At 63.0% G+C, this 57671-nt stretch carries 49 protein-coding genes, 1 tRNA gene and 1 riboswitch (2 of these 51 cut by a window edge); of the genes, 31 read left to right on the top strand and 19 right to left on the bottom strand.

The annotated features are described in order from the left end of the window. The 6 genes from tig to A8950_RS11960 all read left to right on the top strand — a co-directional run. Window positions 1-725, top strand: the 3' portion of a protein-coding gene (gene tig, locus A8950_RS11935) for a trigger factor (RefSeq protein ID WP_133613908.1). 622 nt of this gene lie to the left of the window's left edge; only the last 725 of its 1347 coding nucleotides appear in the window; the start codon falls outside the window, past its left edge; its stop codon occupies window positions 723-725. Between the two features lie 139 nt (window positions 726-864). Beyond that, window positions 865-1509 (top strand): ATP-dependent Clp endopeptidase proteolytic subunit ClpP, encoded by a 645-nt coding sequence (gene clpP, locus A8950_RS11940; RefSeq protein WP_133613909.1) that lies wholly within the window; start codon window positions 865-867, stop codon window positions 1507-1509. Between the two features lie 293 nt (window positions 1510-1802). Continuing rightward, window positions 1803-3071: an ATP-dependent Clp protease ATP-binding subunit ClpX gene (gene clpX / locus A8950_RS11945; RefSeq protein ID WP_133613910.1), complete on the top strand. Its 1269-nt coding sequence runs from the start codon at window positions 1803-1805 to the stop codon at window positions 3069-3071. A 373-nt stretch (window positions 3072-3444) separates the two neighbouring features. After that, the gene (gene lon, locus A8950_RS11950; RefSeq protein ID WP_133613911.1) at window positions 3445-5850 is read left to right on the top strand and encodes an endopeptidase La; all 2406 of its coding nucleotides are present in this window, start codon (window positions 3445-3447) and stop codon (window positions 5848-5850) included. A 193-nt stretch (window positions 5851-6043) separates the two neighbouring features. Further along, window positions 6044-6316, top strand: a complete 273-nt coding sequence (locus tag A8950_RS11955) for an HU family DNA-binding protein (protein ID WP_133613912.1) — start codon at window positions 6044-6046, stop codon at window positions 6314-6316. Window positions 6317-6353: 37 nt separating this feature from the next. Further along, window positions 6354-6429, top strand: a tRNA-Val gene (locus A8950_RS11960). A gap of 914 nt (window positions 6430-7343) precedes the next feature. Here the strand turns inward: A8950_RS11960 and A8950_RS11965 are convergent. Further along, entirely contained in the window at window positions 7344-8525 is a 1182-nt protein-coding gene (locus A8950_RS11965) for an iron-containing alcohol dehydrogenase (protein WP_133613913.1), read from the bottom strand. 90 nt (window positions 8526-8615) lie between these two features. Continuing rightward, the gene (locus A8950_RS11970) at window positions 8616-9653 is read right to left on the bottom strand and encodes a GlxA family transcriptional regulator (RefSeq protein WP_133613914.1); all 1038 of its coding nucleotides are present in this window, start codon (window positions 9651-9653) and stop codon (window positions 8616-8618) included. Window positions 9654-9763: 110 nt separating this feature from the next. Here A8950_RS11970 and A8950_RS11975 point away from each other — a divergent pair, with 110 nt between their 5' ends. Further along, window positions 9764-10855 (top strand): class I SAM-dependent methyltransferase, encoded by a 1092-nt coding sequence (locus A8950_RS11975; RefSeq protein ID WP_133613915.1) that lies wholly within the window; start codon window positions 9764-9766, stop codon window positions 10853-10855. On the opposite strand, the gene A8950_RS11980 is transcribed toward A8950_RS11975, so the two are convergent. Next, window positions 10848-11768 (bottom strand): DMT family transporter, encoded by a 921-nt coding sequence (locus tag A8950_RS11980; protein ID WP_133613916.1) that lies wholly within the window; start codon window positions 11766-11768, stop codon window positions 10848-10850. The genes A8950_RS11975 and A8950_RS11980 overlap by 8 nt on opposite strands. 89 nt (window positions 11769-11857) lie before the next feature. On the opposite strand from A8950_RS11980, the gene A8950_RS11985 reads away from it, so the two are divergent. After that, window positions 11858-12238 carry a GFA family protein gene (locus tag A8950_RS11985; protein ID WP_133613917.1) on the top strand — a complete coding sequence of 127 codons (381 nt, stop codon included), beginning with the start codon at window positions 11858-11860 and terminating at the stop codon, window positions 12236-12238. A gap of 18 nt (window positions 12239-12256) precedes the next feature. On the opposite strand, the gene A8950_RS11990 is transcribed toward A8950_RS11985, so the two are convergent. Beyond that, the gene (locus A8950_RS11990) at window positions 12257-12739 is read right to left on the bottom strand and encodes an Lrp/AsnC family transcriptional regulator (RefSeq protein WP_133613918.1); all 483 of its coding nucleotides are present in this window, start codon (window positions 12737-12739) and stop codon (window positions 12257-12259) included. Between the two features lie 124 nt (window positions 12740-12863). Between A8950_RS11990 and A8950_RS11995 the strand changes: the two genes are divergently transcribed. Continuing rightward, window positions 12864-13091 (top strand): DUF6356 family protein, encoded by a 228-nt coding sequence (locus A8950_RS11995; RefSeq protein WP_133613919.1) that lies wholly within the window; start codon window positions 12864-12866, stop codon window positions 13089-13091. Window positions 13092-13098: 7 nt separating this feature from the next. Here A8950_RS11995 and A8950_RS12000 read toward each other — a convergent pair whose 3' ends face one another. From A8950_RS12000 to A8950_RS12020, 5 genes are all read right to left on the bottom strand, one after another. Further along, entirely contained in the window at window positions 13099-14757 is a 1659-nt protein-coding gene (locus A8950_RS12000; RefSeq protein WP_407644235.1) for an acyl-CoA dehydrogenase family protein, read from the bottom strand. A gap of 21 nt (window positions 14758-14778) precedes the next feature. Beyond that, window positions 14779-16101: a crotonyl-CoA carboxylase/reductase gene (gene ccrA / locus A8950_RS12005; protein ID WP_133613921.1), complete on the bottom strand. Its 1323-nt coding sequence runs from the start codon at window positions 16099-16101 to the stop codon at window positions 14779-14781. Window positions 16102-16378: 277 nt separating this feature from the next. Further along, window positions 16379-16765, bottom strand: coding sequence for a hypothetical protein (locus tag A8950_RS12010; RefSeq protein WP_133613922.1), 387 nt, complete (start codon window positions 16763-16765; stop codon window positions 16379-16381). Window positions 16766-16775: 10 nt separating this feature from the next. Next, on the bottom strand, window positions 16776-17843 hold the full coding sequence (locus A8950_RS12015) for a M48 family metallopeptidase (RefSeq protein ID WP_166645139.1): 1068 nt from the start codon (window positions 17841-17843) through the stop codon (window positions 16776-16778). 120 nt (window positions 17844-17963) lie between these two features. Further along, entirely contained in the window at window positions 17964-19184 is a 1221-nt protein-coding gene (locus tag A8950_RS12020; RefSeq protein ID WP_166645140.1) for a YjgN family protein, read from the bottom strand. 137 nt (window positions 19185-19321) lie between these two features. Next, window positions 19322-19396: riboswitch (SAM riboswitch) on the top strand. 71 nt (window positions 19397-19467) lie between these two features. Here A8950_RS12020 and metZ point away from each other — a divergent pair. The 4 genes from metZ to bluB all read left to right on the top strand — a co-directional run bounded on the left by metZ (window position 19468) and on the right by bluB (window position 23828). After that, window positions 19468-20664 carry an O-succinylhomoserine sulfhydrylase gene (metZ, locus tag A8950_RS12025; RefSeq protein WP_133613925.1) on the top strand — a complete coding sequence of 399 codons (1197 nt, stop codon included), beginning with the start codon at window positions 19468-19470 and terminating at the stop codon, window positions 20662-20664. A gap of 10 nt (window positions 20665-20674) precedes the next feature. Continuing rightward, window positions 20675-21082 carry a GFA family protein gene (locus tag A8950_RS12030; RefSeq protein ID WP_133613926.1) on the top strand — a complete coding sequence of 136 codons (408 nt, stop codon included), beginning with the start codon at window positions 20675-20677 and terminating at the stop codon, window positions 21080-21082. A gap of 107 nt (window positions 21083-21189) precedes the next feature. After that, complete coding sequence (locus A8950_RS12035; protein ID WP_133613927.1) at window positions 21190-23193, top strand: protein meaA; 2004 nt, start codon at window positions 21190-21192, stop codon at window positions 23191-23193. Then, entirely contained in the window at window positions 23190-23828 is a 639-nt protein-coding gene (gene bluB / locus A8950_RS12040; RefSeq protein WP_133613928.1) for a 5,6-dimethylbenzimidazole synthase, read from the top strand. Before A8950_RS12035 ends, bluB begins: the two co-directional genes overlap by 4 nt. On the opposite strand, the gene A8950_RS12045 is transcribed toward bluB, so the two are convergent. Further along, on the bottom strand, window positions 23829-24524 hold the full coding sequence (locus tag A8950_RS12045) for a retropepsin-like aspartic protease family protein (protein ID WP_133613929.1): 696 nt from the start codon (window positions 24522-24524) through the stop codon (window positions 23829-23831). A 265-nt stretch (window positions 24525-24789) separates the two neighbouring features. Between A8950_RS12045 and A8950_RS12050 the strand changes: the two genes are divergently transcribed. Continuing rightward, window positions 24790-25659, top strand: coding sequence for a hypothetical protein (locus A8950_RS12050; RefSeq protein WP_133613930.1), 870 nt, complete (start codon window positions 24790-24792; stop codon window positions 25657-25659). A gap of 41 nt (window positions 25660-25700) precedes the next feature. Here A8950_RS12050 and A8950_RS12055 read toward each other — a convergent pair whose 3' ends face one another. The 6 genes from A8950_RS12055 to A8950_RS12080 form a co-directional block, all read right to left on the bottom strand. Then, entirely contained in the window at window positions 25701-27092 is a 1392-nt protein-coding gene (locus tag A8950_RS12055; protein ID WP_133613931.1) for an aldehyde dehydrogenase family protein, read from the bottom strand. A gap of 21 nt (window positions 27093-27113) precedes the next feature. Next, entirely contained in the window at window positions 27114-28487 is a 1374-nt protein-coding gene (locus A8950_RS12060; RefSeq protein ID WP_133613932.1) for a glutamine synthetase family protein, read from the bottom strand. Between the two features lie 172 nt (window positions 28488-28659). Next, window positions 28660-29757 (bottom strand): TRAP transporter substrate-binding protein DctP, encoded by a 1098-nt coding sequence (gene dctP / locus A8950_RS12065; RefSeq protein ID WP_133613933.1) that lies wholly within the window; start codon window positions 29755-29757, stop codon window positions 28660-28662. A 53-nt stretch (window positions 29758-29810) separates the two neighbouring features. Next, entirely contained in the window at window positions 29811-31148 is a 1338-nt protein-coding gene (locus A8950_RS12070) for a TRAP transporter large permease (RefSeq protein WP_133613934.1), read from the bottom strand. Then, on the bottom strand, window positions 31145-31657 hold the full coding sequence (locus tag A8950_RS12075) for a TRAP transporter small permease subunit (protein WP_133613935.1): 513 nt from the start codon (window positions 31655-31657) through the stop codon (window positions 31145-31147). The genes A8950_RS12070 and A8950_RS12075 overlap by 4 nt, the downstream gene beginning before the upstream one ends. A 300-nt stretch (window positions 31658-31957) precedes the next feature. Next, the gene (locus tag A8950_RS12080; RefSeq protein WP_133613936.1) at window positions 31958-32857 is read right to left on the bottom strand and encodes a LysR family transcriptional regulator; all 900 of its coding nucleotides are present in this window, start codon (window positions 32855-32857) and stop codon (window positions 31958-31960) included. Window positions 32858-32960: 103 nt separating this feature from the next. On the opposite strand from A8950_RS12080, the gene A8950_RS12085 reads away from it, so the two are divergent. The 7 genes from A8950_RS12085 to A8950_RS12115 all read left to right on the top strand — a co-directional run bounded on the left by A8950_RS12085 (window position 32961) and on the right by A8950_RS12115 (window position 41241). Further along, window positions 32961-34427 carry a 4-hydroxyphenylacetate 3-hydroxylase family protein gene (locus tag A8950_RS12085; protein WP_133613937.1) on the top strand — a complete coding sequence of 489 codons (1467 nt, stop codon included), beginning with the start codon at window positions 32961-32963 and terminating at the stop codon, window positions 34425-34427. 4 nt (window positions 34428-34431) lie between these two features. Next, a complete protein-coding gene (locus tag A8950_RS12090; RefSeq protein WP_133613938.1) occupies window positions 34432-34962 on the top strand; it encodes a RidA family protein in 531 nt (176 codons plus the stop codon). Between the two features lie 8 nt (window positions 34963-34970). Then, window positions 34971-35657 (top strand): DUF1028 domain-containing protein, encoded by a 687-nt coding sequence (locus tag A8950_RS12095; protein ID WP_133613939.1) that lies wholly within the window; start codon window positions 34971-34973, stop codon window positions 35655-35657. Window positions 35658-35891: 234 nt separating this feature from the next. Then, on the top strand, window positions 35892-37973 hold the full coding sequence (locus A8950_RS12100; protein ID WP_133613940.1) for a molybdopterin oxidoreductase family protein: 2082 nt from the start codon (window positions 35892-35894) through the stop codon (window positions 37971-37973). 1 nt (window position 37974) lies between these two features. Continuing rightward, a complete protein-coding gene (locus tag A8950_RS12105; RefSeq protein WP_133613941.1) occupies window positions 37975-38823 on the top strand; it encodes a division plane positioning ATPase MipZ in 849 nt (282 codons plus the stop codon). 172 nt (window positions 38824-38995) lie between these two features. Beyond that, window positions 38996-39880: a UTP--glucose-1-phosphate uridylyltransferase GalU gene (galU, locus tag A8950_RS12110; RefSeq protein WP_133613942.1), complete on the top strand. Its 885-nt coding sequence runs from the start codon at window positions 38996-38998 to the stop codon at window positions 39878-39880. Window positions 39881-39927: 47 nt separating this feature from the next. Beyond that, on the top strand, window positions 39928-41241 hold the full coding sequence (locus tag A8950_RS12115; protein ID WP_133613943.1) for a UDP-glucose dehydrogenase family protein: 1314 nt from the start codon (window positions 39928-39930) through the stop codon (window positions 41239-41241). A gap of 43 nt (window positions 41242-41284) precedes the next feature. On the opposite strand, the gene A8950_RS12120 is transcribed toward A8950_RS12115, so the two are convergent. Next, window positions 41285-42607: a sugar-transfer associated ATP-grasp domain-containing protein gene (locus A8950_RS12120; protein ID WP_133613944.1), complete on the bottom strand. Its 1323-nt coding sequence runs from the start codon at window positions 42605-42607 to the stop codon at window positions 41285-41287. 239 nt (window positions 42608-42846) lie between these two features. Between A8950_RS12120 and A8950_RS12125 the strand changes: the two genes are divergently transcribed. The 4 genes from A8950_RS12125 (at window position 42847) to A8950_RS12140 (ending at window position 46161) form a co-directional block, all read left to right on the top strand. Further along, a complete protein-coding gene (locus tag A8950_RS12125) occupies window positions 42847-43626 on the top strand; it encodes an HpcH/HpaI aldolase family protein (RefSeq protein WP_133613945.1) in 780 nt (259 codons plus the stop codon). Beyond that, entirely contained in the window at window positions 43619-44260 is a 642-nt protein-coding gene (locus A8950_RS12130) for a hypothetical protein (RefSeq protein ID WP_133613946.1), read from the top strand. The genes A8950_RS12125 and A8950_RS12130 overlap by 8 nt, the downstream gene beginning before the upstream one ends. A gap of 44 nt (window positions 44261-44304) precedes the next feature. Next, window positions 44305-45027 (top strand): hypothetical protein, encoded by a 723-nt coding sequence (locus A8950_RS12135; protein ID WP_133613947.1) that lies wholly within the window; start codon window positions 44305-44307, stop codon window positions 45025-45027. A 114-nt stretch (window positions 45028-45141) separates the two neighbouring features. Further along, on the top strand, window positions 45142-46161 hold the full coding sequence (locus A8950_RS12140; protein WP_133613948.1) for an ArsR/SmtB family transcription factor: 1020 nt from the start codon (window positions 45142-45144) through the stop codon (window positions 46159-46161). Here the strand turns inward: A8950_RS12140 and A8950_RS12145 are convergent. After that, window positions 46146-48545, bottom strand: a complete 2400-nt coding sequence (locus tag A8950_RS12145; RefSeq protein ID WP_133613949.1) for a patatin-like protein — start codon at window positions 48543-48545, stop codon at window positions 46146-46148. The two genes, A8950_RS12140 and A8950_RS12145, sit on opposite strands and share 16 nt — an antisense overlap. A 174-nt stretch (window positions 48546-48719) precedes the next feature. On the opposite strand from A8950_RS12145, the gene A8950_RS12150 reads away from it, so the two are divergent. Together A8950_RS12150 and A8950_RS12155 are read left to right on the top strand one after the other, a co-directional pair. Further along, complete coding sequence (locus tag A8950_RS12150) at window positions 48720-50336, top strand: FGGY-family carbohydrate kinase (RefSeq protein WP_133613950.1); 1617 nt, start codon at window positions 48720-48722, stop codon at window positions 50334-50336. Window positions 50337-50505: 169 nt separating this feature from the next. Continuing rightward, window positions 50506-51942, top strand: coding sequence for an aldehyde dehydrogenase family protein (locus A8950_RS12155; RefSeq protein WP_133613951.1), 1437 nt, complete (start codon window positions 50506-50508; stop codon window positions 51940-51942). 84 nt (window positions 51943-52026) lie between these two features. On the opposite strand, the gene A8950_RS12160 is transcribed toward A8950_RS12155, so the two are convergent. Continuing rightward, window positions 52027-53463, bottom strand: a complete 1437-nt coding sequence (locus A8950_RS12160; RefSeq protein ID WP_133613952.1) for a D-alanyl-D-alanine carboxypeptidase family protein — start codon at window positions 53461-53463, stop codon at window positions 52027-52029. A 220-nt stretch (window positions 53464-53683) separates the two neighbouring features. Between A8950_RS12160 and A8950_RS12165 the strand changes: the two genes are divergently transcribed. From A8950_RS12165 to A8950_RS12180, 4 genes are all read left to right on the top strand, one after another. Then, window positions 53684-54385, top strand: coding sequence for a hypothetical protein (locus tag A8950_RS12165; protein ID WP_133613953.1), 702 nt, complete (start codon window positions 53684-53686; stop codon window positions 54383-54385). A 264-nt stretch (window positions 54386-54649) separates the two neighbouring features. Beyond that, a complete protein-coding gene (gene clpS / locus A8950_RS12170; protein ID WP_407644236.1) occupies window positions 54650-55027 on the top strand; it encodes an ATP-dependent Clp protease adapter ClpS in 378 nt (125 codons plus the stop codon). A gap of 134 nt (window positions 55028-55161) precedes the next feature. After that, entirely contained in the window at window positions 55162-57468 is a 2307-nt protein-coding gene (clpA, locus tag A8950_RS12175; RefSeq protein ID WP_133613955.1) for an ATP-dependent Clp protease ATP-binding subunit ClpA, read from the top strand. Window positions 57469-57554: 86 nt separating this feature from the next. Next, window positions 57555-57671: the beginning of a pyridoxamine 5'-phosphate oxidase family protein gene (locus A8950_RS12180; RefSeq protein ID WP_133613956.1), read on the top strand. 507 nt of this gene lie beyond the right edge of the window; only the first 117 of its 624 coding nucleotides appear in the window; its start codon is at window positions 57555-57557; its stop codon lies off the right edge, out of view.

A 57671-nucleotide genomic window follows, 5' to 3' on the forward strand; every position in this document is an offset into this window, starting at 1 on the left:
TGAAGAAGGGCGACAAGAAAACCGTGAAGGTGACCTTTCCGGCCGAATACGGCAATTCCGACCTTGCCGGCAAGGAAGCTGAGTTCGCCATCACCGTGAACGAGGTTCGCGTACTGAAGGATGTGCCGGTCGACGACGAACTGGCGAAGTCGCTGGGCCTTGCCGACCTCGCCGAGCTGAAGAAGCAGGCGCGCGAGCGCATCGAGCGCGAATACGGCGTGGTTTCCCGCGCCCGCGTAAAGCGCAAGCTGCTTGACGTTCTGGCCGACAAGCACGATTTCACGCTGCCGGAAGTGCTGGTCGAGGCCGAGTTCGGCGCCATCTGGCAACAGATCGAGGCCGACATGAAGGCCGACCGGCTGGATGAGGAGGACAAGGGCAAGTCCGAAGACGATCTCAAGAAGGAATACCGCGAGATCGCCGCGCGCCGCGTGAAGCTTGGATTGCTGTTGTCGGAGGTCGGTCGGCACAACAATATCCAGGTACCGAACGAGGAACTGAGCCGCGCCCTGATCCAGGAGGCGCAGCGCTATCCGGGCCAGCAGCAGCAGGTGATCGAGTACTATCAGCGCTCGCCCGAAGCGCTCAACCAGCTCCGCGCGCCGCTCTACGAGGAGAAGGTGGTCGATTTCATCCTCGAGCGGGCCAAGGTCAATGAGCGCAAGGTTTCGCCCGAGAAGTTCGCCGAGGAGGGCGAGGCGGAACTGAAGGGCCGGCGCGACTGATCAGTCCAGCCGGGTGGCGACCGTTCCGGGCTCATCGCCGGAACGGTTTGCCAGAACCTCTCCGCTCGCTAAGATCGGCCAAACGTGAGTCGCCGGGCGCGTCATGCCTGGCCGCGGACAATGTCTTTGAGAGTGGAAAATGAGAGACCGCGATCCCGTCGAGATTTACAACAATTACCTCGTGCCGATGGTGGTCGAGCAGACCAACCGCGGCGAACGCTCCTATGACATCTATTCGCGCCTGCTCAAGGAACGAATCATCTTCCTGGTGGGGCCGGTCAATGACGGCATGGCCAGCGTTGTCTGTGCGCAGCTCCTGTTTCTCGAATCCGAGAATCCGAGCAAGGAGATCTCGATCTACATCAACTCGCCTGGCGGCGTGGTTTCCTCCGGCCTCGCGATGTACGACACCATGCAGTACATCAAGCCGGAAGTGTCGACCGTCTGCATCGGCCTGGCGGCGTCCGCCGGCTCGCTGCTTCTGACCGCCGGCGCCAAGGGCAAGCGCTTCAGCCTGCCGCACTCCAACATCATGATCCATCAGCCCTCGGGCGGGTATCAGGGCCAGGCGACGGATATCGAGATCCACGCCAAGGAAATCCTGCGCACCCGCGATCGGCTCAACAAGATCTATGTGAAACATACCGGCCAGGACCTCGCCACCATCGAGAACGCGATGGAACGCGACCGCTACATGACCCCGGAGGAGGCCAAGGAATTCGGCCTGATCGACGAGGTCGTGATCCAGCGCGAGGCCGCCGACGCGGCGAAGGACAAGGCGTAGCTGAGGCTCGCAAGCCCCCGGTCTGGCTAAGAGTATGGCCCGGCTCGCCTTTTTTGGCAGGTCGGGCCTTAACCATTTGTGGACGAAGCCGGCCTAAAATGACGACTGGTTGAAGTCCGGCCAGGGGTGGTGCGTGGTGCAGAATGGCCCTCCGCCCCGGCCGTGGGCCCGCCAATGGCGCCGCCGGCCGCAGAAAGCCGTTGTGCTGATGGAAAGGCGGGGGCTAAATTGGCTCTTGACGGGGCGATTCATCGAATTGAATCAAGCTTGCCCCAAGCTCGAATGGATCGGAAATGAACAAATCCGCCAGCGGTGATTCCAAGAATACCCTCTATTGCTCCTTCTGCGGCAAGTCCCAGCACGAGGTGCGCAAGCTCATCGCCGGCCCGACGGTGTTCATCTGCGACGAATGCGTCGAGCTTTGCATGGACATCATCCGCGAGGAGCACAAGACCACCCTGGTCAAGTCCCGCGATGGCGTGCCCAGCCCCAAGGATATCTGCAAGGTGCTGGACGATTACGTGATCGGCCAGGCGCATGCCAAGCGCATCCTTAGCGTGGCGGTCCACAACCACTACAAGCGCCTGGCGCATCTCGGCAAGAACAACGACGTCGAACTGGCGAAGTCGAACATCCTGCTGGTCGGCCCGACGGGTTGCGGCAAGACGCTGCTGGCACAGACCCTGGCGCGCATCATCGACGTGCCCTTCACCATGGCCGATGCCACGACGCTGACCGAAGCCGGCTATGTCGGCGAGGATGTGGAGAACATCATCCTCAAGCTGCTGCAGGCCGCCGACTACAATGTCGAGCGCGCGCAGCGGGGCATCGTCTATATCGACGAAGTCGACAAGATCAGCCGCAAGTCGGACAACCCCTCGATCACCCGCGATGTGTCGGGCGAGGGTGTGCAGCAGGCGCTGCTGAAGATCATGGAGGGGACCGTTGCCTCCGTGCCGCCCCAGGGCGGACGCAAGCATCCGCAGCAGGAATTCCTGCAGGTCGACACCACCAACATCCTGTTCATCTGCGGCGGCGCCTTTGCCGGCCTCGACCGGATCATCGGCCAGCGCGGCCGTTCGGGCTCTGCCATCGGCTTTGGTGCTGACGTACGCGGTCCCGACGAGCGCGGCACGGGCGAGATCCTGAAGGAGGTCGAACCGGAGGACCTGCTGAAATTCGGTCTCATTCCAGAATTCGTCGGCCGCTTGCCCGTCGTGGCGACGCTGGAGGATCTCGACGAACCGGCGCTGGTGAAGATCCTGACGGAGCCCAAGAACGCGCTGGTGAAGCAGTACCAGCGCCTGTTCGAGATGGAGGATGTGCGCCTCGAATTTGCCGAGGATGCACTGGGCGCCATCGCGCGCAAGGCGATCGCCCGCAAGACCGGCGCGCGCGGCTTGCGCTCCATCATGGAATCCATCCTGCTGGAGCCGATGTTCGACCTGCCGGGCTTGGATGGCGTCGAAGCTATCGTCATCAGCCGGGAAGTCGTCGAGGGCAAAGCCAAGCCGCTTTACATCTATACCGACCGTCGCGGCGACGTTTCGACCGGCGCCTGAACCAGGACATTATTGCTCGGCAGAGGGGCTGCGTCGGCTGGCGCGGCCCCTCTCCAATTGCGACTAGCACTGCGGATTCTGCGCCGCCGGCAACCGGAATCGCCGGAGTCGCGGTCACGCCGGTCCAATTGGTCGCCCGGACGACAAAAAATATCCTGCAAAATCAGCGGCATGTTTCTTGCGCCGCAGCGCCCTTGAATGGCAACGCAGTTACTCCAAATTATTAACGGAAACGTGGTACTACCCGAGACTTCCTGTCACCGAGAAAGCATCCCCAGGGTGTGGCGGGAAGGAGCGAGGCTAACGGCGCAAGGTTGCGGCCAGTGGGTCCCAGGGATAGTCTGCCGCCAGCAAGAAAGGCGCATGAATCGATATGTCTGATACACCGGAAAAGACCCAGAATTATCCCGTCCTGCCGCTGCGCGACATTGTCGTCTTCCCGCACATGATCGTGCCGCTTTTCGTCGGCCGCGAGAAATCGGTCCGTGCCCTCGAAGACGTGATGAAGGACGACAAGCAGATCCTGCTGGCGACGCAAAAGAACGCCGCCCAGGATGATCCGGGCCCCGGCGATATCTATGAAGTGGGCACGGTCGGCACCGTGCTGCAGCTCCTCAAGCTGCCCGACGGCACCGTGAAGGTGCTGGTCGAGGGCGGCGAGCGCGCGCGCATCACCAAGCTGGTCGACAACGACCAGTTCTTCGTGGCCGAGGCGACGGTCCTCAAGGACGCGCCGCATGACGCCAAGGAGATCGAGGCCCTGGCCCGTTCGGTCGTCTCGCAGTTCGAGCAGTACATCAAGCTCAACAAGAAGATCCCGCCCGAGGTGCTGGTCTCGATCAACCAGATCGAGGACCCGGCCAAGCTGGCCGATACGGTCGCCTCGCACCTCGCCCTCAAGATCCCCGAGAAGCAGGAGATCCTGGAATGCGGCTCGGTCGCCGAGCGGCTGGAGAAGGTTTATGCCTTCATGGAAGGCGAGATCGGCGTGCTGCAGGTCGAGAAGCGCATCCGCAGTCGGGTCAAGCGCCAGATGGAGAAGACCCAGCGCGAGTACTATCTGAACGAGCAGATGAAGGCCATTCAGAAGGAACTCGGCGAGGGCGAGGAAGGCCGCGACGAGGTGGCCGAGATCGAAGAGCGGATCAAGAAGACCAAGCTCTCGAAGGAAGCCGCCGAGAAGGCCCAGGCCGAGGTCAAGAAGCTGCGCAGCATGAGCCCGATGTCGGCGGAAGCGACGGTCGTGCGCAACTATCTCGACTGGATTCTGTCGATTCCCTGGAACAAGCCGACCAAGGTCAAGCGCGACATCAAGCTGGCCGAGAAGGTGCTGAACGAGGACCATTACGGCCTCGAGAAGGTCAAGGAGCGCATCCTCGAATACTTGGCCGTGCAGCAGCGCCAGAAGAAGATCAAGGGGCCGATCCTGTGCCTCGTCGGCCCGCCCGGCGTCGGCAAGACCTCGCTCGGCAAGTCGATCGCCCGTGCCACCGGGCGCAACTTCTCGCGCATCAGCCTGGGCGGCGTGCGTGACGAGGCCGAGATCCGCGGCCACCGGCGCACCTATATCGGCTCGATGCCCGGCAAGATCATCCAGGCGATGAAGAAGGCGAAGTCGTCGAACCCGCTGTTCCTGCTGGACGAGATCGACAAGCTGGGTGCCGATTGGCGCGGCGACCCGTCATCGGCCCTGCTCGAGGTCCTTGATCCGGAACAGAACATCAACTTCAACGACCATTACCTCGAGGTCGATTACGACCTGTCGGATGTCATGTTCATCACCACGGCCAACAGCCTCCGCATGCCGCAGCCGCTGCTGGACCGCATGGAGATCATCCGCATCCCTGGCTATACCGAGGACGAGAAGGTCGAGATCGCGCAGCGGCACCTGGTGCCGAAGCAGATCAAGGACCACGGCCTGAAGAAAGGCGAGTGGGTACTGTCCGAGGACGCCATCCGCGACCTCGTGCGCTACTACACGCGCGAGGCCGGCGTCCGCAACTTGGAACGCGAGATCGCCAACCTGGCGCGCAAATCGATCAAAGAGATTCTGATGAAGAATCTCAAGAAGGTGACGATCAACCGCCGCAACCTCGGCAAATATGCCGGCGTGCGCAAGTTCCGCTACGGCGAGGCCGAGCTCACCGACATGGTGGGCGTGACCACGGGCCTCGCCTGGACGGAAGTGGGCGGCGACATCCTCACCATCGAGGCCGTGACCGTGCCCGGCAAGGGCCGCGTCATCGCCACCGGCAAGCTGGGTGACGTGATGAAGGAATCGGTCCAGGCGGCCGAATCCTTCGTGAAGTCGCGGTCGATCGAGTTCGGCATCAAGCCGACCCTCTTCAACCGCAAGGACATCCACGTCCACGTGCCGGAAGGCGCGACGCCGAAGGACGGTCCATCGGCCGGCATCGCCATGGTGACCACGATCGTCTCGGTCCTTACCGGTGTACCGGTGCGCCGTGACGTTGCCATGACCGGCGAGGTCACCCTGCGCGGGCGCGTCCTGCCGATCGGCGGCCTTAAGGAAAAGCTGCTGGCGGCACTGCGCGCCGGCATCAAGACGGTCCTCATCCCCTCCGAGAACGAGAAGGATTTGGCCGAGATCCCGGACAATGTGAAGAAGGGTCTGGAGATCATCCCGGTGAGCGCCGTCGATGAGGTGCTGAAGAACGCACTGGTCTCGCCGCTCACTCCGATCGAGTGGGTGGAACCGCCCGAGGTCGATCATCCGGTGGGCAAGGACGATGACGACCGGGGCATTGTGACCCACTGATCCGGCTTGTCTCTGACACGGCTGTTCTCGCCGCGTTGATTTAACTCGATAAAATCGCGGTGCCTGCACAAAAAAGCGTGGGCGCCGCGATTGCTTTTTGGGGGCGCGCGGTTCTAATATCCGCCCGCCGACGCTTAGGGGATGGGCGCACTGGCCTCCGCAAAATTCAAGAAGAGACAGAAGGGGTTTCTCCGTGAACAAGAACGATCTTATCGCCGAAGTCGCCCAGGACACCGGCCTCGCCAAAGCGGATGCCGCCAAGGCTGTCGACGCGGTCTTCGATGCCATCACCAAGTCGCTGAAGGCCGAGCAGGAAGTGCGCATCGTCGGATTCGGCAGTTTCCATGTCGCCAAGCGCGAGGCCTCGGTCGGCCGCAATCCGCGCACCGGCGAAGAGATCCAGATTCCCGCGTCCAAGCAGCCGAAGTTCAAGGCCGGCAAGGGCCTCAAGGACGCGATCAACTAGGGTTTATTGGCGCCGCCTCGCGGCGCGGGCACTGGAAGGGCGATTAGCTCAGTTGGTAGAGCGTCTCGTTTACACCGAGAATGTCGGCGGTTCGAGTCCGTCATCGCCCACCAGTTGCAGAAACGAAAACGGCCAGGCGCTTGCCTGGCCGTTTTGTTTTCCGAGGCGTCCATGTGATGCCACCTATCCTGACACTCGTATTGGTGCGAGTATATCTTTGAGATGATGCATGAATAGTTGACTGGGACGAGCCGCCTTTGCATACGGTAAACTTCATACGTTGCGGAACGATTGCCGTCACTCTCGCGCTTTATGGCTGTCAAGCGACCCCGCAGGGCGATCTGACCAAGGGCGAGAAGGCAGGTGAATTGACGTCAGGGGCACTGAGTGCCCATTTCCCACCTGCCATCGGCCACCTGCTTCGCAATGGCGTTGAGCAAAGGGACGGGCGTTATTTTGCGTGGTACACGCAGCCGGGGAAACCACAAGTAGCGGCGGAAATTGCTGTTTACTCTGCCGCTACAATTTCTGGCGGGCCTTTTACGATATAGAGTTGTCGCTCGATCTTTGCTGATGTCGAGAAGGAACTCGTTGCAGAATATCGAAACGTTTGGGTTCGAGAATCCGGGACCGTCAATTCTTGGCCGCTTGCATTCCGCCTTCTTCTGGAAGTGGAACAGGACGCCGGGGAAACGGGATCCAGTCCTGCCACACCAACCGTTCCGTTCAGCATAGAATTGCAACTGACCTGCAACGCGCCTGGTGCTACAGAGGCCATCTATCCGCCAGACCTGTACCTGAAAGAATGGAGTCCTTCGGACGTTCAGGTTGCGGAGTATCGACTCATCTATGAACGCGCAACGGATGTTTCGGCGCTGCGCGATGAATTGTTTCCCGCGACCCCGTGGTAGCGATATGATGACGAATGTTCCTTGAAGGCGAACGGCCGGGCAGTTGCCCGGCCGTTTTGCTTTCACCCGTCCGCCATCATACCCCGGAGCAAGCCCGGGTATGACGCGCAAGAATTTCAGGCCGCCAGCTTGCCGTTCAACCCGTTGACGAAGATAAGGCCGAGTTCCTTGGCGCCGACCTTGATCGGGTTGCCGCCGGCCGACGGGTCGGCTTCCGCCATCTTGGCCACTTCGTCGACGCGCTTGTCGTCGACGCCGATCTCCTTCAGCGTGTGCGGGATGCCGATCTCCCTGCGGAGATCGAGGACCCATTTCTGCACGGCATCGAATCCGGGATTGGCCAGGCCCAGGAAGCGGGCGAGGCGGGTCATCCGCTCCTCGATGGCCTTGCGGTTGAAATCCAGCACATAGGGCATGACGACCGCATTGGTGAGGCCGTGATGGGTATTGTAGAGCGCACCCAGCGGATGGCTGATCGCATGCATGCCGCCGAGGCCCTTCTGGAAGGCGGTGGCGCCCATGCTGGCCGCCGCCATCATGTTGGCGCGGGCCACCAGGTTCTTGCCGTCCTTGACCGCCAGCGGCAGGTTCTCCTGGACCAGGCGCATGCCCTCTAGGGCGATACCGTCGGCGAGCGGATGATAGCCCGGCGCGCAATAGGCTTCGAGGCAGTGGGAGAGCGCGTCCATGCCGGTCGCCGCCGTCACATGGGGCGGCAGGCCGACGGTGAGCTCGGGGTCGTCGATGACGATCGAGGGCAGCATCTTCGGGTGGAAGATGATCTTCTTGGTATGGGTGGTCTCGTCGGTGATGACGCTGGCGCGGCCGACCTCGGAACCGGTTCCGGAAGTCGTCGGCACGGCGATGATCGGGGCAATGCCGGCGGGGTCGGCGCGGGTCCACCAATCGCCGATATCCTCGAAATCCCACATCGGCCGGGTCTGGCCGGTCATGAAGGCGATGGTCTTGGCGGCGTCGAGGGCCGAACCGCCGCCGAAGGCGATGACCCCGTCATGCTTGCCGTCGCGATAGACCTTGAGGCCGTCCTCGACATTCTTGCCGATCGGGTTGCCCTGGATGTCGGAGAAGAGGCCGGTCGGGATGCCGGCCGCCTCGTTGCGGGCGATGGCATCCTTGATCATGGGGAGGCCGGCAAGACCCGGATCGGTCACCAGGAGCGGACGCTTGAGGCCCAGCGCCCGGCAATGGTCCGGCAGCTCCTTGATCCGGCCGCAGCCGAATTTGACCGAGGTGGGGTAGTTCCAATTGCCTTTCAGGGCGGCGGCATCCTGGCTCATGATCTGGTCCTTGCGTGGGTTCTGGGCGGTCTCTGGCCCGATTTCCGGTGGGCATTCTAGCGGCGATTCTTCCGGCGGGAAGGGCGGATTTCAAGCCGTACCCGGCTGTCTGGTCAGGCCCTGGAAGCGCTGCCGGTAGCGGGAAGGCGTCGTCCCGGTGCGGCGTTTGAACAGGCGGCGGAAGTGCGCCGGATCGTCATAGCCGACCGCCATGCCGACCAGGTCGGTCGCCGTGTCGCTGGTTTCCAGAAGCTGCTTGGCCTCCTCGATCCGCAGCGCCTGGACATAGTCGACCGGGGCATATCCGGTCGCCGCCTTGAAGCGGCGGGCGAAGGTGCGTTCCGGCAGGCCAGCGCGCGCCACCATGGCGGCCACCGGGAAGGCCTGATCGTAGTTGTCGGCCAGCCAGGTCTGGGCATCGGCAATAACGGCATCCTCATGGCTTTTTGGCCGGCCAAGGGTGGCGAAGGGCAACTGCCCTTCGCTGCGGTCGCCAAGGACAAAGAGCTTGGCAGCGCGCACCGCTTCCTCCGGGCTACTGAACCGGGTGATGAGGTATAGGGCCAACTCCTCCCAGGATGCAGCACCACCACTGGTTACCACGCGATGCTCGGTGCCGGCCGGCACCAGAATTCGCTCCGGACGCAGGATGACATCCGGGAAGCATCGGGCAAACTGCTCGGCCGCACTCCAATGCGTGGTTGCCTCCAGGCCATCCAGCAGGCCGGCACCCGCCAGAAGCAGGGAACCGGTGCAGACCGAGCAGATCGTGGCGCCACCCGCGTATTGGCGCCGCAGCCATTCGGCCGCTTCCGGCCATCTTCCCCGGGGTTCATGCGCCGGGTCGACGGCAAGGTCGGTCACGATTGCGATGTCGGCCTGATCCGGTTCGTGGAATGCCAGCTGGGGCGTGACCGTGACCCCCAGGGCGCAGGTCAGTGGGTCACGCGCCTGGGCGATGATGGCCACGTCAAAAAGGCGCCCCGCCGGCGGCTCCCCGGTCATTTCCGGCCAGATGGTGCCCACGGCCGAAAGCACCTCCAACAGGCTGTAGAGCGAGGAGGGTGTCGTCTCCGGCAGCGCCACGAGGCGGATCCGGAGCGGCCGGGGGGCGGATTGCTCTATCATGCGCCAAGCATGGCCGAAAACTCTCCTTTCTGTCCAATCCGGCCATTTTCGCCGAACCTGCCTGCGACTAGCTTCCGCGCCAGTCCGATTTCCACCAGGGAGCACCGCACATGCCGAACACCGCCGCCAAGCCCATCTACTTCGATTCTGCCTGCGCCGAAGCGTTTGCCACCCGGATCATGGATATGGTCGACCAGGGGGCCGCCGCCGTCATGATTTCGGTCGGGCATCGCCTTGGCCTATTTACCACCCTGGCCGAACAGGCGCCCGCCACGAGTGCAGAAATTGCGGCGCGGGCCGGCCTTGCCGAGCGCTATGTGCGCGAATGGCTGGCTGCCATGGTGAGTGCGGAAATTGTTCGCTATGAGCCGGGCAACCGGACCTATTGGCTGCCGGCCGAGCACGCCGCCGCACTGACACCCGGCGGGGCGATGGGCAATCTCGCCGTCTACGGCCAGCATGTGGCTCTCCTCGGCGAGGTGCAGGAGCGCCTGCTGTCGCTGTTCCGCGAGGGCGGCGGTACCAGCTATGCCGACTATCCCTGCTTCCACCAGATCATGGCCGAAGACAGCGGGCAATCGGTGATATCCCAGCTCTTCGAACACGTGTTGCCATTGGTCCCGGGCATCGACCGGCGCCTTGCCGCGGGGATCGATGTGCTGGATGCGGGATGCGGCCGCGGTGCCGCCCTGATCGCCATGGCCGAGCGCTATCCAGCCAGTCGCTTCACCGGCTATGATCTCGGCGCCGATGCGATCGAATTCGCGCAGGGCATTGCCGCCGAGCGCGGCCTCGGCAATATTCGCTTCGAGTTACGCGACCTTACCGGTTTTGCCGACCGCGCCTGTTTCGACTTCATCACGACCTTCGACGCGGTCCATGACCAAAAGGACCCGGCCGATTTCATCCGCAGTCTGCATGGCGCGTTGCGCCCGGGTGGCGTCTATCTGATGCAGGATATCGGTGGGTCGGCGCATCTGGAAAAGAATAGCGATTTTCCGATGGCGACGATGCTTTATGCCGTGTCCTGTGCGCATTGCACGCCGATCTCGATCGGCCAGGGCGGGGCGGGTCTTGGCACGATGTGGGGTTGGGAGACGGCCGAGCGGATGCTGCAGGATGCGGGTTTCCGCGATATCGCCATGCATCGGCTGCCCCATGATCCGATGAATGTCTGGTTCGTGTCGGAAAAAACTAGCTGACCGGGCGCCGTTTCCGTTCGCCCAGCAGCACGATGATACTGGCCAGGAGGATGAGGACGGCGCCGATGGCGCCGGTGATCGTCGGCAAATCCTGCCAGATGACGTAGCCGAGGATCACCGCCCAGACCAGGGCGGTGTATTCGGTGGGCGCGATGACCGAGGCCGGGGCGCGGCGGAAACTTTCATAGAGCATGAACTGGCCGATGCCGCTGCCGACCCCCAGAGCGACCATCAGGAAGAGGTCGAACGGATCGCTGGGGGCCCAGGTCCAAAAGAGGGTGGCGCCGCAGACCAGGACGAAGAGGCCGTTGCTGAACAGCATCTGCACCAGCGAGCTTTCGTTGCGCATGGATTTGCGCATCAGGATGACGGCGAGGCCCCACATGATGGCGGCCACCAGCACCAGCAGGGCCGGCCAAAGCTCCGCCCGGCCGGTGGGGTTGGCGGCGACGATGACGCCCGCGAATCCGACCATGACCGACAGCCAGCGCATGGCGTTGACGCTCTCCTTGAGGAACAGGATCGACATGATGGTGACGAAGATGGGGGCCGCGTAATAGAGCGTCACCAGATCGGGCAAAGCGAGATCCCGCGCTGCCGTGTAGTAGCAGAGCCAGGCGACCAGGATCAGGCCGGCGCGGAGCGTGAGGCTGGCCTTGTTTGGGCTGCGCAGGACGCCGGCGATGGCGATCCGCGGGCGGAATGCCAGGATGAACAGGCAGACGGTCAGGCTGCGCACGAACAGGATCTGCCAGATGGAATGATCGGCCACCAGCCATTTGACGATGGCGTCCTGGCCGGAGAAAACGCCATAGCCGGCGATCGCCAGCAGGACACCCAGCTGGATGTTTTCCGCCGGCGCGGTGACGCCGCTCTGCGCAGTCCCGTTCGACAAGGAATCCTGCGCAGACATGCAAATGCGTCTTTCCCAAAATCGGCTGTCCTCGATAAGATGCCCCGGCCGGGCGCGGCTTGTCGATCCCCGGGAAACGAGAGGCAGGTATGTCGGTCGAAGGTGGATGCGAATGTGGCGCCCTGCGCTATCGCGTGACGGGCGAGCCCCATGACACCGGCTATTGCCATTGCCGCATCTGCCAGCGCACCAGCGGGGCACCCTTGCAGGCTTTCGCCCGGGTGCGGGCCGATCAGCTCGCCTATGTCAGGGGCGCGCCCGCCGTCTATCATTCCAGCGAATGGGGCCAGCGCGAATTCTGTCCGCATTGCGGCAGCCAGCTGCTTTATCGCAGTCGCGAGGCGCCGCACGACATTGCCTTCAACACGCCGACGCTGGATGACCCGGGGCTGTTTCCGCCGCGCCAGCATGTCTGGTATGGCAGCCACCTCGCTTGGTTCGAGGTAAGGGACGATCTGCCCCGATCGTGATGGCGGTGTGGTGCCGGTCTACTGTTCGAGGACGGGCAGGGCGGTGGTCGATTTCATGCGCTCCATGGCGAAGCTGGAACTGACGTCGGTCAGCTTCACCAGCTTGATTAGGCGCTTGTAGACCCGGTCGTAATGGGCGATGTCGGCGACCACGATCTTCATCAGATAGTCGATGTCGCCGCTCATGCGATAGAGTTCGACCACCTCCGGTATCTTTTCGACCGCGGCGGCGAATTGCTTCAGCCAGGCATCGTTATGCTCGTTGGTGCGGACCGAGACGAAGACGGTGACGCCGAGGCCGATCCGGTCAGGGTCCAAGAGGGCAACGCGGGCCCGGATGATGCCGGCCTCCTCGAGCCGCTTGACCCGCCGCCAGCAGGCATTGGCCGAGAGCCCCACCGAATCGGCGAGATCGGCAATCGCTTGACCGGCATCCTTCTGCAATGCGGCCAAGATGCGGGCATCGATGCGGTCAAGTGCAGGTTTGGGCGAATTTTCCACAGATCAGCCGTTTTATGGGATAAAATTGCGTTAACCAAGCAAAGTATGGCAGAAAATGGGATAAATTTCCAGACAGTCCGAGATAGGGTCGTCGACACCCCAAATCGCGCGAGGAGCCGTTGCCGTGATCGACAAGCTGTTCCTGGAGCATCCGAGATCAGTCGGCGAGAGCTATTGGCAGCATCTCGCCATGGCCAGCTGCTTCAGCGGAAGGATGCTGCTGGGAGCGGTCGCCTGTTTCCTGCATGCGCTGGTGCCGGGCCTCTGCATCAGGACCGGCAGCCGCACGATCACGGAATTGCATGACCGCATGGTGCTGAACCGGGCGCGCCTGCGGGCGCCGGCGGAATGACGGACGCCTAGTTCCGGCCGCTCAGCAGGCCGCGCGCGACCACTTGGGCCTGGATTTCCGCCGCTCCCTCGAAGATGTTGAGGATGCGCGCGTCACACAGGACGCGGCTGATCTTGTATTCCTGGGCATAGCCGTTGCCGCCATGGATCTGGAGCGCGTTGTCGGCATTCGACCAGGCGACACGGGCACCCAGCAGCTTGGCCATGCCGGCGGGGATGTCGCAGCGCCGGTCGCTGTCCTTCTCGCGCGCCGCGAAATAGGTCAGCTGTCGCGCGATCATAATCTCCGCCGCCATCCAGGCGAGCTTTCCGTGGATGCGCGGGAAGGCATAGATCGGCTGGCCGAATTGAACGCGCTCGCGGGCATATTTGAGGCCGAGTTCCATGGCGCATTGCGCGACGCCGACGGCGCGGGCCGCCGTCTGGATGCGGGCACTCTCGAAGGTCGCCATCAACTGCTTGAAGCCCTGGCCTTCGGCGCCGCCCAGCAGGTTCGCCGCCTTCACCTCGAAACCGTCAAAGCCGAGCTCGTATTCCTTCATGCCGCGATAGCCGAGGACATGGATCTCGCCGCCGGTCATGCCCTTGGCGGGGAAGGGATCGCCGGTCGTGCCGCGCGGCTTTTCCGCGAGGAACATGGAAAGGCCGCGATAGTCGGTCGAATTGGGGTCGGTGCGCGCCAGCAGCGTCATCACGTCGGTGCGGCTGGCATGGGTGATCCAGGTCTTGTTGCCGGTGATGCGATAGGTATCGCCTTCCTTCACCGCGCGCGTCCGCAGGGCGCCTAGGTCGGAACCGGTATTGGGCTCGGTGAAGACGGCGGTCGGCAGGATCTCGCCGCTGGCGATCCTGGGCAGCCAGTGCTGCTTCTGCGCCTCCGTGCCGCCCAGGCGGATCAGCTCCGCCGCAATCTCGGAACGGGTGCCGAGCGAGCCCAGGCCGATATAGCCGCGCGACAATTCCTCGGTCACCACGCACATGGCGAGCTTGCCCATGCCGGCGCCGCCGAACTCCTCCGGCACGGTCAGGCCGAAGACGCCCATTTCAGCCAATTGGCCGATGACCTCGACCGGGATCAACTCGTCCTTCAGATGCCACTGATGCGCCGCCTCGACGTGGTCCTCGGCAAAGCTGTGGAACTGGTCGCGGATGATGGCGAGGGCCTCGTCGTCAAGTCCGGGATCGCCGAAATCACCATCTGCGATCAGGTCGGCCAGGCGCGCCCGCGCCGCCGGTGAATTGCCGATCCGCATCAGGTCGTCGCAGAATTTGAAGGCGCCGGCATCAAGCCCGAAATCCGTCAGCCGAACGATTTCGCCCTGGCTCATCGGGAAGCCGCCCTTGATCTGCGGCAGGTATTCGCCGAAGGCGATCTGCAGGATGAGTTGCTCGCGCTCGCCGAATTTCCCGGCATTGTCCAGGCGTGCCGCCCAGGCCAACATCTGCTCGAGGCCGGTCACATAGGTGGCCAGCCAGGAATAGCCATGGGCGATGAACTGGTGCTGGTCTAGGGCACGGGCATCGACGCGGCCGGCGGAGGTGACGCGGCCGATCAGGCGGCCGCGCACCTCTTCCAGCACCTTCTGCGCGGCGGAGAGTCCTGCCTGACAGCGGGCGAGCAGATCAGGCAGGAGCGGCGAGGCCGCCCCTGCTTCATTGAGGGCCACGGACATACCTTCCCCCCGCGCTTATTCGTCGGTGCAGTCTTCGAGGGTGCGGCGGCCGGGGCGCTTAGCCTGGACCAGCACCGCCATGTTGCCGGGCTTGTGCTGGTTCTTCCACATTTTGGTATGCGCCGCGGGGATGTCCTCCCACGAGAAGACTTCCGACATGCAGGGGTCGATGCGCCGCTCGACGACCAGGTTGTTGGCCTGGCTGGCCTGCAGCAGATTGGCGAAGTGGCTGCCCTGGATACGCTTCTGCCGCATCCAGACGAAACGCGCGTCGAAGGTGAGGTTGTAGCCGGTGGTGCCGGCGCAGAACACCACCATGCCGCCGCGCTTCACGACGAAGCACGACACGGGGAATGTCTGTTCGCCCGGATGCTCGAACACGAAATCGACGTCATTGCCCTTGCCGGTGATGTCCCAGATCGCCTTGCCGAAGGCGCGGCACTTCTTCATGTATTCGGCATAGCCGGCGGCATCATCGACATCCGGCAACTGGCCCCAGCAATCGAAATCGTTGCGGTTGATGACGCCCTTGGCGCCCAGCGACATGACGAAGTCGCGCTTCGATTCGTCCGAGATGATGCCGATGGCATTGGCACCGGCCGTCGCGCAGAGCTGTACCGCCATCGAGCCGAGGCCGCCCGAGGCGCCCCAGATGAGGACGTTGTGACCGGGGCGCAGGATGTGCGGGCGATGGCCGAACAGCATGCGATAGGCGGTGGCAAGGGTCAGCGTATAGCAGGCGCTTTCCTCCCAGGTGAGGTGCTTCGGCCGCGCCATCAACTGGCGCGCCTGCACCTTGCAGAACTGGGCGAAGGAGCCGTCCGGCGTCTCATAGCCCCAGATGCGCTGGCTTGGCGAGAACATCGGGTCGCCGCCATTGCACTCCTCGTCGTCGCCGTCGTCCTGGTTGCAATGGACCACGACCTCGTCGCCGACCTTCCAGCGCTTGACCTTCGAGCCCACCGCCCAGACGATGCCGGAGGCATCGGAACCGGCGATGTGGTACGCCGCCTTGTGACCGTCAAAGGGTGAGATCGGCTTGCCGAGGCTGGCCCAGACGCCGTTGTAATTGACGCCGGCCGCCATCACCATGACGATGACTTCGTCCTGGTCCGGTTGTGGCGTCTCGACCGCTTCCACCTGCATCGCCGATTCCGGCGGACCGTGGCGCTCGCGGCGGATCGCCCAGGCATACATTTGCGGGGGCAGGTAACCGAGCGGCGGAATCTCGCCGATTTCATAGAGCTTCTTGCCCGTCACCGGCGCCGCCTTCGGGCTCGCCGCCTGGCCATCGCCCGATTTGGTCTCAATCGCCACAATCTTCGCCGTCTCGCTCATGGTCGTATCCCATCCTTGGCAGTGCCGTTTCTGGCTGAATCTGCCGGCCGATTCACCTCTTGCCGGGTGTTAGCCTGTGCAGCATGGCAATCATCCTGCCTTCGCGCCTGCAGCAACGTCAAGGGTCTGGCGATACAAAAATACGTTGGGTGGAGAAATATTGAAGGCTTATGGCAGGTTAATCCCGAAGATAGCTAATAATATTACTAATTTCACGTGGCGTCGCAGCATCACCAGAGATCTGCAAACCAGGAGAGGACGCTGTAACAGCCCCAAATCACGAGGGCGAGGGAGCCAAGGATGATGGCTGCCTGGGCCTGGTCCCGGACGCAGACCTGATCAGTCCAATTTTAGCCCATCGTGCCGCCCGCCGGGCGCTCAGCAGGTCCGGCGATCGTTCCGTGATGGCAGCTACCCAGGCCAGATTGGCGATCTGGAGTTCGTGGATGTCGTCGTGGGGCAGTCGCAAGGCGACTGGTTCGTCAATGGCATCATTGGGGACGATGCGAATAGCCGCATACAGCCAAATGGCGATAGGTGCGCCGGCACTGGACGTCAGTTCGACCCCAAACTCGTTCAGGCTGATGAAAACCTCGCGCCCGGATCCTCTGATTCGGTTGAAGAGGATGGCGCTCATGGGCTCATGGGCGGCGGCAGATGCCATGCGGCCTCGGCTAGGTTTTCCGGCAGATCCGGCGTAGGGCCTGCCATTCGGCGTCGGACATGGCAGGCTTGCCGGCGCCGTCCGTTGCGGCATACTTGGCGCGGTCGGGCAGGCCCGGATGGGTCGAGAGCCAGTCCGGCAACATGCCGCCGCCCTTTTCCTCTTCCCCCTCCGCCAGCACCTTGAAGAATTCGGCGAGGCCATCCGATTTCAACCCGGCCTCGCGCAGCAATTCGATGCCGCGGTAATCCGCCTCAGTCTCCATTTCCCGCGAGTAGGAAAGGATGGCGGCGAGATAGGCGAGATCGCCGGCGCCGGAACCGCCCAGGATGATGCTGACCGTGGCCGCGACGCCAAGATTGCTGATGATGCCCTGGGTCGGGTGGCGTAGTTCCAGATGCGCGATCTCATGCGCCAGTACGCCCGAGACCATGTCCGGCGAGGTCGCCATCTCGATGAGGCCGCTGGTGACCACTACGTGGTCGCCCGGTATGGCGAGGGCATTGGGAAACTTGACGTCGATAACGTCCAGGCTGATTTCGAGCCCGTCGGGCAGCAGCTTGTCGGTGAGCGTCCGCAGGGCCGTGGTGCCGTCCTCGCCCTTGCACAAAGTGAAGCCTTCGATAACTGCCTTGTGGACTTTTTCGCCGACGCGCTTTTCCCAGCTCTTCGGGACGAATTGCGTCAGTGCTGCCGCGCCATGGCGCCAGCCGAAGAACGCGATGGCGCCAATGGCCAGCCCGACAATGGTCCAGGTGGCGCCCACAACAAACCCGCGTTTGGCCTCGCGCGCCTTCCAGGTGGCCAGTTGCGGCTGGGCTGCCAGCAATGCCTGGCGGGCAGGCGAATCATGCAGGAGGAGACGCGGGGCCGGGTCGCTCAATCGGCCGAAATTCATGCCGCCGGTCACCTTGTTTTGGTCGATGACGCGGATATCGGCGAAGGGCCAGCGGTCGAGTTCCGCCACTTCCGCCGAAGCGATCACCAACTCCTCGCCCTCAATGCGAATGAGCGGCCGATGTGCCGTCGCGGTCTTGCCGTCGTAATAGCGATCTTCCGCCACGGTTTGCCTCGTCACTGGTTGAACTAGTCATCCCCCGGGAAGGCGGGGGATCGACAAGTTACTGTGCTGTTGCTGACGCACTCGTGGATGGCCCGCCTTCGCGGGCCATGACAGTGTGGTAAATGATGGACACCCTCACAAAATCCCCGGATCGAAGGCCTCCAGCAGGCCTTCACCCACCTTCGGCCGCTCCAGATTGGCATGGGTGATCTCTGATCCTTCGATTTCGCCGATGACCTCGATGTTGTTGGCCAGGAACAACATGGTGCGATGGATGGCGATCGGCAAGCCCAGGCCCAGTGTGAATACGACGATCAGGATGTTACCCACATACCGGCTCATGACACGTCCGGGCGTGACGGGGGTGGCGAAGCGCAACCCGCCCAATTGCAGCTTGGCCGCCACTTCGCGGGCGATCGCCACCTGGTAGAAGCTGAAGGCCAGGACGTAGATCAGGGCGATGGCGACGTACATCAGGGCGAAAGCGATCATCACTGAAACGTTTGCAGCCAGATTCATCTCCAGGCTGCCAGAACTGGCCGACACTTTGCTCAGCGCCATCGCAGTGGCGGCGACAATCATCCCGCCCAGGAAGATAACCAGGAATGTCCCGGCAACAGCGCAGACGGCACCGACGATGTAGGTGACGAAGACCGGGCCGGACTTCAGTTCTGCCTGCGCCTTGGCGTCGCCGAAATAGGAATGGTTGAGCCGATCGCTGAGCAGCCGCATCTGTGTCCAGGGCAGTGCCAGAGTAAAAGTGATTCCTGTCAACAAGGCAAAGAAGGTTGCCTTGAAACCCCAGGCCCAGGCGGAACCCGTCATGCCACCGCGAATGCCGCGCCAGAGCGTGCGCGTCAGGCGATAACGCTGCGCGGCGTATTGGGCGACGAAGGTCAGATAGAAGATCAGGAAGGCGCCCACGATCTGGACGCCGACCAGAACCGCATCCGATATGTCGAGGCCGTAATAGGCGGCCTGGAAGCCGAAGATGAAGAGCAGATAGACCGGCATCACGATGAGAAAGCCCAGAAACATCTCGCCGCCGGTGCCGGTATATTCGAAGCGGTCGCCGTTGAGGCTGGTGCGCGACCACAGATAGCGCCGCATGCGGGTTTTGGCCCAGAAGCGGAAGATGGTGAGGGTCAGGATCGTCCACAGCAGGTTGGGCAGGAAGATGCCGTATAGCTCGCCGAGCTTGCCGTCATAGACAAACCCAGTCCGCGGCCCGGCAGGCTGGGCGATGTTACTGCCGCCCTGGACGGGAGGCTGGACTGGTGGCGGCGGAGAGGCGTTGTCGGCGGCGGGGGTGCGGGCAGGACTGGGCTGAAGACGCAGCGATTGATCCGGTGTCACGCGACCCTCTCTCTGGATTGTGCCCGACAGGGCTCTACAGCGAAAGATAGCAGGCGCAACAATGCCTCTCAAGCGCATGTGCCGCTTGACAATCCGGGTGCCGCCATGGCTTAAAGACCGCCGACGCGCCGGCCGGGCCGGTGCTCCGTGGTGATTTGTGCCGGATTGCGGCCACGTTAAACCAAGCGCTAAAAGGTCCAGGAACGCGCTCTTTGACGCAACCTCGGCCTTTATCGGTCGAGGTTTTTTTGTGCCCGGATGGAACGGGCCGGATGAGGCGATCATGACGGTGAAGCGCGATATCAAGGCAAGCTGGAAAGCGGCGACCAGGCTGGTCCATGGCGGCCAGACCCGCAGCCAGTTCAAGGAGACCGCCGAGACGATCTACATGACGTCCGGCTATGTCTATGAAAGCGCCGAGGAGGCCGAGGCCGCCTTCGACAATTCCAGGCCGCGCTTCGTCTATTCCCGCTTCGGCAACCCGACCGTCGCCATGTTCGAGAACCGCATGGCCGCCATCGAGGGTGCCGAGGCAGCGCGCGCAACCTCATCCGGCATGGCCGCTGTCTTCGCCGCGCTCGCCAGCCAGGTGAAGGCCGGCGATAGGGTGGTGGCTTCCGATGCGCTGTTCGGTTCCTGCCAGTTCATCCTGGCCGAGATCCTGCCGAAATGGGGCGTCGAGACGGTGTTGGTCGACGGGCGCGACCTTGCGCAATGGAAGCAGGCCCTCGCCAAGCCGACCAAGGCCGTGTTCCTTGAAACGCCGAGCAATCCGGGCCTGCGCCTTGTCGACCTGAAGGCGGTCTGCGATCTCGCCCATGCCGCGGGTGCCAATGTCGTCGTGGACAATGTCTTTGCGACGCCGCTGCTGCAGCAGCCGCTGCAGTTCGGGGCCGATGTCGTGGTCTATTCGGCAACCAAGCATATCGACGGGCAGGGGCGTTGTCTGGGCGGCGTCATCCTGGGCAGCGAGAAGTTCATCAACGAGACCCTGCAGCCCTTCATCCGCCATACCGGACCCAGCCTCAGCCCGATCAATGCCTGGACCCTGCTGAAGGGGCTCGAGACACTCGATCTTCGCGTTGCCAAGCAATGCGACAGCGCCCTTAAGATTGCGCAGGCATTGCAGGGCCACAACAAGCTTGCCGGCGTGCTCTATCCCGGCCTCAGGGATTTTCCGCAATACGACCTGGCACAGAAGCAGATGAGCGCCGGCGGCACCATGCTGTCGCTCACCCTGGCCGGCGGCAAGGCCGAGGCGTTCAGATTCCTGAATGCGCTGGAGTTGGTGCTGATCTCCAACAACCTTGGTGATTCGAAATCGCTCGCGACGCATCCCGCGACCACCACGCATCAGCGCCTGACGCCGGAGTTGAAGGAGAGCCAGGGGATCACCCAGGGCCTCATCCGCCTGTCGGTGGGACTGGAACATGTGGACGATCTGATCGACGATCTCTCCAATGCGCTGAAGGCGGTGTGAGGAGGGACTTGTGAGCGAAGGGTTTTTGACCGGCCGCTGCGCCTGCGGCGCCTTTCGCTATTGCTTCGATCCGACCGGCGCCGTCACCGATTACTGTCATTGCGAAACCTGCCGGCGCTGGAGCGGGGCGCCGGTTACCGCCTGGGCGCAGGTGCCGAGGGACCGGTTCGAGATCCTAGCCGGCACCACGAAGACCTTCCGATCGTCGCCGGCGGCAGAGCGGCATTTCTGCCCGGAATGCGGTTCGCCGGTCTATATGAGCGGCGGCGACACCATCGGCATCATGCTGGGCACGGTTGATGATGCCAGCGGGCTCTCGCCGACGGCGCACGGCTTTGAGACAGCGCGCCTCGCCTGGCTCCACATCGAAGATGGTTTGCCGCGCTGGCCGAAGGCGCCTCCATACGACGAAAAGTAATATAATTACTGAGTCATCGGTTTGGCAGTTCGTATCTTGCGTCGCTCCCGCTGCAGCCGCTATATTGCGCTGCACAATAATAAGATTACCGCCGGGAGAGAGAAAGAATGAGCCAGAAATCCGACACTGCGGGGCAGGTGAAGCGCGACCAGCCCTGGCTGTTCCGCACCTATTCGGGCCATTCCTCGGCCAAGGCGTCGAACGCGCTCTATCGCACCAACTTGGCGCGCGGCCAGACCGGGCTTTCCGTTGCCTTCGATCTGCCCACTCAGACCGGTTACGATTCCGACCATGCGCTGGCCAAGGGCGAGGTCGGCAAGGTCGGCGTACCGATCAGCCATCTGGGCGATATGATGGCGTTGTTCGACGGGCTGCCGCTCGGCGACATGAACACCTCGATGACGATCAACGCGACGGCGCCCTGGCTGCTGGCGCTTTATATCGCCGCGGCCGAGAAGCAGGGCGCGCCGCGCGCCGCCCTCCAGGGCACGGTACAGAACGATATCATCAAGGAATACCTCTCGCGCGGGACCTATATCTTTCCGCCTGAACCCTCGCTGCGGCTGATCACGGATGTCATTAGCTTCACCTATCGCGAGGTGCCGAAATGGAACCCGACCAATGTCTGCTCCTATCACCTGCAGGAGGCAGGCGCGACGCCGGTCCAGGAACTGGCCTATGCGCTGGCGACTGCCATCGCGGTACTGGATCATGTGAAGGCATCCGGCCAGGTGCCGGCGCGTGACTTCCCGCAGGTGGTCGGGCGCATCAGTTTCTTCGTCAATGCGGGCCTCAGGTTCATCACCGAGATCTGCAAGATGCGCGCCTTCACCGAGCTTTGGGACGAGATCACGCGCGAGCGGTATGGCGTTGCCGACGAGAAGTTGCGCCGATTCCGCTATGGCGTGCAGGTGAACAGCCTGGGCCTCACCGAGCAGCAGCCGGAGAACAACGTCTATCGTATTCTTCTGGAAATGCTGGCGGTGACGCTCTCGAAGAACGCCCGCGCCCGCGCCGTGCAATTGCCGGCCTGGAACGAGGCGCTGGGCCTGCCCCGTCCCTGGGACCAGCAATGGTCCCTGCGCCTGCAGCAGATCGTGGCCTTCGAAACCGACCTCCTCGAATTCGGCGACATCTTCGACGGTTCCATCGAGATCACGCGCAAGGTCGAGGCGCTGAAGGACGAGGCGCGTGCCGAGCTCGCCCGCATCGCCGAAATGGGCGGCGCCGTGGCGGCGGTAGAATCCAGCTATATGAAGCAGCGCCTGGTGGAATCCAATGCGCGGCGCCTTGCCGCCATCGAAAGCGGCGCGCAGATCGTGGTCGGCGTAAACAAGTATACCGAGAGCGCGCCGTCGCCGCTGCTGGCCGGCGGAGATGGCGGTTTCCTCGCCATCGACGACCAGGCTGAAATCGATCAGGTGGCGGCACTCAGGGCCTGGCGGGAGTCCCGCGACAATGGCGCCGCGGCATCGGCGCTGCAGCGCCTCGAAGCGGATGCGCGGTCGGGCGCCAATATCATGGAGGCCTCGATCGCCTGCGCCCATGCCGGCTGCACCACCGGCGAATGGGGCGAGACCCTGCGGCGTGTTTTCGGCGAGTACCGGGCGCCGACGGGAGTCGCCCGGGCCAGCATTGATCAAAGTTCCACGAAGATCGAAGGCGTGCGCGAACAGGTCGAGGCCGTGAGCCGCCGGTTGGGGCGCCGCATCAAGATCCTGGTCGGCAAGCCGGGCCTCGACGGCCATTCCAACGGTGCCGAACAGATCGCCATGCGGGCCCGCGATGCCGGCATGGAGGTGGTCTATGAGGGAATCCGCCTCACCCCCGCCCAGATCGTCAATGCGGCGCTGGAAGAGGGGGTGCATGTGGTTGGCCTCTCGATCCTCTCCGGATCCCATATCGCCCTTGTGGGCGAGGTGATGGAGCGCATGCGGGCGGCGGGCTTGGGCGATGTGCCAGTGGTGGTGGGCGGCATCATCCCGGCCGAGGATGAAAAAAGGCTGCTGGAATTCGGCGTCGCGCGGGTCTATACGCCCAAGGACTATGATCTGAACGCCATCATGGCGGGGATCGTGGCCCTGGTGGACCAGCACAAACAGGCGGCATGAACGGACCCGAATTCGGCCCGGCCTTCGAACAGGAGTTCATCGAGCTTCTGGCCTGGCGACGCGACGTACGGCATTTCCGGACCGATCCGATTCCGTCGGATCTGGTTGAGCATCTGCTCGACCTCACCAGTCTGGCGCCCTCGGTCGGCAATGCCCAACCTTGGCGGTTCGTCAGCGTCGACGATCCGGCGCGACGTGCGGCGATCATCGGCAATTTTGAAAGCGCCAACGCCGATGCATTGGCCAGCTATGAGGGCGAGAAGGCGCAGCTCTATGCCACGCTGAAACTGGCCGGCCTCAAACAGGCACCGCGCCAATTTGCCGTCTTCTGTGACGAGGCGACGGAGCAGGGCGCCGGACTTGGCCGGGCGACCATGCCGGAGACCCTGCGCTATTCCACCGTCCTCGCCATCCACACGCTGTGGCTGGCGGCGCGCACCAAGGGGTTGGGTATCGGCTGGGTGTCGATCCTCGATCCCGAAGCCGCCAGGGCGAGCCTGGACGTGCCGCTCGACTGGTCCCTTGTCGCCTATCTCTGCCTCGGTTATCCGGAGGAAGCGCAGATCGAGCCGGAACTGCAGCGCCGCGGCTGGCAGGCGCGCGAGGCACGCTGCCGCCAGGTGCTGCAGCGCTGATCACTGCTCCAGCGTGAGGCGCCCGTTCTCGACCCGCCACGCCCGCAGCCGGTGCAGGAATTCCATGCCGAGGAGCGAGTCCGGCATGTCCGCCTCGTTGACCGTGGCGGGCAGGTTGCGCATGACGATGGGACCCAGGGTCAGCTCGCCGATCTCGATCGGCGCGCCGCGTACCAGGCCGTTGGCCGTCTGCGCCACCTTGGTGAAACTGAGCCGGTCGAGGTCAAAGCCCAGCCTCTCCGCCGCCCGCGGCGAAAGCACGATCTCCGTGGCGCCGGTATCTACGGTGAAGTCGATCGGCACGCCGTCCAGAGTGGCGCGAACCAGGAAATGCCCGTTCTCGGCGACCGGATAGCTGATGCTGGTCGGGCCCTCGAGCCGGCCGTCCAGCGGCATCAACTCACCCCGGAGGCGGTCGCCGAGGGCGCCGAACTCGAAGCGGAACGAATAGACCAGGATCAGGCCGGCGAAGATCGCAACCCAGATCGCCAGCTGGCTGATCGTGCGGCCGGTGTCGTAGCGCAGGCGAACGAACAGGCTGCCGCCGATCAGCACCAGCAGGCCGACCAGATAGACCAGCCGCATGCGGGTATGTTCATCATCGAGTGCGCCGCCCATCTGGCTGCCCAGCAGCGACATGATGGAAATGCCACCGACGATCACGATCGCCCAGACCAGCCATCTCTTGCCTTGCATCGCCACTCTGTCTCCTTGCCCTCACTCGTTGTCGCGGCGTTCGCGACTATAGAGCCAACTGCCCGGGACCGCCACGCGGCAGGCCATGCCAGATGCGCCACGCGCGGCCACAATTGTGTTGGAACGGCAAAATGATGCCTCTGTGATGCGCCTCACGCCGCGCCGCCTGGGTGCGGCTTGAGCGATTCCATGGGGCCGGTTACGGTCGCTGGCATCGGATCACCAGCGGTGACGAGCAACAATTCAGCCAAGGACGGAGCGGCAGATGCGCAAGATGGTAACCGTGTTGACAGTGATGGGTTTCCCGCTGGTCGCATGGCCGGCGATGGCCGCCGATGCAGTTCCGGCGGGCACGACGGCCACCATTGGCATCCGCATGACTGTCAAGGATCAGGTGAAATCGGATTGGCACAGTTCCGTGATCGAACATGTGTTCAACGGTCAGTGCGTCATGATGGCGGGCCATGCTGCGGCAGTGGGTCCCGATGGCATGACTGCCGAGCAGCAGGCCAAGGTGGCCACCACCCAGACCCAGATCCAGGACTACCAGCAGCAATATGCGCCGAGCGACGATATGCTGTCCCAGTTCGAGGCCGGGGCCGAGGCCTGTGGCGAGGACGAGGCCTGCCTGACGGCGCTGGCAATGAGGATGTCGCAGACGCCGGAGATGCAGGCGATGGTGCAACAGATGCCCGAGGCGCAGGCGGCGATGGCGGCAATCGATGGCGATCTCGGGCCGGCGCGCTATCAGACCTGGGAACCGCAGAGCTGTTCCGGCACGATCTCGGTCAACGATGTCTATGTGAACAGCGATTCGGGCGGCGAGGGCGGCGACGGCGCCTATACCGACACCATCACGGCCAGCGGCACGGCGCCGCTGTTGGAAGGCTGGCGAGGTGTCTTCATGTATACCGACACCCTGGGCGGTACGACGACCTATCAGGTCGTGGCGCCGCCGCCGGTCGCCGTGCCCGCCAACTCGTCGATTACTGGCGCCCAGCAGCGCCAGATCGAGTTCCTGCAAGGTGCCAGGATGCCGGAGAAGATCGGCCCCCTGGGTGGCGTCATGTCGCCACACAGCACCGCCGTCAAGACCGACGGCGGCACGGTGATGCTGGAGATTGCCCCGAACTGAAGGGTGACAGGCCCTGCCGGTTCCTTGGCGGGGCCCTTTGTTCAGATCTGGGTGCGGAAGTGAAAGGATTTCGGCCGGGTCAGCATCTCGTAGCCCACCCGTGACAGGGTGGCGCCACGCCCCGAATCCTTGACACCAACCCAGGCGAGCGCCGGATCGAGATAGTCGCAGCGGTTCATATAGACCGTGCCGGTCTCCAGCTGGTCGCCGATCTCGCGCGCGGCCTTCTCGTCCATGGTCCAGAGGGCGGCGGTGAGGCCGTATTTGCTGTCGTTCATCAGCTTCACGGCCTCGGCGTCGTTCTTGACCTTCATGATGCCAATCACGGGGCCGAAACTTTCCTCGGACATGACCGACATTGAATGGTCGACATTGACCAGGACTTGCGGCGCCAGATAGGGCGTGCCGGGCTTGTTGGCCGGGAACAGGGCGGGATCCACCAGGGCCTTGGCGCCCTGCTTGACGGCCGCGTCGATCTGGCCGCGCACGAATTCGGCGGCCGAGGTGCGCACCATCGGCCCCAGATTGGTGGCGGAATCCAGCGGATTGCCCAGCTTGTACTTCCGGGTCAGATCGACGAAGCCGTCGACGAACTTGTCGTACAGGCTCTCATGCACATAGATGCGCTCGATGGCACAGCAGCATTGGCCGGAATTGAACATGGCGCCGTCGACCAGGTTTTCCACGGCATGGTCCAGGTTGGCATCGGCCCGAACATAGGCCGGGTCCTTGCCGCCGAGTTCGAGACCGAGTCCCATGAACTTGCCAAGTGCCGCCTGCTGCACGGCATGGCCCCCGGCGACCGAACCCGTGAAGTTGCAATAGGCGACCTGCGGTGCCGCAATCACCTTCGCGGTATCGTCATGGGTGAGCACCAGGGTCTGGAAGACACCCTTGGGCAGTCCGGCGGCATCCAGGGCTGCCTGGAAATCCTCGGCACAAAGCGGCGTCTGGGCGGAGTGCTTCAGGATGACGGCGTTACCCGCCATCAATGCCGGCACGACGCCGTTGACCGAGGTGAGATAGGGGTAGTTCCACGGCGCCACGATGAAGACGACGCCGAGGGCCTCGCGATGCAACACCCGGGTAAAGCCCGGCTTGTCGGTGTAAAGGGTATCCGCCAATGCCTCCGGCGCCAGGTTGATCATGAACCGGGCGCGCTCCTCGAAGCCGCGCATTTCGCCCGGGCTCTGCGTAATCGGCCGGCCCATCTGCCGCGTGATGTCCTCGGCGTGCCTGTCCTTCCCCTTCAGGAACTCGTCCACGAAGCGGCTGAGGATCCTGGCGCGTTCGGCAACCGGGACCCGGCGCCATTCCTTCTGGGCCGCGGCCGCCCGCTCCAGCGTCTGCGAGATCTCGGTCGCGCTGGCATACGGGCGTTCGACATAGACGGTATTGTCGATCGGCGAGATGGTTTTCTGGACGGCTGACATGGCGTGCCTCGGCAATGATGGTTAGATGATCTCGAAATAGCGCTGCAATTCCCAATCGGTGATCGCCTTGCGGAATTCGCGCTCCTCCCATTCGCGGGTGGCGGCATGATGCTCGACGAAATCGTCGCCGAACAATTCCCGTGCAGCCTTCGACTTCTTCAGTCGCTGCGCCGCGTCCCACAGGGTCGCCGGCAGGTCAAGTTTCGCCGGATGCTTCTGGTCATAGGAATTGCCGACAATGGCTTCGGTCGGCTCGATCTTGTTCTCGATGCCGTAAAGGCCAGAACCGATCGCGGCCGCCAGAGCCGTATAGGGATTGCAGTCGGCGGCGGCGATGCGGTACTCGACCCGCTGCGATTTCTCCGAGCCGGGAATGACGCGCAGCGCGCAGGTACGGTTCTCGACCCCCCAGGTTGCGTTGGTCGGGGCCCAGAATCCAGGAATAAGACGCGAGTAGGAATTGACCGTGGGCGAGACCATCGCCAGCAGTTCCGGCATCAGCGCCTGCTGGCCACCGACGAACCAGCGCATGCGGTCCGACATGCGGTGTTCCTTCCTTGGGTCGTGGAACACCGCCTTGCCGTCCTTGCCCTTCAGCGAGATGTGGATGTGGCCCGACTGGCCGGGCCAGCTGTTGGACCATTTTGCCATGAAGGTGGCCATCAGGCCGCGCTTCTGTGCCAGTACCTTCATGAAGGTCTTGAAGAGGGCGGCGCGATCGGCGGCTTCCAATGCCTTGTCGACCGTCAGTGCCGCCTCCAGCACGCCCGGGCCGGTTTCGGTATGCAGGCCCTCGATCGGCATGCGCATCCGCTCGCACATGTCGAGGATGTCGCGATAAAGTTCCGACCAGACCGAGTTGCGGATGACCGAATAGCCGAACCAGCCGGGGGTCATCGGGGTCAGGTTCTTGTAGCCCTTTTCACGGACGCTTTCCGGCGTCTCGTCGAACATGAAGAACTCGAATTCAAGCGCCGAATAGACGTCGAAGCCCATTTTTGCCGCGCGGTCGAGGACGCGCCGCAGATTGCCGCGCGGACAGATCCGCTCGGCCTTGTCGACGAACTCGGACAGGAAGAACAGATTGTTGTCCTCCATCGGCAGTTCGCGGCAGGTGTCGGGCAGGATGCGGGCGAAAGCATCCGGATAGGCGGTGTGCCAGCCAGTGTATTTGACGTTGTCGAACAGCTGGTCATGGCTGTCCCAGCCAAGGACGACGTCGCAGAAACCGAAGCCGCCCTCGAGGGCGGAAAGGAATTTGGCCTTCGACATGTACTTGCCGCGCAGGATCGCATCGCCGTCGAAAACGCCGACCTTGACATGGGTAAGGCCGCGTTCCTCGACGATCTTTCTGGCCTGGGCGATGGTTTTGACCTGTTCCGGCTTTAACGGCATTTGGGAGACCCTGTGTGTCTGGTCACGTATTAAGGCGGCCCGCAAGCGGACCGCCGGACCATGTTCGAATGGTGGCTAGGTTACCTTGCTTCGCTGCCCGGCGCCAAGCGCCGGCGGCAAAGGCTTGTTGCGGTAGCGGCGGCCACCAAGGTGGCCGCCGCCGCGCACGCACTCAACGATAGGGGTAGCCGGCCTTTTCCATGTTGGCGGCATACTTCTTGAAGATATCGACGACCTTGCCGGCACGCGGACTGGAGCTGGCGACTTCGTCCCAGAAGCCCTCGGAGTCCTTGACGACCTGGGCCCATTCCTCATCGGGAAGGGCGGTCAACTCCATCTTCTCGCCTTCGACGCGCAGCTTTGCCTCGCCGCCCCAGTACCAGACGTCGCGGTAGTAGTGCGACTGGTCGATGGTGATCTTGAACAACTCCTGCAGGTGCGGCGGCACCTTCTGCCAGCTTGCCGAGTTGGCAAAATAGCTGCCAAACCAGGCACCGGTGATCGAGTTGCTGAGGGCATACTTGCAGACGTCGGCCCATCCCACTTCATAGGCCTCGGTGAAACCGCACCAGGCCACGCCGTCCAGTTCACCGGTCTGCATGGCGACTTCGACGTTGTCCCAGGGAATTGTCACGGGAACGAGGCCGTATTTGGAGAGGAACTTGCCCGCCGTCGGTACGCCGAAGACACGCAGGCCGTTCATATCGGCGAGGCTGCGGATGGGCTTGTTGACGGTAAAGATGTGCAGCGGATCCCAGGCACCAGTGGAGAGCCAGGTAACGTTCTCGACGCCGGCATATGCCTCCGCCCAGATCTCGTTGAGACCGTAATAGGTGAACATCGCCGGCACGTCGAGGCTGTAACGGGTCGCAAAGGGGAAGTAGCCCCCGAACACGGCGATATCGACTGGCGACGCCATGGTCGCCTCGTCGGACTGCACGGCGTCGAGCGTGCCGGACTGCAGGGCGCGGAAAAGGTCGGCCGTCGGCACCAACTGGTCGGCATAGTAGAGCTCGATCTCCATCTCGCCATTGGCGGCCTTGTTGAAGGCCTCAATCTGCGGCTTGATGACATGGGCACCCAGCGGCGCGCCCGAATAGGTCTGCAAGCGCCACTTGATCGGGCCAGTCTGGGCGACGACACGGGGAGCGCCCAATGTCGAGGCGGCGACAAGGGCGCCGGCACCGAGGCCGGCCTTGCGCAGCATGTCGCGACGGGTCGACAGGATCTTTTCGGACGGGCTCTGCTTCTTCTTCGTCTCTTCAGTCATCAAATCCTCCTGCGGTTGCTATCGGGCCTTCATTTGCCCTTCTTGAAATCATTCTAACCCCTTACCGACATGTGCTCCGGGAGCCATAGGGCAATCTGGGGGAACGCCATCAGCAGTGCAATCGTAATGGCCATCATAACCACGAATGGCCAAATTGAGCGATAGATGTCGACCAGGGTGATTTCCTTGGGCGCCAAAGCGCGCATCAGGAACAAATTGTAGCCGAAGGGCGGGGTGATATAGGCGATCTGGCAGGTGATGGTGTAGAGCACACCGAACCAGATGAGCTGATTGTCAAAGCCCAGATCCAGTGTTTTTACCAGCGGGATGTAGAGCGGCGCCACAATCACCAGCATGGCGGTGTCGTCCAGGAACACGCCCATGATGATGAAGCTAACCATCATCAGGACGATAACCGTCCAGGGATCCAGGTCGAACTGGACCAGGAACAGGTTCTCCAGCGCCTTGCCGGCCCCCAGCCCGTCGAACACCGTTCCGAAGGCGAGGGCGGCCAGGATCAGCCAAAGGAACATGCAGGAAACATTGAGAGTCTTGATCGATGTCTCGCGGATCAGTCGCCAGGTGAAGCGCCCTTTCAGAACCGCCGCCAGCGTGGCGCAGAAGGCGCCGACCGCCGAGCTTTCCACCAGGCTGGTGATGCCGAAGACGAACAGACCGGTCATGAAGAAAAAGATGCCGATGGTGATAAGTCCGGAAAGGATCAGCGACAGCTTCTCCTTGAACGGCATCGTTCGTTCTTCTTCCCGGACTACCGGTGCCAGTTTGGGATTCATACGCGCCCGGATGATCACGTAGATCACGAACATCGCCGCCATGATCAATCCGGGCACAAGGCCGGCGAACCAGAGCTTCGATACCGGTTGGCGGGCGATCATGCCATAGAGCACCATCACCACCGAGGGCGGAATCAGGATGCCGAGGGACGAACCGCCCTGGACGACACCCGAAATCAACACCTTGTCGTAGCCGCGCCGCAGCATTTCGGGAAGTGCGATGGTGGCGCCGATCGCCATGCCGGCGACGCTGAGGCCGTTCATCGCCGAGATGATGACCATCACGAAAATGGTGCCGACGGCGAGGCCGCCGCTCAGCCGACCGAAGCAAATGTGCATCATCCGGTAGAGATCCTCGGCGATGCCGGATTCCGCCAGGATGTAGCCCATATAGATGAACATGGGCAGCGTCAGCAGAGCGTACCAGTTGAACAGCTTGAAGACCTGGTTGAACGACAATTCGATGGCGCCGTCGCCGTAGAGCAGGAGGGCCGCGGACATGGCGACGAAACCGATGGCAGCAAAGACACGCTGCCCGGAGACAAGCAGGAACAGCATGGAGCCGAACATGACCAACGCGATCATTTCGTAGCTCATGACAGCTTCTCCCCGCGCAGCGTCGCTGCATGCTTGAAGACCAGGGAGATCGCCTGCATCAGCATCAGCACCAGGCAGAAGACCAGGAGTGCCTTGATGGGGATGACCGACGGGTTCCAGATCGAGAAGCGGCGTTCATTGGTTTCGATGGCATAGTCCAGGCTGGAAATGCCGCCGATCAGCGTCACCACCAGATAGAAGATCAGGCAGACGGAGGTGACCAGATTGATCCAGGCGCGACCGCGATCCGACAAGGCGGAGTAGATCAGGTCCATGCGCACATGGCTGTCGTTCTTCAGGGTGAAGGCGCCACCCATGAAATAGTAGGCGGCAAGGGTGAACTGGGTGAGTTCGACCGCCCAATGCACCGGCATGTTGATGACGTTGCGGGTGAAGGCATCGAACATCAGCGTGGCGCCCATGAAGAAGATCAGGCCCGCCGCCAGATAACCCACATAGTCGGAAATGCGGTCAGTGAGCCGCACGTAGCCCGCGATCAGGCCGCGCATGTGCCACACATGAAGGGTTCCCCGAGTAAGATTTGTTTGCCTCAACCTGCCATCGTCCTGCCGCCGGTTCCTTCGCTTGGGAATCCTGGCCAGCCGCGACGTGACCAATGACTACGCTGTATCCTGTGACGGAGACAAGTCCATTCAATCGGTCAGGATTTTTGCGGGGTCATCGCGGCTGCGATGTTGGCCCAATTTGGCCGCAAGAAACAAGTGCTTAACCTTCACTCCGGGAAAAAAATCTTGAATGGCGCGCAACGTGGAAAACGTGGAATCGGTGGCTCAGGGAGGAAGGCGGCGTCATTTTCCCTGGAAATGCAGGTGACAGAGTGCTGCGAAAGCGAGGGATCGCCTGGTCGGGCGCAGTTTCCGGAGACGTGCGAGGCCGAGCCGTGTCGGGCGGAGCTTTTCCTTGATCGGCAGGAAGGCGAGCCGCTTGCCGTCGAGCGACCATTCGCTCAAGGGACGGGAATGCATGATCGAGAAGGCGTCCGAATGCGCCACCAATCCGCGCACCATCTCGAAATTGGGTGTCTCGTGTGCCACCCGGGGCTGCAGGCCGAGACCGTAGATGATCGACAGGAAATAATCGCGGGAATGGGGTAATGCCAGCAATACCAGCGGATATTGGATCAATTCGGCGATGGCGACCGCCTTGTGGCGGGCGAGGGGGTGGTCCTTGGCCAGGATGCAATGCAACGGCACCTCGGTCAGGGTATCGAATTCGATATCGTCGTCGAGGCCGAGATCATAGGTCAGGGCGAACTCGAACTCTCCCGCGCGCAGCCCGTCCAGTACGCCCTGGACATGGTTTTCGTGCAGCTTGACGCTGATTTCCGAATGCTGCCTGGCAAAGATTCCGATGAGGTGCGGCAGGATCAGCGGGGCCACGGTCTGGAAGCAGCCGATATGCAGTTCACCCGCCAAATCCTGGCCCAGTCCCATGGCGCCCAGGCGCACGTCGTCGGCATGGTCCAGCAGGCTCTTGGCATCGGTCAGCAACTCCCGCCCGGCGGGAGTGAGGCTGAGCCCCTGGGCATGGTGGCGGACAAAGAGATCAACGCCGAACCGCGCCTCCAATTCGGCAATCGCTGCCGAGACCGAGGGTTGCGAGATGTTCACCCGCTGCGCAGCCAGGGTGACCGAGCCGGTTTCGGCGGTCGCCACGAAATAGCGCAACTGCTTCAGGGTGAAGGGCATTAACTAATCCAATTCAATTGGAATGATAAAAAGATTTTCCTGTTCCGAAGCCGCAAGTCAAGATCAGGACGGTCGAATCTGAGCGGGAAGGGGAGCAGGGGGCATGCTTCGGACGGGCGCGCAATACAGGGACAGCATCCGGGACGGAAGACAGGTCTGGATTGATGGCGAGAGGGTAAGGGACGTCACCACCCATCCCGCCTTCAAGCCGATCGTCGACATCCGCGCTCGAATCTACGACCTCGCCCACGAATCCAACACCAAGCCGGTGATGGCCTATCGCGACGAGTTGACCGGCGAGGAGAACTGCATCGGCTACAAGCTGCCGCACAACCAGGAAGACTGGCACGCCAAGCGCCGCGCCATCGACACGGTGATGCGGGACATCAACGGCTATGCGGTTCGCGTCGGCGACGAGACGGTCGGCGAGATGTGGTCGCTCTATGACGGCCGCGACATTCTCAACGAGGTCGATCCCCAGTTCTCCAGGAACATCGAGAACCATATCCAGCACGTCCTGCAATCCGATACCTTTCACGTTTCCGCCAATACCGACCCCAAGGGCGACCGCTCGAAGCGGCCCCAGGACCAGGATCCGGACATGCTGCTGCACCTGGTCAAGGAGACCGACAAGGGCATCATTGTGCGCGGCGCCAAATACGAGACGGCGGCGGCCTATGCCAACCAGGCCTTCGTCAAGCCAACCATCGCCAATTGGGGAGACGACAAGCTCAGTGACTACGCGCTTGGCTTCATCTGTGACATGGGATCACCCGGCCTCAAGCATATCTGCCGTACCGGCTTCACCGGCCGCGCGCGGCCGGAGGACTATCCGCTGTCCAATCGCTGCGACGAGGTCGACACGCTGCTGGTCTTCGACGACGTGCTGATCCCTTGGGAGAACGTGCTGTTCTACCGCCATACCAAGGCGGCGGCCTTTATCCGCGGCACGTTGCACCGTTACAGCGCCTTCCCCTTCACGTTGCGCCTTCTCTATATCGCCGATCTGATGCTGGGTGCTGCCGCCTTCAATGCCCGGCAGACCGGCCTCGATGCGCAGCAGGCGGTACGCGAGAAGCTGGCCCTTTTGATGCAGTACCGGGAAAGCATCGACGCCCATTTGATCGCTTCAATCGCGATGGCGCAGAAAAGCCCGGGTGGGCTTCTGATGCCGCACCAGTCGCTGCTCTATACCGGCCGCCATGCCGCCATCAACCAGCTGCCGCTGATGATGCAACTCGCCCGCGAACTCTGCGGCGGGCAGATCTGTGTGACGCCGGACAAGGCCACCTTCGACAACCCGGAAATCAAGACCTGGATGGACAAGTACTATTCGGTCAACGAGTTCTGGTCGGCTGAGGATCGCCGCCGGTTGCTGGCGTTCGCCAGGGATCTGCTCAACTCCGACCGCGCCGGGCATATGGTGACGTTCGAGCTGTTCGCCCAGTCGCCACCCTATGCCCAGCTCAATCATATCTACATGAATTTCGACATGGCGAACGCGCTTGCCTATGTGAAGGATTGCGCGGGCCTCTCCAACCGCGTCATGGACCAATGGAAGAAGAAGTGAAACGATGAGCTACAGCCATATCCGCCTGCGCAAGTTCAACACCAAGAAGACTTATCCGGAGCAATCGCTCGACAACGACCTTTCGATGTCGGTCCGTGCCGGCAACCACATCTTCCTGCGCGGCCAGGTAGGCCAGGCGCTGGACGGCTCCATGGTCGGAACCGGCGATGCCGCCGCGCAGTCTGAACAGGCAATGCGCAATGTCAGGCATTTGCTGGAAGAGCAGGGCGGCAAGCTCGCCGACATCTGCAAGATCGTCATCTACATCACCGATCCGCGCTATCGCGAGGATGTCTACCGCGTCATCGGCAAGCATCTCCGCGGCGTCTATCCGGTTTCGACCGGCCTTGTCGTCCAGGGCCTGGCGCGGCCGGAATGGGTGATGGAAATCGACGTCTATGCGGTAATCCCGGAATCCCGTATGAAGAACCTGCCGGAGCCGCCGGCGGCACTGCAGTGGAAGGATACCGCCGACAAGGCGGACCGCGCCAAGGCATCGGCCAGGAAAAGGAAGGCGGCCCGCAAGACCAGATAGGGGCCAACATGACCTTCTCCCTCGTCGGCCGCTGTGCCAAAACCGGTATGTTCGGCGTTGCCATCACGACCTCGTCGATCGCGGTTGCGTCGCGCTGTCCCTGGGCGCGCGCCAAGGTCGGCGCCGTCGCTACCCAGAACGTGACCGATCCACGGCTGGGCAATCAGGGCCTCGATCTGCTGGCGCGCGGCGTCAGCGCGCCGGACGCGATGAAGGCATTGATGGCGGCGGCGCCCCATGCCGAGCACAGGCAGGTCACCATGATCGATGCGCAAGGGCGTACGGCGCATTGGTCCGGGGCGAAGACCCTCGGGACCAATAACGTCGCGGCGGGGGAGAATTGCGTGGCCGCCGGCAATCTACTGCAGAATGCCGACGTGCCGGCCGCCATGGTTCGTGCCTTTGCGGGGGCTAAGGGGCATCTGGCGGCGCGCCTCCTGGCCGGCCTGGAGGCCGGCATCGTCGCGGGTGGCGAGATGGGGCCGGTACATTCAGCCGGTCTGCTGGTGGTGGACGAACAGCCCTGGCCGCTGGTCGATCTGCGGGTCGACTGGCATGACGAGAATCCGATCGGCGCCCTGAAACATCTATGGCAGGACTATGAGCCGCAAATGGCCGCCTATATCACTCGCGCCCTCAATCCGGACGCGGCGCCCTCCTATGGCGTGCCTGGCGACATGGATGACAGGAAGTAGCATCCGTTGCCGCACACGAGGTGGAAGCGGCGGCTGGTGGCCGATCGTGCCGGCATGTATGGGGCGGGAGATTGCCCCCGACCTGTGACGCTACGTGCTATTGCCTGAACTGCGCGGTGGCTGCGGGGTGAGCCACGTTGCCGGAAGGTTCACGAGAGGGTAGATTGCGGGCGATTTTTGCGGTTTCGCCGCGATTTTTGCGGTTTCGCCGCGATTTTGCCTTGGCATTGAAAAATGACGCCATTCGACACCTTTCATTCGGCCTGCCCGCACGACTGTCCCTCGACCTGCGCACTCGAGGTGGAACGCATCTCGCCGACGCAGATCGGCCGGATTCACGGCGCCAAGGCCAATTCCTACACGGCCGGTGTCATCTGCGCCAAGGTTGCCCGCTATGCCGAGCGCCAGCATCACCCCGACCGGTTGCGCCAGCCCTTGCGCCGTGTCGGCGACAAGGGTGTCGGCAGGGCGGGGTTCGAGCCGATCTCATGGTCGGCTGCCTTGGATGAGATTGCCCGGCAGTTCGAGCGGGCCGAACAGCGGTTCGGCGCCGAGGCTGTCTTCCCCTATTATTACGCCGGCACGATGGGCCTGGTGCAGCGCGACGGGATCTGGCGCCTGACGCACGAGAAAAAGTATTCGCGGATGAAGAGCACCATCTGCGTCACTCTTGCGGATGCGGGTTGGCAGGCGGGTGTCGGGGTCATGCGTGGCGTCGATACCCGAGAAATGGCGGAAAGCGATCTCATCGTCGTCTGGGGCGGCAATCCGGTGGCGACCCAGGTCAACGTCATGACCCATATCGCCCGCGCCCGGAAGGCGCGCGGAGCCAAATTGGTCGTGGTCGATCCCTATCGTACCGGCACGGCCGAGGCGGCCGACCTGCACCTGATGTTGCGCCCGGGCAGCGATGCGGCGCTGGCGGTGGCTGTGATGCATGTCCTGTTCAAGGAGGGCCTAGCCGACCGCGCCTATCTTGCGCGCCATACCGATGTACCGGAGGAACTGGAACGCCATGTTGCCGGCCGGTCGCCGGAATGGGCGGAAGAGATCACCGGTATTCCGGCCGCCACGATCCGCGACTTCGCCCGGCTCTATGGCGCCACGAAGAAAAGCTTCATCCGTGTAGGCTACGGGTTTTCACGCACCCGCAATGGCGCCGTAAGTCTGCATGCGGTCAGTTGCCTGCCGAGCGTCACCGGCGCCTGGGCCGAGCGGGGCGGGGGTGCGCACTATTCGAACCGCACAATCTATCATCTCGACAACAGCCTCATCCAGGGCCTCGACCTGCTCGATCCCTCGGTACGCGAACTCGACCAATCCCGCCTCGGCGCCATCCTGACCGGCGACCGGCGTGACCTCGGTGACGGGCCACCGGTGACCGCCATGCTGGTCCAGAGCACCAATCCGATGAATGTCTGCCCGAACTCGGCATTGGTGAAAAAGGGGTTTGAACGCGACGACCTTTTTGTAGCGGTGCACGAGCAGTTCATGACCGAGACGGCCGCCATGGCCGATATCGTTCTGCCGGCCACGACCTTCCTGGAACATGACGACATCTACCGGGCCAGCGGCCACACCCATCTTCAGGTCACGCGCCGGATCGTCGAACCGCTGGGCGAGGCGCGGCCTAACCACTTCGTCGTCACCGAGTTGGCGAAACGGCTCGGCTGCCGGCACCGCGGTTTTTCGCTGAGCGAGTGGGAGATCATCGACGAGACACTGCGCATCTCGGACCATGTCGATGCGCAGACCATGTATGACAACCGCTGGCAGGATTGTGCCCTCGACTTCGAGACGACCCACTTCCTGAATGGGTTCGGCCATGCCGACGGCCGGTTCCGCTTTAAGCCGGACTGGCGGGCGATCGGCCCCGATGTCGAGGGGCTGCCCGCCCTGCCCGACTATGTGGCGCTGATCGACCGACCGACGGCGGAATACCCGCTGCGGCTGGTGACCGCACCGGCGCGGCAGTTTCTCAACTCGACCTTCACCATGACGCCTACCTCGCGCCAGCGCGAGGCGCGGCCGACCGTTCTCATTCACCCCACTGATGCCGCGCGGCTTGGTGTTGCCGACGGTGTCGAGGTCGAGATCGGCAACCGCCTGGGCTCGATCCGGGTGCATGCGCGGCTTTTCGACGGCCTGTTGCCGGGAACCGTGGTGATCGAAAGCCTCTGGGGCAATGCCGATTTCCCCGGCGGCCTCGGTGTCAATGCACTGGTCAGCGACGAACCGGGCAAGCCCGATGGCGGCGCGGTGTTCCATGATACGGCGGTCTGGCTGCGGCCCCATGCAGCTGGCGCGGCTGCCTGACATGGTCAACAGGTCCGGCCCGCATATCATCGTGCTTGGCAACGAAAAGGGCGGATCGGGTAAATCGACCACCGCGATGCACCTGATCGTGGCGCTGCTGGCGGCCGTCAAGCGGGTAGGCTCGATCGATCTCGACGCAAGACAGGGTTCGCTTTCACGCTATGTCGAGAACCGGCGAAACTCGGCGGCGGCCATGTTGACCCCGCTACCGATGCCGGCCCATGTCGCGATCAACCAGAGTTCGGCCGACAGCCGTGCTGCGGCGCAGGCGGAAGACGAAGCAAATCTGGTGGCTGCGCTCGATCAACTGCGCGAATGCGACTTCATCGTCATCGATACGCCCGGCGCCGACAGCGCCCTCAGCCGCGCTGCGCACAGCCGCGCCGATACCCTGATATCGCCTCTCAACGATTCCTTTCTCGATCTCGACCTTTTCGGCCGGATCGAGGACGAGGGGAATTCGATCCGTCGCCCCAGCGTCTATGCCGAGACAGTCTGGGAGCAGCGCAAGCGCCGTGCCATGGCTGGCGGGCGACCGATTGATTGGGTGGTCATGCGCAACCGGCTGTCCAGTCTTGATGCGCGCAACAAGCGGGATATCGGTCGCCTGCTGGAGCAGCTATCCCGGCGGATCGGTTTCCGCATCGCCCCGGGATTCACCGAGCGGGTGATCTTTCGCGAGTTGTTTCCGCGCGGCCTGACCTTGCTGGATCTTTCGCGGGCTGATGCGGGCGTGCAGTGGCGCATGTCCCATGTCGCGGCTCGGGCCGAAGTGCGCGACCTGCTCGATGCGCTCAACCTGCTGCCAACGAGCGAATCAGCGATGCACAGGCGCGAAGCGGAGATTTGAGGCGAGATTTTTCATCGACATCACACGGGGCTGGGCACAATCGTGTCGGCGCGGTGTTCCTTCCGTGACACGTCCGGAATCAGGGATGATTTGAGCGTCGCGTGCTTGCCTCGGCAACGCGCGCATGCAAAGGTTTTGCGCTGCAACATGGTTCGCTGAAAGAGGCTGCAAGATGATCAAACCGCTCAGAAAGGCAATTTTCCCGGTGGCCGGGCTCGGCACGCGTTTCCTGCCGGCGACCAAATCGATGCCCAAGGAAATGCTGACGGTGGTCGACAAGCCGCTGATCCAATATGCGGTCGAGGAAGCCAATGCGGCGGGAATCGAGGAACTGATCTTCGTCACCTCGCGCGGCAAGTCGGCGATGGAGGATCATTTCGACCACGCGATCGAGTTGGAGCAGACGCTGGAACGCCGCGGCAAGAAGACCGAACTCGAACTGCTGCGGAATATGCTGCCCAAGGCCGGTTCGATCGCCTATGTGCGCCAGCAGGAGCCAGCCGGCCTCGGCCATGCCGTCTGGTGCGCGCGCAACTTCATCGGCGACGAGGCGGTGGCGGTCCTGCTGCCGGATGACCTCGTGCATGGCAAGGTTGCCTGCCTGAAGCAGATGGCGGACGTCTATCGCGAGACGGGCGGCAATGTCATTGGCGTGATGGAGGTGCCGCATGAGCACACCAGCCGCTATGGCATCGTGAAACCCGGCGCCGACAAGGGAAAGCTGCTCGAGGTGGCCGGGCTTGTCGAAAAGCCCAGCCCCGACAAGGCGCCATCGAATCTGGCCGTAATCGGCCGCTACATCCTGCAGCCCGAGATTTTCCACCTGCTGGCGGCGCAGGAACCGGGCGCCGGCGGCGAAATTCAGCTGACCGATTCCATGGCGCGGATGATCGGGCGCATGCCGTTCCACGGCCTGCGTTTTGACGGAACACGCTATGATTGCGGCGACAAGGCCGGCTTCATCGCCGCCAACGTCAATCTGGCCCTGGACCATCCGGCGATCGGCGCTGCCGTTCGTGAAACTGTCGCGGACATCGCCCGCCGACTTAAGCTATGATCCGGCCGTTTTCTCCGGGCCGGCCGGAGCGAAGTCCGGGGTAGTCCATGCGCGTTGCGATGATCGGTGTCGGGTATGTCGGGCTGGTATCGGGGGCCTGCTTCTCCGAATTCGGCCATGACGTGGTTTGCATCGATTCGGATGCCGCTCGCATCTCGGCGCTGGAACAGGGCGAAATTCCGATCTATGAGCCGGGGCTCGACGAACTGGTGGCGCGCAATCGTGCTGACGGCAGGCTGCGTTTCACGACCGACCTAATGGATGCCCTGCAGGGAGCCGAAGCGGTCTTCATAGCGGTGGGTACGCCCAGCCGTCGCGGTGATGGCCATGCCGATCTCACCTATGTGTACCAGGCCGCGGGCGAAATAGCGGCGGAGATCAGCGCCTATACGGTCGTTGTCACCAAGTCGACAGTGCCGGTCGGCACCGGGCGCGAAGTGGCCCGGATCATCCGTTCCGCCCGACCAGGGGCGGATTTCGACGTTGCATCCAACCCGGAATTTCTGCGCGAAGGATCGGCGATCAGCGACTTCATGCGGCCCGACCGGATCGTCATCGGTGCCGAAAGCGACCGAGCGCGGGAGGTGCTGCGCCGCCTCTATCGTCCGCTGTCGTTGCGCGACACGCCTATCCTCTTTGCCGATCTGGAGACGGCCGAACTCATCAAGTATGCCGCCAATGCGTTCCTTGCCCTCAAGATCTCCTATATCAACCAGATTGCCGATCTGTGCGAGAAGGTGGGAGCGGATGTGCAGGATGTCGCCCGCGGCATCGGCCTCGACGGACGCATCGGGCCCAAGTTTCTGCATCCCGGTCCGGGTTATGGAGGCTCGTGCTTCCCCAAGGATACTCAGGCGCTGATGCATACGGCACAGGCGGCCGGCGCGCCCCTGACCCTGGTCGAGGCGACCATCGCCTACAACGAGGCGCGCAAATCGGCGATGGCTGATCGCGTACTCCAGCTTCTCGAGGGCGACGCGCACGGCCAGCGGGTCGCGGTACTCGGCCTGACCTTCAAGCCCAACACCGACGACATGCGCGAGGCACCCAGCCTGACTATCTTGCCGCGACTGCAGACGGCTGGTGTGGTGGTCTCGGCCCATGATCCCGTCGGTATGGGCGAGGCACGCCGACTGATGCCGGACATCCGCTATTGCGACGATGCCTATGAAGCCCTTGCTGGTGCCGATGCCCTGGTTCTGCTGACCGAATGGAATGCCTATCGCGGCATGGACCTGCAGCGCATGCGGGCATTGATGCGCCGGCCGGTGGTGATCGATCTGCGGAATGTCTATCGCTCGCGCGAGATGCGCAAGGCGGGCTTCATCTATCACAGCCTCGGCCGGCCGAAATGGCGCTAGGCCCGGGGTTCAGCCTAACGAGTCCATCCGGGTCGGAAGCGCCCTAGCGCCGTCGCCAGTATTGCAGCGGTCCGAACCAGCGCATGTGCTTTGGCGGCCGCGTGGCACTGGCGCGCCTTGCGTGGAAGGCAAGTATCTGCCCAAGCCTCTGCTGGCCGACCGGGAGATCGTGGGTTCGCTGGACCATGTCGCAGCCGGACTGCACGTTGCCCTCGATCACAACCGGGCCGCGATCGGTGATGGCGACGTCGAAGCCCAGCATGATCCGATCCGGGAACAGAGCATGGGCCTTCTCGACCATGGCAATGGTCTCGCGCCAGCGGGGCAGGGTGCGCCCGCGGATCGGCGCCCGGGTCAGGGGATGAACGTCGTGCCAGGTGCAGGGCTTCTTGTGCCATGAATCCGAGGCAGGGCCGACGACGCCATTGATGATGTCGACCTTTGCGACGGCGCCGCCCTGGTGAAAGTTGTCGACACTGCCCCCGGCCTGCAATGACATCTTCAGGGTGGCGTTGGTTACCTCGAACGAATCGCTTTCGTTGCGGCAGGACGTGATCCGCACCGACGTGATGCCATCACCCAGTTCGCGCAGTTCCTGATGGTTCTCCAGGCATTCCTGGACCAGATAGCGGCCGCGCCTCGCCGCCAGGCCGGCGATGTGCTGAATGAGTTCGCCCTCGCTCAGGATCTGGCCGCCGGGGCCGCGATAGCAGGACCCGTCGAAGATCCACTTTTCGCAGCCGCGGCCGCCCTTTCCCCGGGCCGGCTTGATGAAGATGTTGTCGCGCGGCAGGCTCGGCTGGTCATGACTCTCGGGCGTCACCGCGCCATGCTGGTCGAGGGAAACCAGGATGATCGGCGCATCCACGCCGCCGGCGCGGCAGATGCGCGAGAATTGCAGCTTATCCTTCAAGGCGCCCTTGGAACTGTTGCCGCCTGCCTGCTCCTTGGCATGGAAATGCATCAGGTTGTGCAGTCCGCCCTTCAGTTCGTATCGGAGGATGTAGTCGCTTGCCTGGGCGCGCCGTTCGTCACGGAACAACTCGAACACATAGTATTTGTCCGGCGGGATCGAATAGGCAAAGGCGAGCCAGATCTGCTCGGCCAGCTGCCGCAACAGGCCCTTGCCGGTCGTTCTTGCGACACTCGGTCCGATCTTGCGCGTGAACATGCAGGCCATGGTGACGAAGATCGCCGGCCAGAGCAGTGCAAGGAGTGCTACCAGGAGAACGTGCTGGATGCCCATGCTGCGCCACGCGAATTGGGCATAGGCGTGGTGAATTGCGGCACCCGGAGTTGCCGGTGCCGGCGCCAGGACGGCAAGCAAGCGATAGGGGGAGCAATAGGGAAGGCGAGTATCGGCCACTGAATGATCCGTTGTGTGGAATTGTGCGCTGCAGCATTGGGTTCAGCTGCGGTAACTCCCTGAAAAATAGCCATTTGACAGACCGTCTCATATTATGAAAGTCTTTTCTGAAAGCTTTTTGTAAGCATAGTTGCAATTTTGTCACGTAACTGTCAGTCGGCCTTGCGGGGTGGAGTTCAGTCGGCTAGTTGGGTGCTGGGACGAAGGCATCAATTGAGCAAGCGAGTGGAGTATCGAGCGTGCCGACCGGCAATCCCCTGAAAAACAAGCTGCGAGCAGGCAAGACCTGCATCGGTTCCTGGCTGCTGACCACTTCTGCCGACATGGCCGAGATCATGGCCTATGCCGGATTGGACTTCCTGCTGATCGATCATGAACACGGCCAGGGCGCAATCGATGATGCCGTAGGCCAGATGCGGGCGATGAAGGGAACTGATTGCATCGGCGTCCTGCGCGTTCCCACCAACGATCGGATCTATATCAAGCGCGCCCTCGATGCCGGTGTCGCCGGCATCATGGTGCCCAATGTCGACAACGCCGAACAGGCGAGGGCGGTGGTCGATGCGTGCCGCTACGCGCCGGTGGGTCATCGCGGTGCCTTCGGAGGCATGCGCGCCATGCGTTATGGCCTTAATCCCGGATATTACGGCGAGGTGGATGACGATACGCTGATCGTCGTGCAGGTCGAAAACAGCAGGGCGATCGACAACATTCCGGAGATTGCCAACGTCCCGGGCATCGACGTGATTTTCATCGGTCCACGCGATCTGTCGGCCACCTTGGGCAAGCTGAACCAGTTCGGCGATCCGGTTGTGCGCGGCGAGATCGAGCGGGCTCAGGGCGCCATCCTTGCCAGTGGCAAGCTGCTGGGGAGTACCGCTGCGAGCGGCCAGGTCGCGCGTGACATGTCTGAAGCGGGATATCGCTTCATAATCTCCGGCAGCGACGCGACTCTGCTGGGCACCGCGGCCAGCAATCTGGTCGCACAGGCCAGGGCAGGCCAGGGCGGCGATGCCTGATCTCCTCGCCTGGCCGGGTCTCACGGGAATCTGCCGGGCAATCGGTGCAGCGCTTGTCCTTTTCTTTCTTCTGGACTGTCTGCTGGTCTGGCATTTCTTCGAGACCTTCAAGGAAAGCGACAATCTGGCGGAATCCGCCAACGGCCTAGCCATCGGAATCGGCCTGTTGCTGTCTTTGATGATCGCGCGCCATCATCCGGCAGAAAGCCTGCGACGGCGGTTCTGGTATCTGGCCGCCTTGCTGCTCCTGCTGGTCGCTTGCAACGAGATATTTGACCTGAGAGAACGGGCGAACCGGGCCTGGGCCGATGATGATTTCCTGGATCTTGTCGTCCTTCTGCTGACGCCTGGCGGCCTCTATCTGGCGTGCCGGATCGAATGCGCATCGGGGATCGCGGTCACCTCGATGCGTGTCGGCTTCGCATTTCAATGCCTGTCCGCCTTGATCGATCTCGGCGACGGTCCGCTATATACATGGACGATGTTCGGCGCCAACGCGATGAACGTAGTGGCGGATATTTCGGAATTGATGTTCATCGAGACTTACGTCTTCGGACTCATCTGCCTTTTGCTTCATGCCATCACACGAGAGATTCCCGGAACTGCCGGAACTGGGCGGGGTGTGTCGCAATGACGACGTGCCGGCCAACTGGCAGATCTCGCGGATGGGGCAGATTGGTGCGGCAGGGACTGGTCTATTTCGCCGCCATTCCCGCCCTGCCAATGCTCGTTCTGCTGATGACCGGTCGCCTGGTATTTTTTGCCGTGATCGGCGTCATTGGCTCGCTGCGCGCATGGCTGCAGCCGCCGTCGGATGTTTCGGTTTCCGCTCCGACCCTGCCTTTCTGGCTGGCCTGGCTTGCCGCGCTGGCCACATTGGCCTGCGCCATTGGCGTCACTTTCATCCTGCTGGGGGCAACCGAGAATTGGCCGGCACCGAAAATATGGTTGGCGCGCGGTTCCTGTTTGATTCTCGGCCTTCTGGCACTGCTGGGCGCCTATCGGCTGGCTTTAGCGGGCACCCGGTCACTGCAGATTGCACTCGCCCGGAACCTCGCCCTCCTGATCGCCTTTGAGCTTGAAAGGCTCCGCGCCGCGGCAGACCAGCGGGTACGGCATGTTGCTGGCAATCCGACTCAATCCCCCGGCCCGGTGGAGCCGTTGCGGGTACCGGAATTTTTGGCGGATCGTGCGGAAGTCCGTTCCCTTCTTGGCGAACCGACGGAGCAGGCACTGACTGCCCTTCTGCACAGCCTGGAGGAATTCAACCGGGCGATCGTGTGCCGGCCGCCGACGGAACCCGGACCGGTAGGCGATATCCGGCGGCAGGCCGGCCTGCTTGGCGACCGGCTGACCGGCGCCCTGCGGATGCTGGATCCCTACCTGCGTGGTCCGGCATAGGCGCGGCAACGTTGCGTTGCCGCCAGTCCTCGATCCTGCTACCCATTTGCATATAAGGATGTCCGGATTTGCCGGCACCCGAGCGGCTGGACAATTCGATGCGGCAGGAAGTCGATGGATGAGATCCTGAAGGGCCTGCGCGCCTCTGCCGAGGCGACAAGATTGCGTATCATCGGCCTGTGCGCGCATGCCGAACTCACCGTCAGCGATCTGGTCGAAATCCTCGGCCAGTCGCAACCGCGGATCTCGCGGCATCTGAAGCTTCTGGTCGAGGCGGGCGTACTGGTGCGGAATCAGGAGGGCCCCTGGGCCTGGTACCGTCTGCCTGAGGAGGGGGTGGGCGGCGAACTGGCGCGCCTCATCGTCGATCTGCTGCCGCCCGATGACCGCAAGCACGCCCAGGACCTGAAACGCCTCCAGGCGATCTCGGAGGGCTGGACGGCGCGGGTCGCCGATTTCTTTCGCCAGCATGCAGGTGACTGGGAACGGATCAGGTCATTGCATGCCGACCAGAAGGCGGTCGATTCCGCCTTATTGGACGCGCTGCCGGGGGGACCGATCGAGAGCCTGCTTGATATCGGAACAGGTGCTGGCCATGTCCTGCTGCTGACCGGCGACCGGGCTCAGTCGGCGATCGGCGTCGACCGTTCGCGCGAGATGCTCAACGTGGCGCGGTCCAATTTGTTTCGTGCCGGCCTGCGCCATATCCAGGTACGCCAGGCCGACATGATGTCGCTGCCCTTCGCCGATGGCGGTTTCGCCGCCGTCACCATCAACATGGTATTGCATTTCGCCGATCGCCCGGATGCTGTCGTGGCCGAGGCTGCGCGCATGTTGGGGCCCGGTGGGCGCCTGGTGATCGTCGATTTCACGCCGCATCATCTCGAGGCGCTTCGCGAGGAGCAGGCGCATCGCTGGCTGGGATTCGACGACGACCAGATTAGATCCTGGTGTCGGGCGGCCGACCTCGCCTGGCTACCGCCCCGGCATCTCGCCGGCGGCAGCCTGACCGTGGCGCTGTGGTCGGCCGAACGGCCTGTCGCAGACGCCAGTGACGCCAAAGACTCCAGTGCCGTTCGTCTGCCCGGGAAGGTGCGTGCACGCGGGCGATCGACGCGTCAGGCGAAGCCGTAGCGTGCGGTTATTTCCTGCCGCAAACGCGGGATCAGGGCTGGGTCCGCCTGCAGATGGGGTTCCTCGGCGTCCAGTATGGCAAGGAACAGGCGCCCGCGAATCTGGTGCGGATCGATTCTGGTGCTGAGATGCGGGCCGATCGCCGAGAGAATGACGTCGATGCACCGCTCGGCGGCATTCAGCCGCCCCCACAGAAAATCATGCTCGCGCCAGGCCCGGTTGAAGAAGGCGCCAAAGCTCATAAGCGAGGTGCCGCGCAAGGTGATGCCGCCTGATTGCAGTCCGGTCGCGTCATCCGGGCTGATCCGATCGACCAGCACCTCGTTGATCTCGTCCATCTCGGTCCATTGCAGGATCGGAAATGTGATGAGATCGAAGAAGGCAAAGCCGATATAGGCGATGGCGACGGTCCGCCGCGCCGGCGGCGGCAGGAAGGCAAAGCCGACGACGGAGATGATCTCGTCGAGGCGGGTATCTATGTCGACGAGGCCAAGGGCTCGCTCGATGACGCGAAGATCGGGCGTTTCTATGTCGGAATCCGCCATGGCCGCCTCGACGATGCGCTTGGCCGCCGCAGCGGTGGCGCTGCCATGGCGCTCGATATGGCCGACCTGCGCAGTCTCCTCGATCGCCTCGTAGAGCGCTGCCTTGAGGGCGTCGACCCGACCTGACTCCAGGGCCGACAGAGCGCCTTCGTGGTCGCGATACAATTCGTTGAGGCGCCGGATGACAAAGCGCGTTCGCCGCAGCCGGAATGCCACGTCGAAACCGCGCAGGAAGCGGATGCGGCGGCGCACGACATTGTCGATTTCCGCGTCTTCCACCTGGGCGCCCGGATCGGGCGGCGTCCCGGCCGCCAGCCACCGGTCGAGGGCGGTACCGATCTTTGCGCAAACAGTCCCGTCGGGCTCGCTCCCGGCAAGTCGGGCCAGGAGCGCGGCGAGTTGGTCGATCACGCTGCGGATCTTAAGCTTCTGATAGCTGAGATAGGCATAACCCGCACCGCGATGCGCGGCTTCGTTGGCCATCTTGCGATAGCGGGTGACATCGGCAATTGTCGGCGGATTGTCGGGATCAAGGTCGATGATGTCATCGACTAGTCGTTCCACCTCGGGGTCGGCGGCATCGAGAATTTCGGCCAGCCGTCGCGCATGCTTGTTCCAGGATTCGATCGCGCCGAGATCGTCGGCAATCGGCTCGTTGCGCGGAATCACGGCGAGCGAGGCGAGAATGGTGCGAAAAAAGCCCGGGGCACCGCGACCGGTACGCTGCTGCACGTCTGGCGTAGGGTTGGGGTCCACATAGATGATGCGCCGCACGATCTCGCGCGATGCCGGCCGGTCGCCGAGCGCGCGAATGACCGGCGAGAACGGCTTGTTCATCACGACGCTGCCGTCGATATAGTATCGGTTCTGTGCGGCCTGGGCGAGATCGCCGGTGATCCCCAGCTTTGCCGTCATGAATTCCTGGCGCGTGGGCCAATAGCGGTCGCGCTGGTCCAGCACGTCGTCCATCTCGGCGATCGTTGCCGGGCGGAAGGCTCCCGGGAATGACGACGTCGCGCGCGAAGCGAAAACCAGTCCCGGCACATGGTCCGGGCCGAACTCGCTCGTGATCTCGCCGGATAGGTTCCGGTGACAGCTGAAGGAGAGGATCCGGCGATGTTCGGTTTCCTCGACGACGGCCGGGTCGTGAAGCTCGATCCGCTGGCGATGACCACGGTAATCGGTGACGGTCACGAAGAGGTCCAGCCGGTGGCCCGGCGGCAGCAGGGTCCCATTGGGCCGGACCGCTTCCTCCATGGCGTCGCATGCGTCCAGCAGCCAGCCTGTGAAGCGGTCGCCGGAAAAGGGCGGCGTGAACCACCGGGCCTGGACAAAGCGACGAATCTTGGCGCGCGTCTCGGCATCGGCCACCAGTGGACCGAATCGCCTGATCAGCAATTGGTCCATCAGGGGGGCGAGCGGCGCCTTGAGGGCGCGGCTCAGCAGGCTGGCCGGTGCCGAGAGCTGCGTGACGTCGGCATTGCTGAGCCATAGGTCGCGGTGCGATTCAAGCGGCAGGTCATGAGCGAGGGCGCGCGCTAGCATGACGCCGTTGATCCCCCCGGCCGAGGCCCCCGAGACCAGGTCGATGACGATCCTCAGGTCGACGTCGGGCGCCAGGGCCAGCAGCAGATCCTGATAGACGGCTGTCGAATCCGTGGCGGCGGTTGGGGCAGGGCGGTCCGACGCAGCCGCCCCATTGGCGGCGTGGCGTTCGGCATGGAACTGGCGCGAGGCACGGATCAGGTTCAGCAGTTCGCGGGTGACGCCGTGGATGTAGACGGCCAGCGAAACACCGCCATAGAGGACGACGGCCAGTCGAATCTCGATCTGCTTCATCGCCAGCTTTCCCCGACTTGCCCCGGCCGCGGCGGCAACCGCGGCACCCCGATCCGACTCGTCTGCCGGAGGATCAGCATATCCGATGCTGTGCCACCTGCCGAGACATGCGCGTTCGCGCTGACGACGCCGTTCGTGGCTGCTACATTCTCAAGAAATTCCCTCGGGGGTGACATGGGCAGGGTTTTCATCGGCATAGATGTGGGCACGGGCAGCGCCCGCGCAGGCGCCTTTGACGCAGCGGGTCGGCTGCTCGGCACGGCCAGGCACCCGATCCGCATCTGGCACGAGACCGGGGGTGTTGTGGAGCAGTCGGCGGAGGACATCTGGCGGGCCTGCATCGCCGCCACGCGCGCGACACTGGCGGAATCCGGCGTCGCGGCCGATGCCGTGGCGGGAATTGGCTTCGATGCCACCTGCTCGCTGGTTGCCGTCGACCGGGCGGGGATGCCGGTTTCGGTTAGCCCAAGTGGCGACCCTGCCCGCAACGTCATTGTCTGGATGGATCACAGGGCGAGTGCAGAGGCGCGGCAGATCACCGAAACCGGCGAGGAGGTGCTGCGCTATGTCGGCGGCACCATTTCGCCGGAAATGCAGACGCCGAAACTGCTCTGGCTGAAGAAGCATTTGGCGAAGAGTTTTGCCGCGGCCGGACATTTTTTCGACCTGCCCGATTACCTGACCTATCGGGCGACGGGTGCCGTCGCCCGCTCGGCCTGCACTGTTACCTGCAAATGGACCTATCTGGCGCACGAGCGGCGCTGGAGCCGCGCCTATTTCGAGCGGATCGGCCTTGGAGAACTGCTGGCGGATGGTGCGGCAAGGATCGGCGAAACGATCGTCGCGCCCGGCGCGGCGCTGGGAGAGGGCTTGAGCCTGCAGGCGGCAGCGGATCTGGGCTTGCGACCCGGCATACCCGTCGGCGCCGCGCTGATCGACGCTCATGCCGGCGGCATCGGTTCCGTGGGCGGCCGCCATGGCGACACACCCGTCGTCGTAGCGCGGCGCCTGGGCTATATCATGGGGACCTCCGCCTGCATCATGGCGACGACAGAGCAGCCCAGTTTTGTATCTGGTGTCTGGGGCCCCTATTACTCGGCCATGATACCGGGCTACTGGCTCAACGAGGGTGGCCAATCGGCGGCCGGTGCCGCGATCGATCATCTCGTGCGCGCGCATCCAGCTTTCGACCAGGCAATGCGCGAGGCGTCGGGGCAGCCCGTGCTGGAGTTCCTGGAAGGCCGCGTCGTAAATCTTGCCGGAGGTAATCCGGCATTGCTGGCGCGCGATCTCCATGTGCTGCCGGAATATCTTGGCAACCGGTCACCCTTCGCCGATCCGGACGCGCGGGCCGTTGTGGTCGGCCTTGGCCTTGAAGAGGATGTCGACAATTTGGCGCGGCTGTTCGTTGCCGGCCTGTGCGGGCTTGCCTATGGCTTCTGCGATGTCCTGGATGCGCTCAAGGGGCAGGGCGTGGCGCCCGACATGGTGGTGATGAGCGGGGGTGCCAGCCACTCGCCGCTGGTCCGCCGCATCATGGCGGACGCGACCGGCATCGATATCGCTCTGCCGACCAGCCCGGAGCCGGTGCTCCTCGGTGCTGCCATGCTGGGTGCCGTCGCTGCACGCGCGCAGGCGGACATTCCCGCCGCCATGGCTGCGATGTCGGAGATCGGGCACGTCGCAAAACCCGATCCCCGGAGTGCCGCCTTTCACGGAGCGAAGAGAAGCGTGCACAAGTCCATGCAGACGATGGAGTGTGAAGCCCGCAGGTTGATGAAGCAATGTTGAGCTGCCTTAGGAGGAAGTTTGCCGACGCCGAACAGGGTCCGCTGAGCCATGCTGCTTGTGTCGATGTTCTGGGTCGACACAGCGCGTATTTATCGTACTATTGCGGCCCTGATGGAAGCGCGCGGCAGCTGTGTCGCGTGCCGGTAAGCTATGGAAAGAACTGCGCAAAATGCCTGAGCTGCACAAGAATCTGATTGCCGGCGAGTGGGTCGACGGCGAGGCGATTCCCAATATCAATCCGTCCAATACCAATGACATCGTCGGCCAATACGCCCGCGCAACTTCCGATGATGTGAAACGCGCCATCGCCGCTGCCAAGGCTGCCTTTCCGGCCTGGTCGCGGTCCGGGCCGCTGGAACGTCACGGCATCCTGCGCAAGGCATCGGACGAAATCCTGGCACGCAAGGACGAACTCGGCCGCCTGCTGTCGCAGGAAGAAGGCAAGACCCTGGCCGAGGGCATCGGCGAAACCATCCGAGCGGCGCAGATCTTCGATTTCTTCGCCGGTGAAGTACTGCGCCTGGCCGGCGAGACGCTGCCCAGCGTACGGCCGGGAATCACCGTCGACGTAACGCGCGAGGGCGTCGGCGTCGTCGGCGTCATCACGCCGTGGAATTTCCCCATCGCCATCCCCGCCTGGAAGATCGCCCCGGCGCTGGCCTACGGCAACACGGTGGTGTTCAAGCCGGCTGATCTGGTGCCTGGCTCGTCATGGGCCATCGTCGACATCCTCAACCGCGCCGGCCTGCCGAAGGGCGTCCTCAACCTCGTCATGGGCAAGGGCTCGGTGGTGGGGCAGGCGATGCTCGACAGTCCTGATCTTGCCGCCATCACCTTCACCGGTTCGACCGCGACGGGCAAGCGTGTTGCGGCCGCTTCGATCGAGCACAACCGCAAGTTCCAGCTCGAGATGGGCGGCAAGAACCCGATGGTGGTCCTGGATGATGCCGATCTTGCCACTGCGGTCGAGGCCTGCGCCAACGGCGCCTTCTTTTCCACCGGCCAGCGCTGCACGGCCTCCTCGCGCCTGGTTGTCACCGAAGGCATCCATGACAAATTCGTCGGCGCCCTGACCGACCGGCTTAAATCCCTCGTCGTCGACGACGCCTTGAAGGCTGGTACGCATATCGGCCCGGTGGTAGACGGCAACCAGCTGGCCCAGGACGAGAGCTATATCGACATCGGTCGCAAGGAGGGCGCCAGACTGGTCTTCGGCGGCGAGCGGCTCAATCGCGAGACTCCCGGCTTCTACCTGCAGCCGGCACTCTTCACCGAGGCCACCAACGAGATGCGCATCTCGCGCGAGGAGATCTTCGGGCCGGTCGCCAGCGTCATCCGGGTGAAGAACTACGATGAGGCATTGGCGGTCGCCAACGACACGCCATTCGGCCTCTCATCGGGTATCTGCACCAGCAGCCTCAAGCACGCACATCATTTCAAGCGCAATGCCGAGGCCGGCATGGTCATGGTCAATCTGCCGACGGCGGGCGTCGATTTCCATGTTCCCTTCGGTGGTCGCAAGGGATCGAGCTACGGCCCGCGCGAGCAGGGCCGCTATGCGGCCGAATTCTACACGATGGTCAAGACCGCCTATACCTTGCCCTGAGGCGGTACAGGGGGCCTGCAATGCCGAAGGGGCGGTCCGGCAGGACCGCCCCTTTTTCTTCGCCGTCGCGATGAAGCTTGGGTGCTATTGGAGATACTGCGCGACGTTGCTGTCGCCCTGGATGACCAGGCAATCGGTCCGCTGTTTCTTGAGGGCGATGCAGGCGTCCTCGGCGGCTTCCTTGGTCAGGCCGAAGACGCGCGAGCGGTAGAGCGAGCCGCCATTACCGGTCTTGCTCTGATCGATCACGATGCGCGCGTCGGCCAGGATGTCTGGCACGGCAGCCGCAGCCTTTTGCGCCGCCTTCTGCGCTGGGCTGTATTTGGAGTACGCACCGACCTGGACGCCGAAGATCCGGTTACTGCCATCCCAGACATTGGCAACCGACTGCTCGTCGATCCGGGCGCCGGATGCCGGCGCCAGGGCGACACTCGACATCGCGGCAAGGGTGGTCGCCGTGTCGAGATCGTCGAGATCCGCCTGGGTAACGGGTTTCACCACCGGCAGGAGGGCAGCGACCGCACGCGAATCATCGTATTTTGCTGTCGAGGCCACCGGGGTGTCGTCAGCCGCGCTGGTCCCGGGCTCAGCGGCGGCCAGGGCGATCGCCTTCGCGGGAACTGCAGAACCGGGTGCCTTCGCCACCAGCACTTCGCCATTGCCTTTCCTGATCTTGAAGGCCTTGGTCATCAAATCGACCATTTTCTTGTCGCGGCTTGCGGCGCTGTTGCCGCCGAGAACAACACCCACCAGCCGGCGGCCGTCACGATAGGCCGAGGTAACCAGGTTGAAACCCGAAGCGCGAATGTAGCCGGTCTTCATGCCGTCGGCGCCGTTCAGCTTGCGCAGGACGCGGTTATGCGTCGCGTAGGTGACGCCGCGATACGAGAATTTTGTTCGGCTGAAATAGCCGTAATAGTCGGGGTGATCGCGCAACAGGGCAACGCCAAGCACCGCCATGTCCCGCGCGGTCGTGCGCTGACTGGAATTGGGCAGGCCATGCGCGTTGCGGAAGGTTGTGTTCTTCATGCCGAGGGCGTGGGCCTTGGCCGTCATCTGGCGGGCGAATTCCCTTTCGCTGCCGGCAAGATGCTCGCCGACCGCCGTCGCCACGTCATTGGCCGAACGGATGACAAGGGCGAGGATCGCGGTTTCCACATCGATGGTCTGGCCCGGCTTCGATGCCAGGTTGGTGGCAGGTTCGCCGGCGGCATTGGCCGAGAACTTGATCTTGTCGGTAATCTTGACCTTGCCGGCGTCGATCGCATCGAACAGCATGTAGAGGGTCATCATCTTTGTCAGCGAGGCCGGATAGGTCACGGTGTCGGCGTTGGAACGCGACAGCACCTCGCCGGTTTCGGCATCGATCACGATAGAGGCGGCCACGGGCTTGGCCTCGGCTGACCGGGGTTGACCTGTGACGATTGCCAGGGCGAGCAGGACAAGCAGGGCGGTTACCCGATAGGGGAGGCTCAATTGCGGCAGAATCTGCCTCGGCCTGGCGGCCGCTGACCACGACATCGGGCTTTTCCCCCTTAACTGGTGAAAAGATTTGGGCAATTTCGTGACCGATTCTACGTTAAGCAGAGAATCCTGTCTATAGCTTGCGAGGCCCTAATTTCTGGTAAACTGTCCAAAAGTGCTCAATGAATCAGGTGGTTCAACGGTCATGTTCAGATTCCTCGCCGCATCTGCGAATGGCGTCCGCCAATCGATGAAAGGGGCTCGTGCGGGGCTCGCTATGGCGGGTCTCGCGTTCGGCCTTGCAGCCTGCGCCTATCAGCCGGCAGGCAATCAGGGGGCCGGGCTCGGCATCGATAACCCGGTCGAGCGTAAATTCACCTGGTACAGCTATTTAGATGCAGCGGATATACGCAATTCCTGTGCCAGCGGTGGGCCGGACCAATTGCGCCTGGTCTACAATGCGCAATTCTATGACCATGTCCGCGCCTATGACCTGTTGGGCGGACCCAACCCACTCATGACGGCGCGGGCTCGCGGCACCAGCGGCAATTTGCTCGGCCTCAGCTTTGACTCGCTGGAAGGCCTGTTCGGCCCCTGGAACTTCCGCAAGTCGCAGACGTCCCTGACGGCTGCTGAATGGGCGGAACTCGTCGAGTTGTTGCGGAAATCGGGCTATGCCTCGACCGAACAAAGCGGCATGCGGCTTCACTCACAGGATTTTTACTGGCTGGTGGCCGGCTGCGAAGCCGGGAAGTTCCACTTCAATGCCTGGGCCGAGCGCTCGAGTGCGACACCGCTGACGCGGATTCAGTTCCTCGATTTTCTGCTCAAGCGGGATGCAACGGGACTGCCCTACAAGCCGCCGCGGCCCGTTCCCTATATCGAGAAAGCCGATGGGGGCAAGGGGCGCGACAGCGACTATCGCGGCGATTTCGTCATTACAGTGCAACGTGACGGCATCGGCCGGTCGGGTTTGTGAGATGCCGGCGGATGGTGGCCGTCGGACCGGTCGCTTCGCCTTAATCGGACGATAACCCTTCCGCAGATAAGCTCATTGTCGCCGGGCAATTCCCGCTCTGCCGGGCAGGACTGACCGGTAGATTGCACTGGCGATGGAATGCCAGTGACCTGGACAAGCTTGGCCGGCGCTATTGGCCTCTTTCAATTTCGCTTGGGCATCCAATATGATAGGCGCTGCGTATCGCTGCTTTTGGAGTCTTCCGCCTTGCTGACCGAGGTTTCGATCCCGCCGCATTCCGTTGATCCGGCATCCGTCCACGCCGCCGGTGATGACGACAATGGCAAGGATGGTGGCCCCGGCGGGCGGCCCGGGGTCGGCACCGTCGTCAAGGTCCGGCCCAAGACCAAGAAGCCGTCCATGTACCGGGTCCTGTTGTTGAACGACGACTACACACCGATGGAATTCGTCGTCCATGTGCTTGAGCGCTTTTTCAACAAGAGCCGCGAAGCCGCGACCGAAATCATGCTGCATGTCCACCACCGCGGCGTCGGGGTATGCGGCGTCTATACCTACGAAGTGGCCGAGACCAAGGTTTCCCAGGTGATCGATTTCGCCCGCCGTCACCAGCATCCGCTGCAATGCACGATGGAGAAAGAATAGGGCGGTATGGCAGATCAGCGTGGCGCGCATCTTGCTTTAACTGCAATGACGCCCATGTCTGTTAACACAGGTTATCATCGTCGTCGGCGTACCGATGCCGATTGTTCGCCAGTAAAGGAAGGATGCCCCGGCCCATGCTGTCGCCCAATCTAGAACAGACCCTGCACCGGGCGCTTGCCTATGCGAGCGAGCGGCGACACGATTACGCGACGCTCGAGCATCTGCTGCTGGCATTGACCGAGGACCAGGATGCCATCGCGGTAATGCGCGCCTGCAGCGTCGATATCGACCGCCTGCGGCGCGACCTGATGGATTATGTCGACAATCAGCTTGCCAACATTATCGGCAAGCAGCAGACCGAAGCGAAACCGACCGCCGGATTTCAGCGTGTCGTGCAGCGCGCTGCCATTCACGTGCAATCATCCGGGCGCGAGGAAGTAACCGGCGCCAACATCCTGGTGGCACTGTTCTCCGAGCGCGAGAGCCACGCCGTCTATTTCCTGCAGGAGCAGGAGATGACGCGCCTCGACGCCGTCAACTACATCAGCCATGGCATTGCCAAGGTACCGGGCCGGGCCGAGCCGAAGCGCGTGCGTGGTACCGCCGAAAAGGGCGAGGAGGCCGAGGCGCAGGCGAGATCCGGCACGGAGGCGCTGGAAGCCTATTGCGTCAACCTCAATCAGAAGGCCCAGAACGGCAAGATCGACCCGTTGATCGGCCGCGAATCCGAAGTCTCGCGCACGATCCAGGTGCTGTGCCGCCGCACCAAGAACAACCCGCTCTATGTCGGTGATCCGGGGGTCGGCAAGACGGCCATCGCCGAGGGCCTCGCGCGCCGCATCGTCAAGGGCGACGTCCCGGATGTCCTCAAGAACGCCACCATTTTCTCGCTCGACATGGGCGCCTTGCTGGCCGGCACGCGCTATCGCGGCGATTTCGAGGAACGCCTCAAGGCCGTGGTCAAGGAACTCGAAAATCTCGACGGCGCCATCCTATTCATCGACGAAATTCATACGGTGATCGGCGCTGGCGCCACCTCCGGCGGCTCGATGGATGCGTCGAACCTGTTGAAGCCGGCGCTGCAATCCGGCTCGCTGCGCTGCATCGGCTCGACCACCTACAAGGAATACCGCCAGCATTTCGAGAAGGATAGGGCGCTGGTCCGCCGCTTCCAGAAGATCGATGTCAACGAACCCTCGCTCGAGGATGCGGTCAAGATCCTGCGCGGCCTGAAGCCATATTACGAGAAGCACCACAGTGTGCGCTACACGGCGGAAGCCATCCGCGCCGCGGTGGAACTCTCCTCACGCTATATCGGCGACCGCAAGCTGCCGGACAAGGCGATCGACATCATCGACGAGGTCGGGGCGGCCCAGATGCTGCTTCCCGAGTCCAAGCGCAAGAAGACCATCACGGTGAAGGATGTCGAGGCGACGGTTGCCACCATTGCCCGCATCCCGCCGAAGACGGTGTCGAAGGACGACAAGGCCGCGCTGAAGACACTGGAGCGGGACCTGAAGACCATGGTCTTCGGCCAGGACCAGGCGATCGATGCACTCTGCGCCGCGATCAAGCTGGCGCGCGCCGGCCTGCGCGAGCCAGAGAAACCGATCGGCTCCTATCTCTTCTCCGGCCCGACCGGCGTCGGCAAGACCGAGGTTGCCAAGCAGCTGGCTCGCGTGCTGGGTATCGAGATGGTGCGCTTCGACATGTCGGAATACATGGAGCGGCACACGGTGTCGCGCCTCATCGGTGCCCCGCCGGGTTATGTCGGTTTCGACCAGGGCGGCCTGCTGACCGATGCGATCGACCAGCATCCGCATGCGGTATTGCTGCTGGACGAGATCGAAAAGGCGCATCCGGACCTCTACAATATCCTGCTGCAGGTGATGGACCACGGCAAGCTGACCGATCACAACGGCAAGTCGGTCGATTTCCGCAATGTCATCCTGATCATGACCACCAATGCCGGCGCCTCGCAGATGGCCAAGGCGGCGATAGGCTTTGCCCGCGAGAAGCGCGAAGGCGAGGACCAGGCCGAGATCGAGCGGCTGTTCGCACCGGAATTCCGCAACCGGCTGGATGCGATCATTCCGTTCTCGAACCTGCCGGCGGAGATCGTGGCCCAGGTGGTCGACAAGTTCGTGATGCAGCTGGAAGCCCAGCTCGCCGACCGCCATGTCTCGATCGAGCTCAGCGACGCGGCGCGCAAACATCTGGCCGAGATCGGCTTCGACCCGCTTTATGGCGCGCGGCCGCTGGCCCGCACGATCCAGGAGCATGTCAAAAAGCCGCTCGCGGAAGAATTGCTGTTCGGCCGCCTGGAGAAGGGCGGTACGGTTCGGGTAGATTTCGACCCGACGGCGAAGAAGCTGACCTTCGACATCGTGGAATCAAAGTCCAACCCGCGGGAAGAAACGGTGGAATCCGTCGAGGCCTAGCGATCGGCTGATACATAGCATCTGACAACTGGCCAAGCAGACGCCCGGTCCGATAGGATCGGGCGTTTTTCTTTGAGGGGAAGGGCATGAACGACCAGTCGAATTTCCTGAATCCGGACTCGCTGCGGGCGCTCTACGGTCCGGCGTTGCCGACGTCACTCAGCAAGGAAGTGCCGTTTCTGACCGAACCCTATGCCGACATG

Source organism: Dongia mobilis (assembly GCF_004363235.1).
In the GTDB taxonomy this organism is placed as follows: Bacteria; Pseudomonadota; Alphaproteobacteria; order Dongiales; family Dongiaceae; genus Dongia; species Dongia mobilis.

Coding starts and splice junctions, on each gene's coding strand:
- clpP (WP_133613909.1), top strand. CDS start 865: ATGAGAGACCGCGATCCCGTCGAGATTTACAACAATTACCTCGTGCCG.
- clpX (WP_133613910.1), top strand. CDS start 1,803: ATGAACAAATCCGCCAGCGGTGATTCCAAGAATACCCTCTATTGCTCC.
- lon (WP_133613911.1), top strand. CDS start 3,445: ATGTCTGATACACCGGAAAAGACCCAGAATTATCCCGTCCTGCCGCTG.
- A8950_RS11965 (WP_133613913.1), bottom strand. CDS start 8,525: ATGAGCCAGGATGCCGCCGCCCTGAAAGGCAATTGGAACTACCCCACC.
- A8950_RS11970 (WP_133613914.1), bottom strand. CDS start 9,653: ATGATAGAGCAATCCGCCCCCCGGCCGCTCCGGATCCGCCTCGTGGCG.
- A8950_RS11975 (WP_133613915.1), top strand. CDS start 9,764: ATGCCGAACACCGCCGCCAAGCCCATCTACTTCGATTCTGCCTGCGCC.
- A8950_RS11980 (WP_133613916.1), bottom strand. CDS start 11,768: ATGTCTGCGCAGGATTCCTTGTCGAACGGGACTGCGCAGAGCGGCGTC.
- A8950_RS11985 (WP_133613917.1), top strand. CDS start 11,858: ATGTCGGTCGAAGGTGGATGCGAATGTGGCGCCCTGCGCTATCGCGTG.
- ccrA (WP_133613921.1), bottom strand. CDS start 16,101: ATGAGCGAGACGGCGAAGATTGTGGCGATTGAGACCAAATCGGGCGAT.
- A8950_RS12010 (WP_133613922.1), bottom strand. CDS start 16,765: ATGGCATCTGCCGCCGCCCATGAGCCCATGAGCGCCATCCTCTTCAAC.
- metZ (WP_133613925.1), top strand. CDS start 19,468: ATGACGGTGAAGCGCGATATCAAGGCAAGCTGGAAAGCGGCGACCAGG.
- A8950_RS12035 (WP_133613927.1), top strand. CDS start 21,190: ATGAGCCAGAAATCCGACACTGCGGGGCAGGTGAAGCGCGACCAGCCC.
- bluB (WP_133613928.1), top strand. CDS start 23,190: ATGAACGGACCCGAATTCGGCCCGGCCTTCGAACAGGAGTTCATCGAG.
- A8950_RS12045 (WP_133613929.1), bottom strand. CDS start 24,524: ATGCAAGGCAAGAGATGGCTGGTCTGGGCGATCGTGATCGTCGGTGGC.
- A8950_RS12050 (WP_133613930.1), top strand. CDS start 24,790: ATGCGCAAGATGGTAACCGTGTTGACAGTGATGGGTTTCCCGCTGGTC.
- A8950_RS12055 (WP_133613931.1), bottom strand. CDS start 27,092: ATGTCAGCCGTCCAGAAAACCATCTCGCCGATCGACAATACCGTCTAT.
- A8950_RS12060 (WP_133613932.1), bottom strand. CDS start 28,487: ATGCCGTTAAAGCCGGAACAGGTCAAAACCATCGCCCAGGCCAGAAAG.
- dctP (WP_133613933.1), bottom strand. CDS start 29,757: ATGACTGAAGAGACGAAGAAGAAGCAGAGCCCGTCCGAAAAGATCCTG.
- A8950_RS12070 (WP_133613934.1), bottom strand. CDS start 31,148: ATGAGCTACGAAATGATCGCGTTGGTCATGTTCGGCTCCATGCTGTTC.
- A8950_RS12075 (WP_133613935.1), bottom strand. CDS start 31,657: ATGCGCGGCCTGATCGCGGGCTACGTGCGGCTCACTGACCGCATTTCC.
- A8950_RS12080 (WP_133613936.1), bottom strand. CDS start 32,857: ATGCCCTTCACCCTGAAGCAGTTGCGCTATTTCGTGGCGACCGCCGAA.
- A8950_RS12085 (WP_133613937.1), top strand. CDS start 32,961: ATGCTTCGGACGGGCGCGCAATACAGGGACAGCATCCGGGACGGAAGA.
- A8950_RS12090 (WP_133613938.1), top strand. CDS start 34,432: ATGAGCTACAGCCATATCCGCCTGCGCAAGTTCAACACCAAGAAGACT.
- A8950_RS12095 (WP_133613939.1), top strand. CDS start 34,971: ATGACCTTCTCCCTCGTCGGCCGCTGTGCCAAAACCGGTATGTTCGGC.
- A8950_RS12100 (WP_133613940.1), top strand. CDS start 35,892: ATGACGCCATTCGACACCTTTCATTCGGCCTGCCCGCACGACTGTCCC.
- A8950_RS12105 (WP_133613941.1), top strand. CDS start 37,975: ATGGTCAACAGGTCCGGCCCGCATATCATCGTGCTTGGCAACGAAAAG.
- galU (WP_133613942.1), top strand. CDS start 38,996: ATGATCAAACCGCTCAGAAAGGCAATTTTCCCGGTGGCCGGGCTCGGC.
- A8950_RS12115 (WP_133613943.1), top strand. CDS start 39,928: ATGCGCGTTGCGATGATCGGTGTCGGGTATGTCGGGCTGGTATCGGGG.
- A8950_RS12130 (WP_133613946.1), top strand. CDS start 43,619: ATGCCTGATCTCCTCGCCTGGCCGGGTCTCACGGGAATCTGCCGGGCA.
- A8950_RS12140 (WP_133613948.1), top strand. CDS start 45,142: ATGGATGAGATCCTGAAGGGCCTGCGCGCCTCTGCCGAGGCGACAAGA.
- A8950_RS12145 (WP_133613949.1), bottom strand. CDS start 48,545: ATGAAGCAGATCGAGATTCGACTGGCCGTCGTCCTCTATGGCGGTGTT.
- A8950_RS12150 (WP_133613950.1), top strand. CDS start 48,720: ATGGGCAGGGTTTTCATCGGCATAGATGTGGGCACGGGCAGCGCCCGC.
- A8950_RS12155 (WP_133613951.1), top strand. CDS start 50,506: ATGCCTGAGCTGCACAAGAATCTGATTGCCGGCGAGTGGGTCGACGGC.
- A8950_RS12160 (WP_133613952.1), bottom strand. CDS start 53,463: ATGTCGTGGTCAGCGGCCGCCAGGCCGAGGCAGATTCTGCCGCAATTG.
- A8950_RS12165 (WP_133613953.1), top strand. CDS start 53,684: ATGGCGGGTCTCGCGTTCGGCCTTGCAGCCTGCGCCTATCAGCCGGCA.
- clpA (WP_133613955.1), top strand. CDS start 55,162: ATGCTGTCGCCCAATCTAGAACAGACCCTGCACCGGGCGCTTGCCTAT.